The sequence below is a fragment of the Stenomitos rutilans genome (assembly GCF_059505485.1).
In genome coordinates this window covers 1-57,671 of the sequence record NZ_JCACKR010000078.1, presented here as the reverse complement: position 1 = coordinate 57,671, position 57,671 = coordinate 1, and the positions used below count along the sequence as shown (strand labels likewise).

Annotated in this window: 51 protein-coding genes, 1 pseudogene and 1 riboswitch (1 of these 53 running past the window's edge); of the genes and pseudogenes, 16 read left to right on the top strand and 36 right to left on the bottom strand. The window is 50.7% G+C overall.

The genetic code is table 11. From position 1 onward, the window contains the following. Both lptB and AC5JLP_RS14215 read right to left on the bottom strand, forming a co-directional pair. Nucleotides 1–253, bottom strand: the 5' end (the start) of a protein-coding gene (lptB, locus tag AC5JLP_RS14220; protein ID WP_496068576.1) for an LPS export ABC transporter ATP-binding protein. It extends 476 nt beyond the left edge of the window; only the first 253 of its 729 coding nucleotides appear in the window; it begins with the start codon at nucleotides 251–253; its stop codon lies beyond the left edge, outside the window. Nucleotides 254–328: 75 nt separating this feature from the next. Next, nucleotides 329–916: an LptA/OstA family protein gene (locus AC5JLP_RS14215; protein WP_496068575.1), complete on the bottom strand. Its 588-nt coding sequence runs from the start codon at nucleotides 914–916 to the stop codon at nucleotides 329–331. A gap of 802 nt (nucleotides 917–1,718) precedes the next feature. Between AC5JLP_RS14215 and AC5JLP_RS14210 the strand changes: the two genes are divergently transcribed. Beyond that, entirely contained in the window at nucleotides 1,719–2,777 is a 1,059-nt protein-coding gene (locus AC5JLP_RS14210) for a D-alanine--D-alanine ligase family protein (RefSeq protein ID WP_496068574.1), read from the top strand. A gap of 66 nt (nucleotides 2,778–2,843) precedes the next feature. Here AC5JLP_RS14210 and AC5JLP_RS14205 read toward each other — a convergent pair whose 3' ends face one another. Beyond that, a complete protein-coding gene (locus AC5JLP_RS14205; RefSeq protein ID WP_496068573.1) occupies nucleotides 2,844–3,095 on the bottom strand; it encodes a MoaD/ThiS family protein in 252 nt (83 codons plus the stop codon). 738 nt (nucleotides 3,096–3,833) lie between these two features. Between AC5JLP_RS14205 and AC5JLP_RS14200 the strand changes: the two genes are divergently transcribed. Together AC5JLP_RS14200 and thiC are read left to right on the top strand one after the other, a co-directional pair. After that, complete coding sequence (locus AC5JLP_RS14200) at nucleotides 3,834–4,895, top strand: WecB/TagA/CpsF family glycosyltransferase (RefSeq protein WP_496068572.1); 1,062 nt, start codon at nucleotides 3,834–3,836, stop codon at nucleotides 4,893–4,895. A 179-nt stretch (nucleotides 4,896–5,074) separates the two neighbouring features. Next, nucleotides 5,075–5,170: riboswitch (TPP riboswitch) on the top strand. Nucleotides 5,171–5,177: 7 nt separating this feature from the next. Further along, nucleotides 5,178–6,551: a phosphomethylpyrimidine synthase ThiC gene (gene thiC / locus AC5JLP_RS14195; protein WP_496068571.1), complete on the top strand. Its 1,374-nt coding sequence runs from the start codon at nucleotides 5,178–5,180 to the stop codon at nucleotides 6,549–6,551. A 260-nt stretch (nucleotides 6,552–6,811) separates the two neighbouring features. Here thiC and AC5JLP_RS14190 read toward each other — a convergent pair whose 3' ends face one another. Further along, nucleotides 6,812–7,120, bottom strand: a complete 309-nt coding sequence (locus tag AC5JLP_RS14190) for a YkvA family protein (RefSeq protein ID WP_496068570.1) — start codon at nucleotides 7,118–7,120, stop codon at nucleotides 6,812–6,814. 504 nt (nucleotides 7,121–7,624) lie between these two features. Between AC5JLP_RS14190 and AC5JLP_RS14185 the strand changes: the two genes are divergently transcribed. From AC5JLP_RS14185 to AC5JLP_RS14165, 5 genes are all read left to right on the top strand, one after another. Continuing rightward, a complete protein-coding gene (locus tag AC5JLP_RS14185; RefSeq protein ID WP_496068569.1) occupies nucleotides 7,625–8,266 on the top strand; it encodes a MotA/TolQ/ExbB proton channel family protein in 642 nt (213 codons plus the stop codon). Between the two features lie 121 nt (nucleotides 8,267–8,387). Further along, nucleotides 8,388–9,005: an ExbD/TolR family protein gene (locus tag AC5JLP_RS14180; RefSeq protein WP_496068568.1), complete on the top strand. Its 618-nt coding sequence runs from the start codon at nucleotides 8,388–8,390 to the stop codon at nucleotides 9,003–9,005. 204 nt (nucleotides 9,006–9,209) lie between these two features. Then, nucleotides 9,210–9,728, top strand: a complete 519-nt coding sequence (locus AC5JLP_RS14175; RefSeq protein WP_496068567.1) for a hypothetical protein — start codon at nucleotides 9,210–9,212, stop codon at nucleotides 9,726–9,728. A gap of 351 nt (nucleotides 9,729–10,079) precedes the next feature. Next, complete coding sequence (locus AC5JLP_RS14170) at nucleotides 10,080–12,566, top strand: glycosyltransferase family 2 protein (RefSeq protein WP_496068566.1); 2,487 nt, start codon at nucleotides 10,080–10,082, stop codon at nucleotides 12,564–12,566. Nucleotides 12,567–12,751: 185 nt separating this feature from the next. Continuing rightward, the gene (locus AC5JLP_RS14165; protein WP_496068565.1) at nucleotides 12,752–13,825 is read left to right on the top strand and encodes a fatty acid desaturase; all 1,074 of its coding nucleotides are present in this window, start codon (nucleotides 12,752–12,754) and stop codon (nucleotides 13,823–13,825) included. Here AC5JLP_RS14165 and AC5JLP_RS14160 read toward each other — a convergent pair. Beyond that, on the bottom strand, nucleotides 13,822–13,950 hold the full coding sequence (locus AC5JLP_RS14160) for a hypothetical protein (protein WP_496068564.1): 129 nt from the start codon (nucleotides 13,948–13,950) through the stop codon (nucleotides 13,822–13,824). The two genes, AC5JLP_RS14165 and AC5JLP_RS14160, sit on opposite strands and share 4 nt — an antisense overlap. Here AC5JLP_RS14160 and AC5JLP_RS14155 point away from each other — a divergent pair. Together AC5JLP_RS14155 and AC5JLP_RS14150 are read left to right on the top strand one after the other, a co-directional pair. After that, a complete protein-coding gene (locus tag AC5JLP_RS14155) occupies nucleotides 13,939–14,397 on the top strand; it encodes a hypothetical protein (RefSeq protein ID WP_496068563.1) in 459 nt (152 codons plus the stop codon). The two genes, AC5JLP_RS14160 and AC5JLP_RS14155, sit on opposite strands and share 12 nt — an antisense overlap. A 124-nt stretch (nucleotides 14,398–14,521) precedes the next feature. After that, nucleotides 14,522–15,259: a dienelactone hydrolase family protein gene (locus tag AC5JLP_RS14150; RefSeq protein WP_496068562.1), complete on the top strand. Its 738-nt coding sequence runs from the start codon at nucleotides 14,522–14,524 to the stop codon at nucleotides 15,257–15,259. Nucleotides 15,260–15,265: 6 nt separating this feature from the next. Here AC5JLP_RS14150 and AC5JLP_RS14145 read toward each other — a convergent pair whose 3' ends face one another. The 15 genes from AC5JLP_RS14145 to AC5JLP_RS14075 all read right to left on the bottom strand — a co-directional run bounded on the left by AC5JLP_RS14145 (nucleotide 15,266) and on the right by AC5JLP_RS14075 (nucleotide 28,630). Then, on the bottom strand, nucleotides 15,266–15,646 hold the full coding sequence (locus tag AC5JLP_RS14145) for a hypothetical protein (protein WP_496068561.1): 381 nt from the start codon (nucleotides 15,644–15,646) through the stop codon (nucleotides 15,266–15,268). A gap of 106 nt (nucleotides 15,647–15,752) precedes the next feature. After that, the gene (locus AC5JLP_RS14140) at nucleotides 15,753–16,127 is read right to left on the bottom strand and encodes a hypothetical protein (protein WP_496068560.1); all 375 of its coding nucleotides are present in this window, start codon (nucleotides 16,125–16,127) and stop codon (nucleotides 15,753–15,755) included. A 138-nt stretch (nucleotides 16,128–16,265) separates the two neighbouring features. Then, nucleotides 16,266–16,535, bottom strand: coding sequence for a hypothetical protein (locus tag AC5JLP_RS14135; RefSeq protein WP_496068559.1), 270 nt, complete (start codon nucleotides 16,533–16,535; stop codon nucleotides 16,266–16,268). 66 nt (nucleotides 16,536–16,601) lie between these two features. Continuing rightward, nucleotides 16,602–17,057, bottom strand: coding sequence for a hypothetical protein (locus AC5JLP_RS14130; protein ID WP_496068558.1), 456 nt, complete (start codon nucleotides 17,055–17,057; stop codon nucleotides 16,602–16,604). Further along, on the bottom strand, nucleotides 17,050–17,994 hold the full coding sequence (locus AC5JLP_RS14125) for an ABC transporter permease (protein WP_496068557.1): 945 nt from the start codon (nucleotides 17,992–17,994) through the stop codon (nucleotides 17,050–17,052). The genes AC5JLP_RS14130 and AC5JLP_RS14125 overlap by 8 nt, the downstream gene beginning before the upstream one ends. A gap of 79 nt (nucleotides 17,995–18,073) precedes the next feature. Beyond that, nucleotides 18,074–19,636 carry a sugar ABC transporter ATP-binding protein gene (locus tag AC5JLP_RS14120; RefSeq protein WP_496068556.1) on the bottom strand — a complete coding sequence of 521 codons (1,563 nt, stop codon included), beginning with the start codon at nucleotides 19,634–19,636 and terminating at the stop codon, nucleotides 18,074–18,076. After that, nucleotides 19,597–20,748: a substrate-binding domain-containing protein gene (locus AC5JLP_RS14115; RefSeq protein ID WP_496068555.1), complete on the bottom strand. Its 1,152-nt coding sequence runs from the start codon at nucleotides 20,746–20,748 to the stop codon at nucleotides 19,597–19,599. Before AC5JLP_RS14115 ends, AC5JLP_RS14120 begins: the two co-directional genes overlap by 40 nt. Nucleotides 20,749–20,807: 59 nt before the next feature. Then, nucleotides 20,808–21,530: a cysteine hydrolase family protein gene (locus tag AC5JLP_RS14110; RefSeq protein WP_496068554.1), complete on the bottom strand. Its 723-nt coding sequence runs from the start codon at nucleotides 21,528–21,530 to the stop codon at nucleotides 20,808–20,810. A gap of 46 nt (nucleotides 21,531–21,576) precedes the next feature. Next, nucleotides 21,577–23,670, bottom strand: coding sequence for a PAS domain S-box protein (locus AC5JLP_RS14105; protein WP_496068553.1), 2,094 nt, complete (start codon nucleotides 23,668–23,670; stop codon nucleotides 21,577–21,579). 408 nt (nucleotides 23,671–24,078) lie between these two features. Beyond that, complete coding sequence (locus AC5JLP_RS14100; protein WP_496068552.1) at nucleotides 24,079–25,704, bottom strand: hypothetical protein; 1,626 nt, start codon at nucleotides 25,702–25,704, stop codon at nucleotides 24,079–24,081. A gap of 134 nt (nucleotides 25,705–25,838) precedes the next feature. Continuing rightward, nucleotides 25,839–26,555 (bottom strand): class I SAM-dependent methyltransferase, encoded by a 717-nt coding sequence (locus AC5JLP_RS14095; RefSeq protein WP_496068551.1) that lies wholly within the window; start codon nucleotides 26,553–26,555, stop codon nucleotides 25,839–25,841. 2 nt (nucleotides 26,556–26,557) lie between these two features. After that, a complete protein-coding gene (locus tag AC5JLP_RS14090; RefSeq protein ID WP_496068550.1) occupies nucleotides 26,558–26,893 on the bottom strand; it encodes a ribbon-helix-helix domain-containing protein in 336 nt (111 codons plus the stop codon). A gap of 119 nt (nucleotides 26,894–27,012) precedes the next feature. Next, nucleotides 27,013–27,492: a MarR family winged helix-turn-helix transcriptional regulator gene (locus AC5JLP_RS14085; RefSeq protein ID WP_496068549.1), complete on the bottom strand. Its 480-nt coding sequence runs from the start codon at nucleotides 27,490–27,492 to the stop codon at nucleotides 27,013–27,015. A 369-nt stretch (nucleotides 27,493–27,861) separates the two neighbouring features. Next, nucleotides 27,862–28,227, bottom strand: a complete 366-nt coding sequence (locus AC5JLP_RS14080; RefSeq protein WP_496068548.1) for a hypothetical protein — start codon at nucleotides 28,225–28,227, stop codon at nucleotides 27,862–27,864. 229 nt (nucleotides 28,228–28,456) lie between these two features. Then, the gene (locus AC5JLP_RS14075; RefSeq protein WP_496068547.1) at nucleotides 28,457–28,630 is read right to left on the bottom strand and encodes a hypothetical protein; all 174 of its coding nucleotides are present in this window, start codon (nucleotides 28,628–28,630) and stop codon (nucleotides 28,457–28,459) included. Nucleotides 28,631–28,864: 234 nt separating this feature from the next. Here AC5JLP_RS14075 and AC5JLP_RS14070 point away from each other — a divergent pair, with 234 nt between their 5' ends. Together AC5JLP_RS14070 and AC5JLP_RS14065 are read left to right on the top strand one after the other, a co-directional pair. Next, nucleotides 28,865–30,199 carry an ATP-binding protein gene (locus tag AC5JLP_RS14070; RefSeq protein WP_496068546.1) on the top strand — a complete coding sequence of 445 codons (1,335 nt, stop codon included), beginning with the start codon at nucleotides 28,865–28,867 and terminating at the stop codon, nucleotides 30,197–30,199. After that, a complete protein-coding gene (locus AC5JLP_RS14065; protein WP_496068545.1) occupies nucleotides 30,192–32,222 on the top strand; it encodes a tetratricopeptide repeat protein in 2,031 nt (676 codons plus the stop codon). Before AC5JLP_RS14070 ends, AC5JLP_RS14065 begins: the two co-directional genes overlap by 8 nt. Here the strand turns inward: AC5JLP_RS14065 and AC5JLP_RS14060 are convergent. Beyond that, nucleotides 32,124–32,426: a hypothetical protein gene (locus AC5JLP_RS14060; protein ID WP_496068544.1), complete on the bottom strand. Its 303-nt coding sequence runs from the start codon at nucleotides 32,424–32,426 to the stop codon at nucleotides 32,124–32,126. The two genes, AC5JLP_RS14065 and AC5JLP_RS14060, sit on opposite strands and share 99 nt — an antisense overlap. Here AC5JLP_RS14060 and AC5JLP_RS14055 point away from each other — a divergent pair. Then, nucleotides 32,425–33,015 carry a Uma2 family endonuclease gene (locus AC5JLP_RS14055; protein ID WP_496068543.1) on the top strand — a complete coding sequence of 197 codons (591 nt, stop codon included), beginning with the start codon at nucleotides 32,425–32,427 and terminating at the stop codon, nucleotides 33,013–33,015. The two genes, AC5JLP_RS14060 and AC5JLP_RS14055, sit on opposite strands and share 2 nt — an antisense overlap. A gap of 34 nt (nucleotides 33,016–33,049) precedes the next feature. Here AC5JLP_RS14055 and AC5JLP_RS14050 read toward each other — a convergent pair whose 3' ends face one another. The 9 genes from AC5JLP_RS14050 to AC5JLP_RS14010 form a co-directional block, all read right to left on the bottom strand. Then, entirely contained in the window at nucleotides 33,050–34,582 is a 1,533-nt protein-coding gene (locus AC5JLP_RS14050; RefSeq protein ID WP_496068542.1) for a pyridoxal phosphate-dependent decarboxylase family protein, read from the bottom strand. Between the two features lie 464 nt (nucleotides 34,583–35,046). Beyond that, entirely contained in the window at nucleotides 35,047–36,375 is a 1,329-nt protein-coding gene (locus AC5JLP_RS14045; RefSeq protein ID WP_496068541.1) for a diaminobutyrate--2-oxoglutarate transaminase, read from the bottom strand. 979 nt (nucleotides 36,376–37,354) lie between these two features. After that, nucleotides 37,355–38,638, bottom strand: a complete 1,284-nt coding sequence (locus AC5JLP_RS14040; protein ID WP_496068540.1) for an MSMEG_0569 family flavin-dependent oxidoreductase — start codon at nucleotides 38,636–38,638, stop codon at nucleotides 37,355–37,357. 244 nt (nucleotides 38,639–38,882) lie between these two features. Beyond that, the gene (locus AC5JLP_RS14035) at nucleotides 38,883–40,544 is read right to left on the bottom strand and encodes an iron uptake porin (protein WP_496068539.1); all 1,662 of its coding nucleotides are present in this window, start codon (nucleotides 40,542–40,544) and stop codon (nucleotides 38,883–38,885) included. A gap of 137 nt (nucleotides 40,545–40,681) precedes the next feature. After that, the gene (locus tag AC5JLP_RS14030; protein ID WP_496068538.1) at nucleotides 40,682–41,467 is read right to left on the bottom strand and encodes an amino acid ABC transporter ATP-binding protein; all 786 of its coding nucleotides are present in this window, start codon (nucleotides 41,465–41,467) and stop codon (nucleotides 40,682–40,684) included. A gap of 66 nt (nucleotides 41,468–41,533) precedes the next feature. Next, nucleotides 41,534–42,439: a transporter substrate-binding domain-containing protein gene (locus tag AC5JLP_RS14025; RefSeq protein WP_496068537.1), complete on the bottom strand. Its 906-nt coding sequence runs from the start codon at nucleotides 42,437–42,439 to the stop codon at nucleotides 41,534–41,536. A gap of 138 nt (nucleotides 42,440–42,577) precedes the next feature. Beyond that, nucleotides 42,578–43,231, bottom strand: a complete 654-nt coding sequence (locus AC5JLP_RS14020; protein WP_496068536.1) for an amino acid ABC transporter permease — start codon at nucleotides 43,229–43,231, stop codon at nucleotides 42,578–42,580. A gap of 46 nt (nucleotides 43,232–43,277) precedes the next feature. After that, nucleotides 43,278–43,952 (bottom strand): amino acid ABC transporter permease, encoded by a 675-nt coding sequence (locus AC5JLP_RS14015; protein ID WP_496068535.1) that lies wholly within the window; start codon nucleotides 43,950–43,952, stop codon nucleotides 43,278–43,280. 236 nt (nucleotides 43,953–44,188) lie between these two features. Continuing rightward, nucleotides 44,189–45,559 (bottom strand): glycoside hydrolase 100 family protein, encoded by a 1,371-nt coding sequence (locus tag AC5JLP_RS14010; RefSeq protein WP_496068534.1) that lies wholly within the window; start codon nucleotides 45,557–45,559, stop codon nucleotides 44,189–44,191. A gap of 215 nt (nucleotides 45,560–45,774) precedes the next feature. On the opposite strand from AC5JLP_RS14010, the gene AC5JLP_RS14005 reads away from it, so the two are divergent. Beyond that, nucleotides 45,775–46,542 carry an SH3 domain-containing protein gene (locus AC5JLP_RS14005; protein WP_496068533.1) on the top strand — a complete coding sequence of 256 codons (768 nt, stop codon included), beginning with the start codon at nucleotides 45,775–45,777 and terminating at the stop codon, nucleotides 46,540–46,542. An 89-nt stretch (nucleotides 46,543–46,631) separates the two neighbouring features. Here the strand turns inward: AC5JLP_RS14005 and AC5JLP_RS14000 are convergent, their stop codons facing one another. From AC5JLP_RS14000 to pilM, 5 genes are all read right to left on the bottom strand, one after another. Further along, a complete protein-coding gene (locus AC5JLP_RS14000) occupies nucleotides 46,632–47,984 on the bottom strand; it encodes a PQQ-dependent sugar dehydrogenase (protein ID WP_496068532.1) in 1,353 nt (450 codons plus the stop codon). Between the two features lie 250 nt (nucleotides 47,985–48,234). Further along, nucleotides 48,235–50,586: a secretin GspD/PilQ domain-containing protein gene (locus AC5JLP_RS13995; RefSeq protein ID WP_496068531.1), complete on the bottom strand. Its 2,352-nt coding sequence runs from the start codon at nucleotides 50,584–50,586 to the stop codon at nucleotides 48,235–48,237. A 94-nt stretch (nucleotides 50,587–50,680) separates the two neighbouring features. Beyond that, the gene (locus AC5JLP_RS13990) at nucleotides 50,681–51,544 is read right to left on the bottom strand and encodes a hypothetical protein (RefSeq protein ID WP_496068530.1); all 864 of its coding nucleotides are present in this window, start codon (nucleotides 51,542–51,544) and stop codon (nucleotides 50,681–50,683) included. Next, a complete protein-coding gene (locus tag AC5JLP_RS13985; protein WP_496068529.1) occupies nucleotides 51,541–52,371 on the bottom strand; it encodes a PilN domain-containing protein in 831 nt (276 codons plus the stop codon). The genes AC5JLP_RS13990 and AC5JLP_RS13985 overlap by 4 nt, the downstream gene beginning before the upstream one ends. Before the next feature lies 1 nt (nucleotide 52,372). Next, nucleotides 52,373–53,485 carry a type IV pilus assembly protein PilM gene (gene pilM / locus AC5JLP_RS13980; protein WP_496068528.1) on the bottom strand — a complete coding sequence of 371 codons (1,113 nt, stop codon included), beginning with the start codon at nucleotides 53,483–53,485 and terminating at the stop codon, nucleotides 52,373–52,375. A gap of 599 nt (nucleotides 53,486–54,084) precedes the next feature. Between pilM and AC5JLP_RS13975 the strand changes: the two genes are divergently transcribed. Beyond that, nucleotides 54,085–55,497, top strand: a complete 1,413-nt coding sequence (locus AC5JLP_RS13975; protein ID WP_496068527.1) for a DNA double-strand break repair nuclease NurA — start codon at nucleotides 54,085–54,087, stop codon at nucleotides 55,495–55,497. A gap of 439 nt (nucleotides 55,498–55,936) precedes the next feature. Here AC5JLP_RS13975 and AC5JLP_RS13970 read toward each other — a convergent pair whose 3' ends face one another. Further along, on the bottom strand, nucleotides 55,937–56,869 hold the full coding sequence (locus AC5JLP_RS13970; RefSeq protein ID WP_496068526.1) for an alpha/beta fold hydrolase: 933 nt from the start codon (nucleotides 56,867–56,869) through the stop codon (nucleotides 55,937–55,939). Nucleotides 56,870–57,166: 297 nt separating this feature from the next. Between AC5JLP_RS13970 and AC5JLP_RS13965 the strand changes: the two are divergent. Then, nucleotides 57,167–57,671, top strand: a pseudogene (locus AC5JLP_RS13965) (cell division protein FtsH); the annotation flags it as partial.

Sequence of the window (57,671 nt, the reverse complement as noted above, 5' to 3'; positions counted from 1 at the left end):
CTTGCGCTAAATAGCCAATCCCTAACCGTGCGCGTCGATGCAAAGGCAGTGTTGTGATTTCGCTATCGTTCAACCAAACGCGCCCTTGATTGGGTTTCTCTAACCCTGTAGCGATATAAAACGTCGTCGTTTTGCCAGCGCCATTTGGCCCCAACAGTCCAACGACTTCGCCCTGAGACACCGAAAGACTGACGCGGCTGACGACAACCCGCGCTCCGTAGGATTTATGAACGTTTTCAAGCGCGATCTTCAACCGTCCACTCCTGGCTGTGCTGAGCAAAAAACACAAAGCTGACGACGATCTTATCGTGTATCAGCAGTTGCTGTCTCAGCGCGAACCGGGAGACGATGGGTTAGAAAGCGGTGGAGCCAAATCTGTCTGCGAGCGCGGCAACGGAGGAACCGCAGGCGTAAACTCTGACTGAGGGTTAAAGGGCGCAGCATTAGGGGTTGGCGTTGGGGTTGGCGTCGCATCTGGAACAAGGTAGATAGACTCGACTTGCTTAGGCGCGTCTGGCAGTGCCACAAATTTACCTTCGTCAATCAGATACGTGACGGTTTCGCCTCGGAGACTATTACCTTGTTGCAAAACGTACACATTCCCACTCAGCACAATCCGGCGCTCCCGGCTGAAGTATTGCGCCTGAGCAGACGTTGCCTGGATTTGGCGAGCGGGGTAGTTGATTTGCACATTGCCGCGTGCTGTAATGACACCCGTTTTAGAGTTTGCTTCCTGGATGTCCGATCGCAGAGTGAGCGATCGGCCCGCTTCGGTTTGGGCATTCGCAGGACGATGGAACAGGAGAAACGACGCAGGGCCCTCTAACAGCAGAAGGGTCGTTAGAATGGATGGAACGATCGCGGCTAATTTCAGTCGCTTTAAAGTGATATGAGGTGGGCGGAGAGAAGACATCATGGGGCGGGTAACTCAGCGTGATGGCAAAAATGACGATGAACGAGACATGACAGCGCTGACAGATGCTTTAGAGGATGTCTGAGAAGTGTCAGAGACGCTGCCTTCGCCCCCTTAATCCCCCAATTCTGGGGGACTTCCACCTCAGAACCCCTCAAATTTGGGGGCAAGGGGGGCGGTTCGGGTAGGCATTCATACCTTTTAAGACATCCTCTTAGGTAGTTTACCCAATCCTACTGAGCCTAAAGCCAATCCTGTAGAGTGGCAAGCTTGCATCCAGATGGGGCACTCAATGCAGCTTTCATTTAAGCATTGAATTGAACAATCCTCTTGATTTTATGACTGCTATTAGCGCGCGAAGTTGCCGTCCGATCGCGGTTCTAACCCGACAAACTGGCTCACGCTAGCTCCGCGCAGCTACAACGAAGTTCGACCGCTGTTAAATGAATACGATCGCCCATCTTGTAGCATTTAGGACTTACGCAAAAGCGGTCATCTTTCGCCCCCTAGCCCCCAATTTTGGGGGAACCGTCTCAATCAAAGCCCCCAAGATTGGGGGTTTGGGGGCAAATGCGTAAGTCCTAGCATTATTGCTGCACAGTAGCTCTCGTCGGGTTGCAGCAACGTACCGTTTTGTTGAGCATGCTTGATATACCTCCCGCTCAAGAAGTATTTAACGACTAAAGGCCCAGCAATTCTTAGCGTCTGTTTGGCGGGGAAGTTTGTAGGGTATACCATGAGAGCCTATAACCGTTGAGCTGCGATCGTTAAAGGCAGCTTCTATCAGCATTGAAGGCATAGATTCATGACAAAACGACGCGTCGGGCTATTGTTTGGGGGCTGTTCCGGTGAGCATGAGGTTTCGATCGCTTCAGCACGCGCCATCGCTCAGGCATTCAGCACCAGCCCAAACGAAACAGATTACACCCTGTTATCGTTTTATATTCAAAAAAATGGTCAGTGGTGCGATGGCGCGATCGCCCAACAGGTGTTGTCATCAGGCCAGCCGCTTCTATCAAATCACCAGCCTGGTGCCTCATCTACGCGCTGGCTTTTGCCTCCAACGGTTGCCGATGTAGACGTTTGGTTTCCGATCCTGCATGGCCCCAACGGTGAAGATGGTACGGTTCAGGGGCTCCTACAGCTGATGCAGGTGCCCTTCGTTGGTTCTGGCATTCTGGGGTCAGCGATTGGGATGGACAAACTCGCCATGAAAATGGTGTTTGCCCAAGCTGGATTACCTCAGGTCAACTACAGAGCCGTCAGCCGCGCACAGGTGCAGTTAGCCTCTATCAATCCAAAGCTGTGTGATGAGCTTGAAGCCGCACTCGCTTACCCCTGTTTTGTCAAACCTGCTAATCTAGGCTCCTCCGTTGGCATCTCTAAGGTGAGAACGCGTGCCCAACTTGAAGCCGCTCTAGACAGTGCTGCTAGCTACGATCGCCGCCTCATTGTCGAAGCAGGTGTGGCTGCCCGCGAGTTAGAGTGTGCCGTTCTCGGTAACGATCAACCCGCCGCTTCGGTTGTGGGTGAAATCACATACCAAAGCGATTTTTATGACTACGAAACCAAATACACCGAAGGTAAAGCGGCTTGGATTATCCCTGCCGACTTACCAGAGTCAATCGCTACTCAAATACAAGCAATGGCAGTCCAAGCATTTAGCGCGATCGATGCGGCTGGCATTGCACGAGTAGACTTCTTCTACGTTGAAGCAACCGGAGACATCTTTATCAACGAAATCAACACTATGCCAGGATTTACCGCTACCAGCATGTATCCCCAACTTTGGGCGGCAAGCGGCATCACCTTTCCCGCGCTCGTCGATCGCCTGGTTCAACTTGCCTTTGATCGCCACGCCTAGTATCCTATTGCAGCTTGCTCGCTTGAACCAGCAAAATGGTGGCGGATCGCCCCTCTACTTCAGTCCTCAACCACCGCTTACTGGGGGAATGAGGACGACCTCGTCTCCATCATGCATCACCGTATCGGATGCTACAAACTGAAAATTAATGCCAAATCGCGTTAAGTCGTGCCATTGTGCTAATTGTGGATGCTCAGCAATGAGGCGATCGCGCACTGTAGCAACCGTTGCGCCGTAATCAACATCCATTTGCAGTTCTGAACCGCAAGCTTCTTGATACGCCGCGAAGAGCTTGACGGTGATCGTAATGGTAGGCATAGGCATGAAGCTAGAGAAAAAACGTATAGCAGTGAGCAGTCTGATGAAGGGTACTCTAAACCCTCTTTACAATCTACAACTTTACTTGCCCAGCACCTTTTCAAGCTACCTGAGATGGTCATCTAGTCAAGCAGCAAAGCAGTGTGTCGCAATAGGCACAAACTTTAGCTCTTCAAGTGAGTAAAGCATCCTCATAAAGGTGTATATTTCTCACCCAAACGGGCGACTTCAAAGAAAAGAATAAATCTTTTGTAAAGACAAGCACATGAGCTGATAGTCGTTATTGGCTAATCTACTATTGGAGCTAAGCATTCTGAGCAAACAGGGAGCAACATCGGTATGTACCGATCGCTCTTTTAATTCATCTGACGATCAAAAATTGGTACAGGGCTTAATATTGCTCTGCTTCAAATGATTTTTCTGTAAAGCCGTTCAGCGATGACCGTTCAGCCTTGGTGCCTCATTCTATATTGTATTTGTCACAGCTTACTCTGAGACAAGCATCTTACTGGTAGAAAAAGTCTCAAACACAAAATCGTCTTACGGATTTTACATACGTTTTACGTTTTTAACAGTCTTCAAGCGCATTTTGAGATTTGAGAATGTTCTGTTTTTAATCATCAACGTTTCTGTAAAGTAAATGTTTTTTGATTTAGAAATTTAGTTGAACGCGTTGAACAACTTCATTTCAATAAGCTGACAAGCAGGCTTAGGCTCCATCTATTAAATCCGAAGAACATGACTGGAAATTCTTTAGGCTCTATTCTTCTGAAAAAACGCTTGATTACTCAGAGCCAGCTCGAACAAGCCCTGCGGAAGCAGCGCCAGCAAGCCAAAGCGTGCGGCTGGCAGTTATTAGGAGAAATTCTCGTGGACGATCGAGTCATTAGCAGACGCGCTTTGGAGAACGCACTTGCGACGCAAGCACAGCTTAACGAAGTTCACAGTTTGCAGGCTGATTTTGAGCCTAGTCAGATTGATATTCTCAACGTTTCGATCGATAATATGTCGATGCATGAACTGCTCGATCAGCTTCATAACGGTGTCGTACTAACCCCAAACGTTGACCATGTTATGAAGCTACAAAAAGATCCAGACTTTCTCAGAGCTTATGCCCTTGCTGACTATAGAGTTTGTGATAGCCAGGTCTTGATGTACGCATCTAAATTCTTAGGCACTCCATTCAAAGAGAAGGTTTCAGGCTCCGATCTCTTCCCAAGATTCTGTGAGTTTCATCAATACAACGACGGCATAACCGTCTTCTTGCTTGGTGGCGCTAAGGGCGTTGCAGCACAGGCGAAGAATAATATTAATGAGAGGCTTGATCGAGAAATCGTGATCGGCGCTCATTCGCCGTCTTTTGGTTTTGAGAAAGACGAACAGGAATGCCTGGAAATCGTTGAAATGATTAATCAATCTAAAGCGACCGTTTTAGCGGTTGGCGTCGGTGCGCCAAAGCAAGAAAAGTGGATTTATAAGTACAAGCACAAGCTGCCCCACGTCAAAATTTTCATGGCAGTCGGAGCGACGCTCGATTTTGAGGCGGGTGTTCTTAAGCGTTCGCCAAAATGGATGAGTGACTTGGGCATCGAGTGGCTGTTCCGCATTTATTGTGATCCACAGCGACTTTGGAAGCGCTATCTTGTTGAGGATTTGCCATTTTTCTGGCTACTGTTACAGCAAAAGTTTGGCCTCTACACGCCACCTCGCTTTGAAACGCTCGATCGACGGCATGTACCAGTGAATGTGAAGGTCACTGTTAATCGTTTGCTGAGAAAGCGTGCCACGACGAAAGTGTAAACGACAACCCCTCACAGCAGCCTTATTTCACCCTTCTCTAAGGAAGGTCGCTGCTTAAAGCCAGCTATGGGCTGCGGTTGTCCTTTTTGAGAGTCAGATTGTTAGATATACAGCGCTTTTGCCCATGTGCATACTTTTTGGTACGTGCCGACTCATATCTGCATAGGGTGATAGAATCACAGTCAAGCTAGGGGTGTTTGCTGCGGCAGGCTGAGATAGTCCCTTAGAACCTGAGCTTGGGTAATGCCAGCGGAGGGAAGCTGTTTATCTGAGGAATCGAATATGCGGACAGAATGGGTCGCCAAGCGTCGTGGACAAAGCAATGTGTCCCAGATGTACTTTGCTCGTCAGGGCTTGCTTACAGAAGAGATGCAGTACGTGACGCAGCGGGAGCAGTTGCCACCAGCGCTAATTCTAGATGAGGTGGCGCGAGGGCGTATGATTATCCCTGCCAATATTAACCATCCTAATTTGGAGCCAATGGCGATCGGCATCGCCTCAAAATGCAAAGTCAATGCGAACATTGGCGCTTCTCCTAATTCGTCTAATCTGCAAGAAGAGGTAGACAAACTGCTTCTAGCCGTGAAATATGGTGCCGATACGGTGATGGACTTATCAACAGGTGGCGGCGATCTCGATGAAATTCGCACAGCCATCATCCGGGCTTCATCGGTACCGATCGGAACGGTGCCTATTTATCAGGCACTAGAGAGCGTACATGGCACGATCGAAAAACTAACGCCCGACGACTTCCTGCACATCATCGAAAAGCATGCTCAGCAGGGCGTTGATTACATGACCATTCATGCGGGAATTTTGATTGAGCACTTACCCTTAGTGCGTGATCGCATTACAGGCATTGTGTCTCGCGGGGGTGGCATTATTGCTCGTTGGATGCTGCACCATCACAAACAGAATCCTCTTTATACCCACTTCCAGGACATCATCGAAATTTTCAAGCGTTATGATGTCTCCTTTAGCCTGGGCGACTCGCTCCGTCCTGGTTGCACGCATGATGCGTCTGATGCTGCACAGTTGGCAGAGCTTAAAACACTGGGACAACTCACCCGCAAAGCCTGGGAGCATGATGTGCAGGTAATGGTAGAAGGCCCTGGTCACGTGCCAATGGATCAGATTGAGTTCAATGTGCGAAAGCAGATGGAGGAATGCTCAGAAGCGCCCTTTTACGTTCTGGGGCCACTTGTGACGGACATTGCGCCTGGGTATGACCACATTACGTCGGCGATCGGTGCAGCAATGGCTGGTTGGTACGGTACAGCAATGCTGTGCTACGTCACACCAAAAGAGCATTTGGGTCTGCCCAATGCCGAAGATGTTCGCAATGGCTTGATTGCTTACAAGATTGCGGCTCATGCGGCAGATATTGCACGACATCGACCAGGCGCACGCGATCGCGATGATGAACTTTCCCAAGCCCGCTACAACTTTGATTGGAATCGCCAGTTTGAGCTATCGCTCGATCCTGAGCGTGCGAAGGAGTATCACGACGAAACTCTGCCAGCCGATATTTATAAAACGGCTGAGTTCTGCTCGATGTGTGGCCCAAAGTTCTGCCCAATGCAGACAAAGGTCGATGCTGACGCTCTTACAGAACTGGAGAAGTTCTTAGCAAAGGACTCTATTGTCTCTGTTTAACCTTGGGTGCAGTCAGTAGGGGTTTCCTGATCATACTGAGGCTCTCTCAAAGCAGTCAGCGGTCAGCTTTTAGCCCATTAAGCAGGCTCAGTTTCATGCCGTTCGGTTACTTAGCACGTTAATTTTTAAGTACTGTAGTGGTTTAATGCATCCCTACAACCAAGAGCAGGGATTCAGATGTGAACCCCTGCTCTTGAGTGTTAATAGAAGCGGTTTTTGTAGAAGAAGGCGATCGCTGATGAGCGTCATTGCCGGCCTGCTTAGTCTGCTGATACAGCATTGACATCAACCGTTTTTGCCTCTGGTTTGAACCCTGGCTCTGCTGTGCTAGCTGTTTGAACAGGGCCTTCATCTTTTTGACCTTTTAGCCGCTCTAGTGCCCAGGTAGACAACTCAGCAACTAAAAGAGTGGCAATCAAGCCATCATCAATCCACCCAATGATGGGAATAAAGTCTGGGGAAATATCAAAGGGGCTGATGAGGTAAAGCAATGAACCGCCAATAATCCACCAGCGGTACTTAGGGTTCCGAATAACATTACGATACCAGTCTGTGATCGAGTCTTTCATCAACGTGTCTCCTCTCGTTACATTTAAATCTTGGCAGATTGCTCACGATAGTTCCGGTGTGGATAACCTCCCGTATGTGGGAGGGCATCAGTACGGTGTCTTAAAGAAGGAATGGTAAGGGACAGAAATGTACCTTTAGATAGTTGCTTGTGTGAGTCGAAAGATCGTTGACCCTTTAGGGCTCGCGCAGTTGTCCCCTTAAATCCCCCCATCCTGGGGGACTTTGAGTTCTTGCTCCCTCAAAGTTGGGGGCCAGGGGGCAGTTTTGCAAGAATTTGCGTAAGTTCTAACCCTTTTTAGAGCCAGTAGGGGCATTCGTTCGATCGCCTTTTGTCAACTTGAAGCGTAGCTCCAAAAAGTGCAACATTTCGCATCATTTTGACTGAAGTTTCATCTGTCTGCTTGAATGAGGTTCTAAATCTCTAAAATTAAGTAGCTCTAGCTTAAGAGGCAGGACTGGGCAGAAATCCTAAGATCGGGAACGTAAGGGGAGTAGAACACACTGTGAATGTTGCGGAAATCTTTCAAAAGGGTGGGGTAACGATTTTGCCCTTGCTTTTTCTCTCAATTTTGGCCCTCAGCGTCATTATTGAGCGGGTTTGGTTTTGGACGAATGTGCTGCTTAAGGAGCGTGAGATTGTCAATCGGGTGCTGGATGCAGCCAGAAGAGACTGGGCCACCGCTAAAGAAATTGCTCGGCAAGCGCACGAACAGCCGATCGGTCGCTTTCTTTACAGCCCCTTGCAGCTTGAGAATGCAGATCCGGAGATGTTTCGTCTAGCGCTTGAGGCAACAGCCGATGACGAATTAGCGGCAATGCGTCGAGGCGATAAAGTGTTGGAGGCTGTGATTGCGTTGGCCCCGCTGTTAGGTTTGTTGGGCACAGTCATCGGCTTGATTATTTCCCTAGGATCAATCCGCCTGGGTGATTTGGGCACGGCTTCAACCTCAGGAGTGACAGCTGGGATTGGGGAAGCACTGATTGCAACTGCTAGTGGATTAGTCGTGGCGATTTTTAGCTTGGCGTTTTATCGACTGTTTCAAGGCTTTCTATTTAACCAAGTTAGAGTTTTCCGCAAAGCTGGTAATGATCTGGAGCTTCTGTATCGGCAGCATTGGTCGCAGAAAACTGGTAGTCAGCTCTAATGCGATCGTGCGTAGTACTGCACCCAGGCATAAAGTCCAACACCGTGCGTAGTCATGGTTAAGATGTCACGACATTAATGATGGTGATGAATAGTGTTGATGCGTTTTGAGGGCTGGAGTAATGAAAATTAATCTTGATTCGCCTCCTGAAGATGTCCAGATTCAGATCATTCCGCTGATTGACGTCATCTTTTGCATTCTGACGTTTTTTATTCTGGCGGCACTGCAACTGACTCGACAGCAGGGCATTGAAATCGATCTGCCAAAAGCAAGTACGGGCGCAACTCAGATGCGGCAAATGTTAGTTGTGACTGTGAGCGCCACTGGTCAGACGTTTGTGAACAAACAGTTTGTCGATCGCGCCCAGCTTTTTCAACAGCTTCAGGATTATCACCAAAAAAATCCCGATGGTTTGCTGGTACTCAATGCTTCACAGACCGCGTTTTATAACGATGTGGTGCAAATTTTGGATGTGATGCGGCAGGTCGGGGGCGATCGGGTGGCGCTGGCAACTCAACCAATCGAGACGAACCAAACGCCTGGCTTGGCTCCGAATCCGACCATTAGCCCCACGCTTAGCCCCACGATCATGCCTCCTGCGTCCGATCCCTTTAACATTTTTGGTGCACCCAGTCCTAGCCAAACGTCTAACCCAGGACTTTTGCAGTCTCCACCAGCATCAGGTCAACCGTCTAATGTTGTTCCCTCTAATTCCTCTGGGCCGAAAACTAGCCCTTAACTAGGCACAGCTATTCTTACTGAATGACCAGAACGCAATAATACTAAATATGAGCGTCTGATCATCTTGCCCTCAATCTGTACCTTTGTGCCGAATACTGAATCTTACTCTTGGCACAAGAGTTAATTAGGTTGCCTTCAGTACTGTTAGGTATCGGTAAGTCAACAAGCCTTGCCGTGCAAGACGAACTGAGAGGTAATGCTAATGAGTAACGATGTTAGACGAACCCATGATCCCGACGCAAATCCTGATCCGATTACAGGTCAACCAGGTGCCCATCCTGTTGGTACTGGGGTTGGTGCTGGCGCAGCGGGCGCGGCTGGTGCTGCGATCGGTGGTGCCGTTGGTGGCCCAGTCGGTGCTGTCGTTGGCGCTGTCGTTGGTGCAGTTGGCGGTGGCTTAGCCGGGAAGAGCGCTGCTGAACGTGTGAACCCTACGTTTGAAGATGAATACTGGCGTGGAAATTACGCTTCACGCCCTTATGTAGAGCCAGACTACGATTACACCGATTATGAGCCAGCTTACCGCACCGGGTATGAGGGTTACTCATCCCATTATGACCAGGGTGTGACCTATGATCAGGCTGAACCCGCCTTGCGCCAACGCTACGAATCGCAGCATGGTGGCCGTCTGGCTTGGGAGAAAGCTAAGCATGCCACTCGTGATGCGTGGGATCGCGTCGAGCGTGCTTTGCCAGGTGATGCAGACCATGATGGCAAGTAGCAAGTGACGGCACTGCTATCACTTCTAGAATCCTTTTGAAGATGACCAAGCCCAAGTGGCTTGGTCATTTTTAATGGATGTGTGAGGCGATCGTTGTGGTAGGTCCATCGTTAGACACTTTGTGAACTGCCTACCCCAAACATCCAAATACAGGTCTCGCTCGTATTCTCAGTTAGCGCAACTGAAAACCGCTTGTTGTTACAGGCATGCCTCATTGTGAACCTCGTGGCGATATAGTTTCTGAACGGTCGCATTACTATGGACAGTGCACGAGTAGACGAAATTTTATAATTTCTTTATCCTGTGTTGTGTCGATGCATTACTCTTTCGAGTCTGGTGGAGAACCAACTGATGGCGATTTCTCAAGTCAAGCGTCAAACTCTTAAGGGCTTCAATTGGCAAACATTTCGTCCTCGCGTCGCAACACTGGTGCTTTTAGGAATACTTGCGTGTACGGCTGGCGTTTGTGCGGCCTGGTTTGTACAGGAGGGAAGCATTAACCATCTTTTTGCTCGCCTTAACTGGCTGCAAGAGTCTCCCCCACTGTGGTTGGCCGTGCCGATGGTGGCTGTGCAGTATCTCCTAGCACCAACGGTCATTCTGTTGCTGGTAGCGCTGGTGGTGATGAAGGTTTCTCCAGAACCGCGTCGCTGGTCACGAACGATCGTGGTCGGTATTTTGCTGGCGTTAACCATTCGCTATATTGCTTGGCGATCGCTGGCAACGTTGAATTTGGCCGATCCGTTGAACGGTGTGTTCAGCTTGGGACTTTTTGGGCTGGAAATGTTGATGCTCGCCAGCGGGATTATTCAGCTTTTTTTGATGCTGCGGGTGAAGGATCGCCGCCGAGAAGCGAACCGTAATGCTGATGCCGTGCTGGAAGGGGCATTCATCCCTTCGGTAGCTATTTTTGTGCCGACTTACAATGAACCTGTCTTTATTCTGCGACGGACAATTATTGGCTGTCAGGCATTGGATTATCCTCATAAGCAAGTCTATCTGCTGGATGATACTTGCCGACCGGAGGTTCAAATGCTGGCAGCAGAGTTGGGCTGTGACTACGTTGCGCGTCCAGACAACCGCTACGCCAAAGCTGGTAATTTGAATCACGCGATCGCGCTAACCGCTGGCTCTGAAGCAACGAAAAGTGACCTGATCGTCGTGTTTGATGCTGACTTTGTGCCTACTCGCAACTTCCTAACGCGCACTGTTGGTTTTTTCCAGAATGAGCAGGTTGCTCTGGTGCAAACGCCTCAGAGCTTTTACAACCCCGATCCGATCGCCCGTAATTTGGGTTTAGAAGACATCCTGACACCTGAAGAAGAAGTTTTTTATCGGCAGATTCAGCCGATTCGAGACGGGGCTGGGAGCGTAATTTGCTCGGGCACGTCGTTTGTGGTGCGGCGGAGTGCGCTGGAAGCCACAGGTGGTTTTGTCACCGATTCGCTTAGCGAAGATTACTTTACGGGCATTCGACTTGCAGCGCAGGGCTATAAGTTGCTGTACTTGGATGAGAAATTGAGTGCAGGCTTAGCCGCCGACAATATGTCTGCTCATGCAACGCAGCGATTACGGTGGGCGCGCGGTACACTTCAGGCATTTTTTATCGAAGCAAATCCGCTGACCATTCCCGGACTTAGCCCATTACAGCGTCTGGCTCATTTGGAAGGCTTGCTGCACTGGTTTACCAGCCTTTCTCGCGTGGGTTATTTGATTGCGCCCTTGGCCTTTTCCTTTTTAGGGGTCATCCCCATACGGGCAACGCCTGAAGAATTGATGTATTTCTTCCTGCCTTACTACGTGGTGCAGTTGACGTTTTTCTCCTGGCTAAACCATCATTCTCGATCGGCCCTGCTATCGGATATCTATTCACTGGTGCTGACTTTTCCGCTAGCGTTCACCGTTATTCAAGTGATGCTGAGTCCCTTTTCCAAGGGCTTTAGCGTCACGCCGAAGGGCACTGCTAGCGATCGCTACTCCTTCAACTGGCACCTGGCGCTACCGCTGATTGGGCTGTTTATCCTCACGGCTGTCAGCCTATGGCGCAATCTAGGTTTATGCATGTTCACGGGCTGGTCGGCTGATTTAACGCCCGAATTGAAAGGCTTGGGGCTTGGCTGGCTCTGGAGCAGCTACAACCTGATGATGATTGGTATCGCGCTTTTGATTTTATTGGATGTTCCCAAACCCGATGCTAATGACTGGTTTGACCTTCGACGCACCGTGCGCTTGTGTTTTGCCCCCACGATCGGGCTAACGCGACTGCCCCGACCTCAAAATCATCACGCTATAAGTGAGGATGTCAGCGCAAAAAACTCCGCTGCGATCACCGGGGAGACAACAGAGGCATGGTGGCAACAGCGAGAACGAAGCACAGCTAGTACCTTATTTGCACCCTCTGCCCGTGCGTTGCTAAGCACATCACCAAAGCGAGAGGGGCCGCCCGTGTCGCTCACTCTATGGGGTGTGACGACCATGATGTCTGAAGGGGGAGCCGAAGTAGCGCTTACACAGGCGAGCTTTCCCACACTGGCTCCAGGGGAAACATTACCCGTGTCGCTGGAGTTCATGGAAGTTGACTTAAAGCTGCAAGGTGTGGCTGTGCGCAGTGGGGTGAGAGACGAGTTTCCAACCGTGAGAATTCTGTTTGAGCGGTTGAACCTGCAACAGCAACGCTGTTTAGTGGAGATGCTGTACTGCCGTCCGGGGCAATGGAAGCGCCGCAAAACACCGGGAGAATTGCAGTCGTTGCTGCTGCTGTTTCGGATTCTGCTGAAGCCAAGAGTACTGTTCGATCGCGCGATAGATGTGCGGGCGATCGCAGTCGCTAAAGGCTAGAGTGTAATCAATCGCACAAGCATAACCGTGTTTTCGATGAGCATTTGGTAGGCTTTAACGAAACCATTTTGATTCTATATGGCGATCGAAGCAGCGGCAAATCAGTGATCCCGCTTATCCTGGTTGAGACAGTATGGCAGTAGAATAATTGCCGTTGTGTAAAATCAGGTCAAATCGAAAACTTCGTGCCACATACTTTCATCGCTCTGAGTGAGTCTGCTGAGATAGACTCAACGCTTCACGTCACAGATCTGCCATTTACCTTACAAGATCTCAAAGCAAGTATTCCTGCTTATTGTTTTGAACCCTCTCTTGGTCGATCGCTTGCTTACTTTTTTTGGGATGTTGGTGTTATTGCAGCACTTTATGCGATCGCTCACGCCATCAATGCCTGGTGGTTTTTTCCACTTTTCTGGCTGATGCAAGGCACCATGTTTTGGGCGCTTTTTGTCGTTGGGCATGATTGTGGTCATGGCTCTTTTTCACGGCACAGATGGTTAAATAGTCTCGTCGGGCACCTTTGCCACACGCCGATTCTAGTGCCTTACCACGGCTGGCGCATTAGCCACCGGACGCATCACAGCAACACGGGCAATCTGGACACAGACGAAAGCTGGTACCCCGTATCGCAGTCCAAGTATGTTCAAATGCCCTGGTATGAGAAGCTCTTTCGCTTTTATGTGCCGTTGTTGGCCTATCCGGTGTACTTATTCCGTCGCTCAACCGATCGCAAAGGTTCGCACTTTCACCCAGCCAGCGCGCTTTTTCGTCCGTCCGAAAAGTGGGATGTGTTGACCAGTACCGCCCTTTGGCTCCTCATGATCGGCTTCTTGGGTGAACTAGCCTACGTTTACGGCTGGCTATTTTTGGTGCAGTACTATCTCGTGCCTTATCTTGTCTTTGTGGTCTGGCTCGATCTGGTGACGTTTTTGCACCATACAGAGCAGGAGATTCCTTGGTATCGCGGGAAGGATTGGTTTTTCTTGAAGGGTGCGCTTTCGACCATCGATCGCGACTACGGCTTCTTCAATCCCATTCACCATAATATCGGGACGCATGTAGCTCACCACATCTTCCTCTCCATGCCTCATTACCATCTCAAAGCAGCGACAACTGCGCTCAAACCTGTTTTGGGAGCCTACTACCGCACATCAGATGAACCAATTTGGAAAAGCTTCATCCGGTCTTACCAGATGTGCCGCTTTGTGCCAAATACGGGATCGCAGGTTTACTACCAACCCTCGAAACAACAGCTTTAAGGTTGAATAATCGAGGTCAGCGATCGCGCAGTGCTATTCAGTAGGGCGCGATCGCTGATACAAAGCAGAAATATGCGGTTGGTGTAAACTTTCCATAGCGCAAGCGTTGAAATATGACGAGTCATCAACCAGAACCCACTACCCAACAGTTGCTTACGGCCCTCTTGCAATCAGGGGTACAGCAACAACACAGTCTTGAAGTTTTGACAGATCAGATCGGACATCTGACAGAACAACAGCAACACAGCCTGGATAGGCTCACCACACGCATCGAGCAACAGGGGGAACAACAGCAACACAGCCTGGATAGGCTCACCACTCACATTGAGCAACAGGGAGAGCAACAGCAACACAGCCTAGATAGGCTCACCATGCGCATTGAGCATCTGGGGGAAAAGATTGATACGCTAGCCGAGGTTGTCACCAGCGGTTTTTCGGAACTAAAAGCCATTACTCGAGAACAGTCAGAAGCTGCAAAACAGCAGGCGGAGAGTATTTCACGTCTTGCTGCTACTGTGGAGCGGCAGGCCCAGATTGTAGAGCGTTTATTACCACGCGAACCTGAACAATAATTGTTTGCTATTTACGCTAGTGGTCTGTCAAGACTTATTTTGTGAGTTTCTCACTTACAAAATAACAACCTTCACTAAACCCAAAGCACAAAATCAAAACTGACGAACCACTAGGGAGCTACGCGTGCAAATTATTAAACGCAACGCCGAACTGAGAGTAGACGATAGCCTGATGCGGCTGTATATAGCGACTCCCAAGCCAGCAGGTCATTATCCAGGCATTGTGTTCTATAGCGATATTTACCAGCTTGGTGGTGCTATGACGCGGCTGGTCGATCGCTTGGCCGGGTATGGGTACGTCGTGGCGGCCCCCGAAATTTTTCATCGGCTTGAACCTGTAGGAACAGTGATTGAACCAGATGATTTAGGCCGTATGCGCGGGAACGATGCCGCACGACGCACGGCGATCGCTGAATATGATGCCGATGCGTGTGCGGTGATTGACTTTCTCAAGCAAGATCCTACCGTTTTGCCAGACTACATCGGCACGATGGGCTTTTGCATTGGGGGACATCTCGCGTTTCGGACGGCCTTTCAGCCAGAGATCAAAGCAGCGGCGTGTTGCTACCCGACGGGCATTCACAGCGGCAAACTGGGTAAAGGCGTTGCGGATACCCTTCAACGCATGAAGGAAATCAGTGGGTCGGTGCTGCTGATCTTTGGGACGCTGGATTCACATGTGCCAGAAGACGGGCGACAGACGATCGCCGAAGCGCTCAACCAGACAACGATCGCTCACACAACACGACTATACGAAGCCGAGCATACATTCATGCGTGACGATGGGTATCGCTACGATCCCGTTGCGGCTGATGCTGCCTGGTCAGAGGTGACAGCTTTTTTCAAACAAAGCTTTGGCTAGATTGCATTACCGAATTTTGGCTTCAAACGATCGACAGAAATCTTGCACACCCGTTTTAACCACAAAAATTGCCACAGGCGTAGCGAGTTTAAGTGGCAGCATAGTGTGTTCAGTCAGGGTTAATAGTAAGTTACCCGTCAACCCATCTTCCAGGCTCTCCTTCAGGTCAGCACGACAAAGAATGTGCCGCCACTGCTTTGCGACCCCTTCGATCCAACGATCGTTCGTGTCGGGTTCCTGCCCTACTTGAATTGCTAGCGCGATCGACGCATCTTCCAAATCACCTTCGCAGTCTTCAATTTCGTTAAGAGCAGCCAGCGCATCAGGGTAAGCTGCCAAATCTACCCGGAATTGCTCAATTTCGTCGGGTGTTACAGTAATACTCATACAGCAGCAAGGTACAGAAGCCACGATCGTATCACTTCGTAGTCTTCTAGGTGTACCTTGCAGACGCTTACACGATCGCCTACAACAAATCGCCTACAACAAACCACTACAACCCAACGAGTTCACGCGACTCTAAGCCAGTAAGCTTTTGGGCGATCGTCAACCGGGTTTCAAGCTTGGCAACGCTGAATTCATTGCGTAGATGCTCTAGCCGCGCTAGGGCGTTTGCCTTTTCGGTAGAAAGACGGTTCAGCGCATCCAGGGCGCGTTGATACTCCTGATTCACTTGCAGCACTTCAAAACGGCGTGCCTTACGCTGATTGTCATTTTTGAGTCCGGTTTCAAAAGCGACCACCATTTCGGCATTACCTTCCAGCCGAGCAAGGTGCTGACGAACCTCGCCAATCTGATATTCAAATTCATTCACAGCTTGGGCCGCTTGTGCGATCGCACTGGGATATTGACTGAGACTAAGTTTCATAAAATAATCCTCAAAAAAGCATAAAGAGCAATGGGTGTTAATCACCCTGTTTCATCGTCATCAGTCTTGCTTATGACTTCATTCCTCAGCGTGCACGTACTGCCCAGGCAAACCGCTTTAACGGTAAACCTTGATGCCTCAAGCAACCAGTTCTGCACGCTGGGGTAGCTGAGTACGAGGGGATACGGCTGGAGCAGAAGCCTGCTTCATCGGCTCGGCTGCAACCTTTTCTAACACTTTGACTTCGATACTGACGGCAATGAGGTAAGAGCCAGGATCTCCCCCTACTTCCTGGGCAATGAGATCAGCTAAAGCGGGGTGATCAGCCGTGATGGGGTCACGCAGTGTGCGTCGATCCCAGTCGTATTTGGCATTTGGATCAAGGCTGAGAATGTAGTGCTTAGTCATGGGCGTAAGTGTTGATAGTATATATGTACTATTTTAGTGGGTTTATCCCTATGCCGCAAGTGTCCTCTAAGCGGCGATCGCGCTTCTCTCAATCCTTTGATGGGAAGGCGTTTGACTATTGGATGAACGCCGAGTTCTGTCGCTCTGCCGCTCCCAATACGCTAATGTCCTTGCCAGGTCACTGTGTCCGCGCAACCGAATTTCGTAAGCTTGCGGCATAATACGGCTGCGACGGATTTGAAAGCTGGCACCTATGCTGGCAAGCTTTTGGGCAAACGTTTGCGCTTGCTTGAGGTGATCAAACCCGAAGTAGCAGACTGTAGGAGAAAACGCTCGAAAGGGCGATCGCACAACCAGCACTCTAGGCGCTAAATACTGCCCCACTCGACCCTGCTGCAAGGAAAAGAAACGACCAATTTGCATCACATACCCCCGCGCTTGCTTACTACGATCGTAGTGAAAAAGCACTACAGTTGGGTGCTGCGATCGTGGGGGAAAACCGTCTCCCCACGGCTTAAACACCGTTGCGGCGCACCTTATCCAGCACTACAGCAATCACAATGACTAGCCCAATCACCAGCGTTTGCATAAAGGACGACACCCCGACCATATTGAGCGAATTTGACAGCATTCCTAGAATGAGTACGCCATAAAACGCATTCAACATGCTGCCCATGCCTCCTGTGAGCGCCACGCCACCAACCACGACGGCTGCAAGAGATTGTAATTCCAGTCCAGTTGCCGCTAAGGGTTGTGCAGCACTCACCCAGGCTGTCAGCACAACGGCAGCAACACCTGCTGTGGTACCTGTGAAGGTGTAGATCAGCAGCGTTTGAACTCGAACATTGATGCCGGAGTTGAAAGCCGCTCTGGTATTGGAGCCGATCGCATAGACATAGCGTCCAAACACGGTATGCCGTAGCAGCACGTGACCCAGAAGGAGCGTTGCGATCGCAATCAGCGCGGGCGTAGGGATGCCAAACACATTGCTGAAGCCGAAAATATCGCTCAGTGCGCTTGGCACATCATAAAGCGGCAAACCACCTGTAGCAATGAGCGCCAACCCTCTAGCCACCGACAGCATCCCCAGCGTGACAATGAAGGGAGACACGCCAAAGACAGTAATGATACAGCCATTTATAAAGCCAAAACCCGCCCCGGTGAGCAGCATCATCAGAACGCCGATCGCTAAACCTGCTTTGTTCATGACGATGACCCCATACACCCCGCTAAGTGCCAGCACCGCCGCCAAAGACAGATCCAGCCCGCCGCTTATCACTGCCAACGCTTGACCCACCGAAATAACCATCAGCGTTGCCAGTTGCCGACTCAAATTCACCAGGTTATCGCTCGACCAAAACCGAGGTTCAATCAACCCAGTGGCGATCGCCAAAACAAGAATGAAGAGGGGTAAAGCAAATTCGTTGAGCTTGAACCGGAAGCGTTGCGTAAGATTCATGGTCAGAACGGACAGATACGTTACTACACGCCGTGAGCACGATGAAAGAGCGTTTGAGGTACCCTAAGACATAGAAGCTTTATTCCTTCATGCTTTTGCCTAAAACGTTGGCTAGGACTCGTTCTTCATCGTTAAGGGTAGGGTTAATGACTTCATCGACGATCGCCCCTTCATACATCGAATACACACGGTTGCAGAGCAGGAGGGTTTCGACGAGATCGCTGGAGAGAAGCAGGAAACTGGCACCACGATCGGCAAGATCTTTCATCTGGCGATACAGTTCAAGGCGGGTGCCCATATCAATGCCTGCGGTGGGATCTTCCATCACCAGAAGACGTGAGGCGCGGACGATCGCGCGTCCAAACAAGATTTTTTGCTGATTGCCACCGCTGAGATGGGTAATTGGCTCTTCGATCGAAGTGTAGCGAACCTGTAGCTGCTCTAGCTGTTGGGTCGTATGCAAGCGCTCTTGAGCGGTAGACAAAAGCCCCCGTTTGGCAAAGGCTTCTAGATTAGAAAGGTTGAGGTTTTCGCAGATGGAACGTTCTGCGAGGATGCCTGCTTCTTTACGATCGGCGGGTAGAAAGCCCACGCCTTGAGCTAAAGCGGCTCCCGGATGGCGAGGTGCGTAGTGTTGCCCTGCTAGCGTCATGGTGCCGTGCAAAGGTTTAGCTAGTCCGGCGATCGTGCGTCCTACACTTTCTCGTCCGCAGCCCACGATGCCGTAGATGCCGGCAATTTCGCCTGGTGCGATTTGCAGGTGAATGTTCTGACAGGTTTTGGTTGCTAAATTTTCGACCGTTAAAAGCGGTTGATCTGCTGCGTAGGACGCTCGCGCCACCACCATTGACAACTGTCGTCCTGTCAGCATTTCCAGCAAGACGGACTCTGTTAAAGCTGGAGTGACAGCAGCTGTGGTTTTAACGGCACCATCGAGCATGGCGCTCACACGGGTGCCGATTTCCAACACTTCGCGCAGATGGTGAGTGACATAGAGGATAGACACCCCGCGCTGTTTCAGAGTTTGCAGCGTTTGGAATAGAAAGCGTTTTTCGCGATCGGTTAGCGTAGCAGTGGGTTCGTCCATAATGACCAGACGCGGTTGCTGTACCAGCGCTTTGGCAATTTCCAGCAATTGCTTTTGGGCAATAGTGAGCGATCGCACGGGTGCCTCTAGCGGCAGATCAAGCGCCAGCGTTTCAAACACTGCCTGACAGCGCTGCCGTTCCTGCGATCGACGGAGCCACGCTAGGGGATGGCTGCCTTCCTGCCCTAAAAACAGGTTGTCGAGGACGGTAAGATCAGGTGCTAGCGACAATTCCTGAAACACCATTGCGATGCCCAGATGTCGAGCGGCTTGCACAGTGCGGCTGTGGATTGGTTTGCCATTTAGCTGCATTGTGCCTGCATCCAATCTATGCACACCCGCGATGATTTTTGCTAGGGTGGATTTTCCAGCGCCGTTCTCACCCAGCAGGACGTGAATTTCGCCAGCCTGAAGGGTGAGTGTTGCGCCGTTGAGCGCCTGCGTGGTGCCAAACCATTTTGAAACCCCTTCAACCTGGAGGAGTGCGGGTTTTGATGGATGGTCTGGGGCGATCGTCATTGGGCGGCGGCTTGGGCAGAGGCAGGAGGTTGCCATCCTGTAGGCGGCTGGTCGTAGGTGCTCAGGTTATAGGAGGGCAGTTTGTCTGCCGTGAGTTCAAACATGGGAATCAAGAACTGCGGGTAGGGGATGGGGTCGCCTTTTTTTAGATTGGGCATGGGGTCGCCATTGAGTAGCCGGATCGTGTATTGAACGAGCGATCGTCCAATCAAAATGCCTGGCTCTGAAACCACCATTGCAATGTGCCCATCCTTAATCAAGTCAACGGTTTTAGCCGTTACCGCAGAGGTGACAACTTTTGTTTCGCGATTCATGCGCTTGGTTGCCAGCCCTGCTCCTGTGCCCAATCCGCCTGCTGCGGCGTAGATGTACTTGGCTTCGGGATATTTGATCATCATGTCCGATGCTTGGGATTGCCCATCTTCAATAGTGATGTCGCCTGCGAAAGTATTGCCCACAAGCTTCATACCGGGACAGTCCTTCGCACCAGCCTGCACGCCATCAAAGCGCAGTTTGTTCCAGGCAGGGCCTTTGGGGCCGGGCAGTGCAATCACTTCTGCTTTGGCATCTTGCTTGCAGATATAGCTGGCGATCGTTTTGCCAATCTCAATCTCGTCCATCGTGACACCCAGCGAAACCAGCTTGCTGTTCACTGGCACCCCAGCAGCAATGACTTTAATACCCTTATCCGTCAGCCGTTTGACCACCTGATCGTAGCCATCAAAATCAGCAGCACCCAAAATAATGGCATCCACCTTCAGCGCTTCCAGTGCCTCCAGTTGAGCGATTTGCTCCGACGTTTTGCCATAGCCACCAGCCGCTAAAACTCGTACAATCTCGACTTTAGACTGTTTAGCTTCATCAACTAGCCCATAGACCATGCCTTTCCAGTAGTCGTCTGCCAGTTGCACCACAGCGATACCGATGCGGTAGGGTTTCTTTGCCGTTGCGGGTTCGACGACTCCACGCAGGCGATCGACCGTTTCGGCGCTGGGTGAGGCGATCGACCGGTCTGTTTTAGTGGCGTCTGTCGTCGTGGCAGACGGTTTTTGAGTACAACCTGCCGCCAGGAGCGTACTCACCAGGGCAACAGGAAGTGCCGTCTTCAAAAGTGCCGTCTTCAAGCGGTACTGCATTTGTTTGCTCACAACACGTTTTCTCACAACAATAGGTTCAAAGCGGACAGGCCCACGTCATGCTTCTGACGTTAGCCAACAGTCGTCATCTCCAATTTTTGGCGGGTGTGCCACTCCTGTAGTAGCGCCTCTGAATCAACCACCAGCCCTAAATGCAACGAAATAACCAGTAGCGCACCGTGTTCCGCCTCCTCGGAAAAGCCTGCCACGATGTCACGAGGCACCAGCACACGAAAATCTCGATTGGCAGCATCAAAAGCGGTGCTCAAGACACAAGCATCCGTGAAGGTGCCCGTTAGCACGACATTATCGACATCTAAATTGCGAAGTAGAAACTCCAAATCGGTAGGGTAGAAGCCACTGAGCCGTTTTTTAGTCCGAATGTAGTAATCAGTTGGCGCAGTTTCTACCATCAAATCCAACCAGGGGGTACCTTCCCAACTGTGCTGATCCATCAACGGATTAGGCGGTAGATACAGTTCATAGAGGTAGCGCCAGTTTGCTTTGCCCGTTTTTTTGCGCGAAGCGACGTCATCAATGCCGCCGTGTCGCTGCCAGTGCTGCACCATGATTAATGGAATGTTGAGGTCACGGACGCGGCGATGAAACGCGTTGTGTGCTTCGATTTTGGCGATCGCGCGTGGGGCTGGACAGGTAGACTCTAACTCTAAATGACCCCGATGCATGTCGATACAGAGCACGGCTGTCCGCTCTGGGTTGAGCCATGAGTCAAAGGCAGAGGTCAACGGTGTGCGATCGCGATTGTGGGTATAGCAATACATTTCAGTCTTCATCAAAGCGCTCTCTTATGATTCGGTACTAACAAACTGGCACTGGAGCTTACTCCTTCTGCCGCACTGGAATTCTGATGGTAAATTTTGTGCCTTGTCCGGGTGTGGAACTGCACTCCAGTTGACCACAGTGTTTGTCCACCACAATTTGATAGCTAATGGCTAAACCCATCCCCGTGCCTTTGCCAATCGGTTTTGTCGTGAAAAAGGGGTCGAAAAGTCGCGATCGTATCGTCTCAGTCATACCCACACCATTATCGGCAATGTGAATTTCAACCCAGTCCGGGTCTGCCATTGTCGTCTGTAGATGAATGTTTGGCGATAGATGACAGGTTGCGAAGGATGGGTTTGCCATCCCGGAGGCAAGAGGTTTTGACTCCTCATCTAACGCATCGATCGCGTTTGCCAGAATATTCATAAACACCTGATTGAGTTGACCAGCATAGCAGGCGATCGGAGGCAGGTCGCCATAGTCCTTAATGACCTGAATACCGGGTTTGCCTGCTCTCACTTTCAAGCGGCTTTGCAAAATTAGGAGTGTGTTGTCAATGCCTTCATGAATGTCAACCAATTTCATCTCTGCTTCGTCCAGGCGAGAGAAGTTGCGTAACGACAGCACAATCTGGCGAATCCGCTCAGACCCCATTCTTATGGAGGATACCACTTTGGGCAAATCTTCCATCAAAAAGTCCAAATCGATTTCATCGCTCGCTGCTTCCACTGCCGCCGTTGGGTGAGGATACTGCTGCTGATAGACCTGAATCAGTTTTAAGATGTCGTGAATATAATCGCTGACATGATTAAGGTTGCCGTGAATAAAGTTGACGGGGTTGTTGACTTCATGAGCAATGCCCGCTACTAACTGCCCCAGGCTGGACATTTTTTCACTGTGTACCAGTTGTGCCTGGGTTCGCCGCAGCGATCGCAGGGTTTCCTCCAATGCTTGCGTTTGCGCCCTCAACTGAGCTTCTGATTCACGCAATGCGTCCTCTGCCAGTTTGCGCTCGGTAATATCCTGCATCAGCGCGACAGTGTAGTCAACGCTACCATCTGGTTTACGCACACAACCCACTCCCAGGTGGGTACAAAGTGTCGTGCCATCCTTGCAGATGTAACGCTTATCCATGTCGTATTGCTCAATCTGCCCGGAGAGCATCTCGTTGAACAACTTACTGTCAAGCACGAGATCTTCTGCATTCGTTAACTCAGCCCAGGTTAAGCGAATCAGTTCGTCGCGCGAGTAGCCCAGCATTGCACACGCTTTATCGTTGACATCCAGCCAACCTTTTTCTGGTGACGTGATGGCAATGCCCAGTAGCGGCAGGTTGAAATAGCTGCGAAAGCGTTCTTCGCTCTTTTTCAGTAAGTCTGCTGCTTGCTGACGCTCCGTGATATCTGTGTGAACACCAATCCACTCTCGAATACGGCCATCTGGCTCCAGGACGGCTAACGCGCAAACGCTCATCTCTCGGTACTCACCGTCATATCGACGGAGGCGATATTCAGCTCTGTACAGCGATCGAGTCGCAATAGCCCGCGTCCAGGCGTGAGCAATTTGGGCGCGATCGTCTGGGTGAATTGCGCTCAGCCAGCCCCATCCTTGAAGTTCCTCGAACGACTGCCCTGTAAAAGCACTCCAACCGGGTTGTTCTGTAACAAACTCACCCTCTGCTTTCGTGTCCCAAATGATTTGAGACGTTGCCTCAAGCAGCGATCGATAGCGTTCTTCCCCCCGTTGCAGCACGTCTTGAGTCTGCTTACGTTCAGTAATGTTGCGCCCTCTCCAGAGGACAGAGTTGTTTGCGTAGGGCGTAATGTGCGCTTCAAAAAAAAGCTCTGCTGTGTCAAACGGCAGGCTGTAGATCAAACTAACCGTTTCACCTGTCCTTAACACCTGACGGATAGCATCGAGAAACGGAGCGGTATGCGCGGGCGGCAAAAACCTGTAGTGAGAGCGGTCTTCTACGCTTGAGTTTGACTGCTGTGAAAGGACGAGGCGCGTTGGCAAGATTCGCAAAGGGTGACCTTGTGCGTCGAAGACAAAGAGAAAATCGTCGATCGCTGCAAAGAGTGCCTGAAATTCTGCCGTTGAAGTCGGCAGGCCGATCTCCAGGTGCTCCAATGCAGTCTTCTGCTGCTCCATCTCGGTCAACCTTGTTTGAATCGAACAGTATGCCGGGGCATGTCACAGCCCATATTTACCACACCCTACTGATGAAGACCTCTGTCTATTCATCCCCACTTTGACTGAATGGCAACAGCCGCCGCACTAAGAATTTAGATGACTAAAGCACTCTGCAAGAACGTCATACCGATTTAAAGAATGACGGCTACAGATCAATCGGTGGGTAGGGGCAAGGCATTGCCTTGCCCCTAAAGGATGTGTCGCATTTTCAATTCAAATTGGTATCACATGCAATGTCCCTAGAGAGTCCGAACACGTCCAGTAGTGGCAATTTCAAGACAAAAGGCAGGAGAGATTTAACGCCTCCTGCCTTTCCGTCTACGGTGTCAGTTGTTTGACTTTCAGTTGTTTGACGCGGCCAATGCGCTATGGGTTGCCTCGGATCACACCGCGAGCGACAAGAGCACCCACTGTTTCCAGCTTAAAGCCCCACCCTTGCGGCAAATTATTGTCGCCGTCGTTTTGGCCCAAATCGACGTAGATGCGAGGTGGTACAAAATATGCGCGATCGCCCGCGCCAACCAGCATTTCATCGGCTTTTTGCATCACGGCGTCGATGGCGGCGTCGAACGCTGCTGCTGAGCTGTAGGACTGATCAAGCTGCTGGCTCACCAGAGCAACGAACTGACTTACCCCAATCACTTTTGGGTCGCTTGACGGTAAATCTTGCAGCCCTAATTGTTGCAGAAGGGCAGGCTCCATAAACTTAAAGAGCCTTGCCTGTGCGTCAATTAACTTTTCATTCCCAAACTTATCGCGGGGTAAAAGTGTGTGGTATGCACGACGGATCACCTGCGAAATCTTAAAGGGTGGGAAGGGTAAGCTATTGGGTGCGATCGTCTGTCCATTTCGCGTCATTAGCTCATCCAGTGGGGGTAAATCTTCTGGGACTGGCGGCATGGAGATGCTGAAGGCTTTGAACTCGGGATTTCCAGTTTTCGTGCTCAGTAGGTTTGCCTTCTTGTTATTTTGCAGTTCCTTGAGTTCCAAAATTTGCTTCGCCTTAAAGCTATCGCCATCCAGCAAACTGGTAATGGTCTTTAAGTTGAAGGGGTAGACTGGCGTATTCAAGCCAATAAACATGAACTCGGCACAATAGGTCTTATTGGCTGGATCGTTGAAAAAGGTTAGTGCGCGTGGATCGCCGACAGCCGCAAGTAAACCATTCTTCAAAAATTCCTTCAGAGTGGCGCGATCGGACACCCGTGTGGGATCACCACCGTTATAGTCTTTTGGAAACTGAGCAAAGGGATTAAGCAGTGCAAACCAGTTGATGATGGAGTTGGTGTAACCGCGTGCTTGTTCTGGCGTGACAAAGGCTGGGAAGACGAGGCGCTGTGCCACTGCCACATACCCATCTTTACCGTACAGGCCGCGATGGTAGTCATTTGGTTCATTGAAGGTGCCAAACGAATCAATCAGCTTGCCGGTCTTATCCAACCGCTGAGCGGGAACAATCGCGCCAGCATGATGGCCTTCATTTTTCATAAATGCTTCTTGAAAAAGTTCTGCACTTAGCGGGCTGCGGGTGTCGATCGGGGTGCCGTAGCGCTCTTTGTGCCACTGATAAGTACAGATCAACAACCCATCTCTTGCTAAAAATTTAGCAATATCGGCGTGACCAGAGACGGTATTGCCTGCTGGATCAGTCACGCTCACGGCATCTGTAATGCCGATATAACCAGGAACCGCGATCGTTGGCACGTCAATGGTGGTCGTGTCGTCGAGGATGACTTGCTTGGTAAACAGTCGCTTCAAATCTTCGACGGGCTTGCCCTTCCAATCACCTGTGAGCGCGTTGAAGCGGCTGATGTCGATCGCTTTTGGCTCTCGCAACGGCACAGTCGCAGTGCTCGTGGCGTTGGCTGGTCGTGTTGGTGTGGCTGCACTGGACGCGCTCGTAGAAGACCTTGCTCCAGCTGTGGTGGTGCTAGCAGAAGCGCTGGCAGGAGCAGCGGGCACTTGTTCCAATGGTTTTTGATCTGAAGGCATACGATAGACCTTGTGTAGTGGGCTGTAGAGAGCAGACTGCTGTGAGGCTAGCGGTTGCGCAACCCTTGACAGCAGTCTATTCTTTGCTAGAAGTATTTCTATCAATCTCTACAACAACGATCGCCACATTCCGGTCAACGGACTCCGCCAAAGACTGCAAGTTCAAAAAACTTGAAGAAACAGTCTACTTGTTGAAAGCCGATCGTTCGCAGCCATTCGCACTGCACCTCAACAGGGGCAAGGATATTCGCCTTTTTATCTTCTCGATAGACAAACGTTTGCCCAATTTCCTCGCGCGATCGTCGATCGCCCTGCGTTTGATGCCATTGGTAAATCGCATCAACCAGCGTGTCGTTAAACAACGCCTCAACCCAGGGGTCTGCTGAGGCCACGTGTTCGAGATTGAGGAAGCTGCCGCCTGAGCGCAAGTGGTGAAAGATCTCGCGGTATAGAGACTGCTTGCGATCGTCCGGCAAATGGTGAATGCAGTAGCCGGACACGATCGCGTCAAAGCTCCCTAGACCCGTTTGCCAGTCAGGCGTGTACAAGTCGGCCTGCATCAGGGTTACTCGATCGCCAAAGGGCTGCAAGCGCTGCTTTGCCTGTTCCAGCATTGGCTCTGAAAAGTCGATCGCGGTGATGTGTGCTGTGGGGTAGCGGGTGAGAACAGCCTGGGCGATCGCCCCATCACCGCAGCCCAAATCGGCAACCTGTGTGATGGGCATATGCAGCTGATCGAGTACACGCAGAGCAATGTTGATCTGCTCCGTTGCAAACGGAATAGCACCGCGTACACCCGTCAAAAAGCTTTCTGCCACGGCGCGGTTTTGCCAGATTTGATCAGTTCTCATGCTTAAGCGTCCTGCAAACTGGTAGCACTGAGGGGCACCATGCCTCCCGTCGTCGTCAGCCCTAACAGCATCGGTTCATTGGGTTGGATGAGTTTGCCTGTGAGCATACAGCGTTCTTCTTGACGTGCGGTGGCAGGAACCGTGACGCGAATTTCGGGCAGAGCTTGCAGCGGGTAGTCTCCCGATTTTTGCTGTACGTACTGCCAGAGGACATCACGAATAAGTGCCTGGTAGCCTTGATTGCCGGAGAGTTCTTTGAGTTTTTCTTTTAACTCCCGCTCCAGACGAATACTGGTGACTTCCATGTCAGTGGTGGCGGTGCGGGTAAGTGTATGCATTACGGGACTCCTTCTAATGGTGGACAGTTCGTAATACAAGTGTAGTATGTTGAGTCAGTTATGCAACCGATCGCTCAGACTACCCGCCCTAATTTGTGCCACTTACAGTATCAACCAGATCACGAAAACAGTTTGCGTAGCTTTTTGAGCGCCTGTTCAATCTCCGTTAACTCTTGCTCGTTTAGCTTGCCAAAGCGTTCTTTCAAGTAGGCAATGTGAGCCGGAAAAACCTTTTCAAACACGCGATCGCCCTCGGTCGTCAGCACAATCATGAAGCAGCGTCGGTTTTCGGGTGGCACTTCGCGGCGTACCAGTCCTTTGCGCTCCAGGCGATCAATGATGCCCGTTAACGTTCCTTTGGTGACGAGCGTTTTTTCGGCAAGCTGCCCCATCGTCATGCCTGCTGTGTTGCCCAGTGTACAGATCACGTCAAACTGAGGAGACGTTAAGTTTAGCTGACGAATATGATCTTCGTCATAAGCGCTAAAGGCTTGAAACGTCCGGGCAAGCTCCCGCATGACTGGCAGAAAGGGTTCCTGTGCAGCTTGTCGGGTGGCTGATTGTCGCGCTGCTGTGTCTTGAACGTCTGTCTGCGTCACTGGTCACCTCTAAAAACATGCTTTTCAGTGAGATTCATTAAACGATGTGCAGTTGAATACCTCGGCCCATTCAATATAGCTTATAGACAGTACTAGTGCAAACAAAAGGGCGAGACATCACTGCTTGAATCGCTTCTAGGTTCTCGTCTATTAAGGATAGAGCTGATACCAATTTGAATTGAAAATGCGACACATCCTGTAGGGGCAAGGCAATGCCTTGCCCCTACCCACCGATTGATCTGTAGCCGTCATTCTTTAAATCGGTATGAGCACCGAAGCTAGACAAGGCGGATTTCTTCAGCTAACTCATCTGCTTCAAAGAGCAGCGATCGCCTCCCGATTAGAAAGACGATCGCGCAATTACGAAGACTACGCGGCTTTCTTCTGGCGCATGGGGCGCTTGTAGGCGGATTTTTTCTTGCGTCCGACCGTTTGGGCTTCGCTGCTATCGGCTCCAAACTGGGCAATGACGGCATTTTTGGCTTCCAAAATGGTGTTATGAAACGCCCACTCAGCTAAACGAGCGGCATCCAGCGCTGCACGATACTGAGCCTTGAGCTGAGCTTCAAGCTGTTGTGATTGCCGCATCTCTGCCTGAGCCTGCTCAATCTGTGGGATAGAGGCTTCCTGGCGCTGAGGGGTATAGTCTGTGATGGTCTGCAAGCCCTGAAAGATGTCTTGATCGGCGTTCAGGATGCTGAGGCTGAGACGATTATTGGTGTTTTGCGTGAACATAATTGGGATTCCCTGATGATGGACGTGGAGAGGGTCAAGCTTCCCTTAACCCCAGACAAATTGGGTAGGGGAGCCAGGAGTTAGAAGTCAGGAGTTAGAAGGATGGCGACTTTTGGCTTCTGGCTCCCTTCTGCCCGCAGTGGGCTGGCGTTAAGTTGGTCGCGATAGGCTGAAGGTGCCCTGATCGCACTCTCGAACGCATCACTGTGGCGCTGGCTTTAAGGACTCTTCAAGCAAGTGCCAGAAAGAGGGGCGATCGAGTCACGAGATTTACCAGTACTTCATCTCGACGGGTCGATTCGTGCGATCGTCGGGGCAATTCAATTGATCGACGAGTCAATTCGTTCAATCGACGAGCCGATTGGTGCGATCGACGAGCCGATTGGTGCGATCGACAGGGCAATTCGTTCTCTTAGACCTCGGAGGTTTTGAAAACCTCCGAGGTCTGGGTGATTCGAGGGACACCTTGGAGATGTACAGGACAGCTAAGGTTGCCAGGGCTGGGCTTGGAGCGATAGGAAAGGGCAAGACGACTGACGTTCTCTCACAGCCACGGTTGCGGTTGGCAAGGGAACCGTACCCTGTAGGATAGAGGAAGCGTACTTGATCGGCTGAGCCTGATCTCGATTGGAACTCTATGACTGATTATCGTGCCAAAACGTTGAAGGAAGCCTTTCAACTCTGCGATGTCGATCCCCTGGTGGGTGCAGGGTTAGAGCGGTACTACGTCGATCTGGCACCCGTGCGTAAAACTGAAGCGATCGAAGGGATCAACACGAATTTAGAGTTTCAAGAAGCAGGAGATTTTTGCACGCTTCTCTTCACGGGACATCGAGGCTGCGGCAAAAGTACCGAGCTTCAACGCATTCGCCGCCAATGGGAACAAAATTACCGGGTGATTTACCTGGAAGCGAATGAAGAAACCGATATCAACGATGCCGAATATACCGACTTTTATTTGATTGTGATTAAGCAAGTCGAATTTGCCCTGCGAGAGATGGGGCTGAGTTTTGATGCGGGGTTGCTCACAAGCTTTGAAAAGTGGTTTATGGACGTGACTCAAGAAAATGAACAAACGATTGAGAGTTCCATTAATGTTCAGGCTGAGGCGAGTTTAGCAGGTGGCGCTCCTCTGATTGCCAAGCTACTCGTTAAGCTGCTGGCGCAAATCAAGGGATCGGATAAGCGAAAAACGGTGATTCGGCAAGTTTTGCAACAGGATATTTCGCGATTAAAAGCGGATGTCAACCTGCTGCTACGAGATGCGTATCAAAAAATTAAAGATCGCTATCCCAAAGGGTTTCTCGTTATTTTTGATAACCTCGATCGCGTTCCGCCTCAGGTTGGTAATCATTTATTTTTTGACTACGCGGCTCAGCTTCAAGAGTTAAATTGCACCATTATTTACACAGTGCCAATTTCCGTGTTGTGTTCGCCTAAAAACATCTTCAATACCTTTGGTGAACCCCATATCGTTTCGATGGTGAATGTCTATCAGTTGGTGCGCGATCGCTATGAGCTTGACGACAAGCTTGATGGACTGACGTGCCTAGCACGGATTATTGAGAAGCGGGTGGATGCTGCCCAGGTATTTGAGTCAGAAATTGAGATGATGAGCCTGGTGCAGGCAAGCGGGGGGCACGTGAGGCAGTTGATGCAAATGATGCGGAGCGCGTGTCAAACAGCCAGCACTCGTAAACACGCCAAAATTCAGGCAGAGGATGTGGAGTATGCTGCCAAGCAGCAGCAGTTTAACTTTGAGCGGTTTATTCCCGACGACCACTATCCGCTGCTGGCAAAGGTTTGTTTGACGAAGAATATTACCAAAGATGAGACGGGTCAGTTAATGCTGTTCAACACGTCTGTTTTGGAATACAACGGGCTGGATCGCTGGAATTTTCCCAATCCAGCCGTGCGCCGCAGCGAACTGTTTCAACGAGCACTGAGGGACATCTTGCCATCAAATGCCTGAGCTTTCCACGATCGATCGTCGTTCATTTCTGGAGCAGAATCAGCAGGAGTTTGCTGAACTGCTGACGTTTATTGATTTTGCTGAGGGACTGACGATCGGCTTCGTCGAGGTGAATCAAGAGCAGGAGAAAGGTATTTTAGTCGAGGCGTTGCGGGAGCATCTTGCCGATACAGCGATTCGTTTAGAGGTGTTGAATTTTTCTCAGGAGCGGGACTTGCGATTTTTGCGCGATGCCTTGATCCAGCGGCTGACGCGCACCGAAACGGGTAAAAAGTTGGTGCTGCTGATTCAAGGGTTGGAAGTGGCGATCGGCATGGATGGCGTGGGGGCATATCCGCCGCTTTTACAAGATTTGAACTTTGTGCGGGATGCCTATCGCCAGAGTGTGCCGCATCCCCTGCTGTTTGTGCTGCCCGATTATGCCATTACCCGGATTAGCCAGTACGCGCCTGATTTTTATGCCTGGCAGTCGGGCACCTTTCGGTTTAAGACCTCAACGCAGAATATTGAGCAGTTGCGGGTTGAGGCAGTTGAGCAGCCGTTACGCAGAATAGCATCGAGTGAGAATCAAGCCCAGATTCAGCAGCTACAGACGCTGTTGATGGAGCTTCGTCCGTCTGGGAAAGCGATCGCAACCCAGGACGTACACCTCTGTAGCGAGGTTTATTACAAGATTGGGTCGGCATACCTGACGCAGCAACAGCCAGAGAAGGCAAAAGATTATTTTCTAGAAGGTTTGAAGGTGATGGACAAGCATCCTGATCCAGTACTGATTCAAAGTCTGCACCGTAGGCTAGGCAATGCATACAAGCAGATGCGGCAATTTGAGAAGGCTGTTGCCACCTACGAAACAGCGCTGAAGCTTGCTCAAGCGCTAAATCAATCTGAACGGATTTCAATCGGCTTTGCCGATCTGGGGGATATCGCACTAGAGCAGCGGCAATTTGAGCAGGCGAGAGCGTTCTATCACCAAAGCTTAGCCATCAATGAAAGCCTGGGCGATCGCTACTCCCAAGCCAGCACCTACCACCAATTAGGCATCGTGGCACAGGAACTGCGCGAGTTTGAGGAGGCACGCCGCCACTACCAGCAGGCACTGCAACTCTACGCCGAGTTCAACGATCGCTACCGCCAAGCCAGCACCTACCACCAATTAGGCATCGTGGCACAGGAACTGCGCGAGTTTGAGGAGGCACGCCGCCACTACCAGCAGGCACTGCAACTCTACGCCGAGTTCAACGATCGCTACCGCCAAGCCAGCACCTACCACCAATTAGGCATCGTGGCACAGGAACTGCGCGAGTTTGAGGAGGCACGCCGCCACTACCAGCAGGCACTGCAACTCTACGCCGAGTTCAACGATCGCTACGAGCAAGCGGGTACCTACCACCAATTAGGCATCGTGGCAGAGGAACTGCGCGAGTTTGAGGAGGCACGCCGCCACTACCAGCAGGCACTGCAACTCTACGCCGAGTTCAACGATCGCTACGAACAAGCAGGCACTTACCACAACTTAGGCAGCGTGGCACAGGAGTTGCGCGAGTTTGAGGAGGCACGCCGCCACTACCAGCAGGCATTGCAACTCAAAATCGAGTTCAACGATCGCTACGAACAAGCAGGCACTTACCACAACTTAGGCAGCGTGGCACAGGAGTTGCGCGAGTTTGAGGAGGCACGCCGCCACTACCAGCAGGCATTGCAACTCAAAATCGAGTTCAACGATCGCTACTCCCAAGCCAGCACCTACCACCAACTAGGCATTGTGGCGCAGGAGTTGCGCGAGTTTGAGGAGGCACGCCGCCACTACCAGCAGGCACTGCAACTCTACGTCGAGTTCAACGATCGCTACAGCCAAGCAAGTACGTTTAATCAGCTAGGGTTGTTGACAGAGGCAGAAGGCGACCCGGCAGACGCGAGAACCTGGTTACAGCAGGCGTTGGAACTCTTTGTGGAATTTGGCGATGAATACCGTGCAGCGATCGTTCAGCGGAATCTCGATCGGCTTGAAGGGTCGGGGGAGTAGGGAATAGGGAATAGGGTGCCAAGCGGTGCGGGATGAAGGGCGATCGCCCCTGCTGTGACGCTGCAATTGAAGGGAGAGCGATCGGTGTGCGGGACGGACGAGTAGTGGGGTAGAGGGGCGATCGTGCCAGGATTTGCTAAGATTGACGCACCCAGTTTTCCACCCTGACAGCGTTACAGCAGCGTTTCTGGAGCTTCCTGCCATGACTCAAACTGCACCCAGTGCCCCCAAGTTAATGACCATGACGGAATATCTTGCCTATGACGATGGCACCGACACGCGCTACGAATTGGTGGATGGAGCATTAGTCGAGATGCCTACAGAATCTTTTGGAAATAGTAATATTGCCAAGTTTTTGCTGTTTGAGTTAGCTAAATATGTACCGCTATTGTTGGTTGCTTACAATACCGAGGTGGAAGTTTCGGGCAGAAGGGCGACCTGTCGTATTCCCGACCTTTTGTTACATACGGAAGAATCTGCTGCCGCTTTAGCTGAAACAACTCGTAATGTGATCACAAAGGATATGCCTCCACTCGCTTTAGTGGTTGAGGTCGTGTCACCTGGTACAGAAAATCGGGACGGAGACTACCGCTTCAAACACACAGAATATGCCGCACGAGGGATTGCGGAATACTGGATTATTGACCCCGAACAGCAGCAAGTAACCCTGTGCCTGTGGGTGAAGGGGCAATACGAAGACACAGTTTATACGGGCGATACGCCTCTGGCTTCAACAGTCATTCCTGGTTTTAAGCTGAGCGCTGCTCAAATGCTGGCGTTTGGACAAAATTAAGTATCCATTTGCAAACAACTGTAATTCACGAGCCTCAGCACTCGTTAGTAGGAGACAGCAGGGAGGTTTCCAACGCCTGCCCGATCGTCTTTATTTCTTCTAACAAGCTTTTGAGATGGGCGATCGTGGTGCGAGGATTCAGCAACGTGACCTTCAGATAGACAAAATCGCCAATCTGCGTTTGAGCAATGATGGCTTGTCCTGTTTGTATTAACTTCAGACGAATGGCTTGATTAATTTGATTGGATAACGCCGCTGTTGCCTGGTTTGAGGGCTGGCTTTGAGGAACGTAGCGAAACACAACTGCGTTGATAGTCGGCATTGTGACAAGCTCAAAGGCTGGGTCAACCTTTAATAAAGCAGCCATTTCTCGCGCGGTGTCGATCGTTGTCTCAATCATATCTGCAAAGGTTTTGCGACCCAGGCATTGCATTGACATAAAGAGTTTGAGTGCATCAAATCGCCGCGTCGTTTGTACCGATTTGACCACTAAATCGAGAATGTCCAACTGCTCATTTGTTTCGGGATTTAAATAATCAGCATGTAATTTCAGTAGATCAAAGTTGGTGCGTTCTTTAGTCAGAAAAGCGCCACAGCTAATGGGTTGGTAAAACAGCTTGTGGAAGTCGATCGTCAGTGAATCAGCCGCTGCAATGCCATCCAACAGATGACGATACGTATCACTCATGATTAAGGCTCCACCATAGGCTGCATCCACATGCAACCACAAATCATAGGCTTGAGCCAGTTGAGCGATGCCTGGTAGTGGGTCAATGCTGCCAAAATCAGTCGTGCCCGCTGTTGCCACAATCGCGATCGGACATAACCCTTCCTGCTGAAGTGCGATGATCTGCTGTTCCAGGTGGGATGGCGATAAGCGATAGTCGGCATCGGTTGGCACTGTAACAACAGCTTGATGCCCCAACCCTAGCAAAGCTGCCGATTGCCGCACCGTGAAGTGCGCCACATCAGAACACAAGATCCGAAACTGGGCGGCTTGAGGCGGTAATCCCTGTTCTTGAATTGACCATTGCAAGTGCTTTTTGGCATAGCGATCGCGGGCTAACAGCAATCCCATAAAGTTTGACTGGGTACCACCACTGGTAAACACCCCATCCGCTTGATGGTTAAACCCAAAGAGTTGACACAAGCCTTCGATGACAGATTGTTCTAAAAATGTGGCCGCCGGACTCTGATCCCACGAATCCATTGATTGGTTGGTGGCGCTAATCAACAGCTCTGCTGCCAGAGACGGTACCAGAGACGGGCAGTGCAAGTGTGCAATACAGGTTGGATGCGAAACATTGGCAGAATGTTGAATGACCAGTTCTCCAACTTGCTGCAACACATCGGACAAGGGATTGCCTTGTTCAGGACATAGCTCAAAATCAAATTCAGGAAACTTATACTGTTGCGGCATCAAGCCGCTGTAGGCTTGAGTGGATGACGCAAAATGTTGAATTAGGATCTCAGCAGCGTCTGCGATTGCAGCCTTGTAGCTGCTAATGCCATCGGCAGATTGATTCAGAAAAAAGTGGTCGAAACGGCGATCATGATCGAAGGTCATAGCACAGTAAATAAGACTGGTTAACAGACAAATTTCTAGTAGAGATGCGTTGCACAAACGTTTGATCGGGAGCATGTCACCTTTGCGCCCTCGCCCTACATCCCTCTCCCAGAGGAGAGAGACTTTGAGTCTTGCTCCCTTCTCCTTGAGGAGAAGGGCTGGGGATGAGGGCAGAAGCAGCAACTTGCGAAAGTGACATGCTCCCCGTTTGATCAAGTAAGAGAGCTAATAAGCTAAAACTTGGTGAAGCAACAAATAAGCCTGGTTGATGGAGAAATTGTTGCTTGGGTGGGCAGCAGCATAGATGGAAATAATACCGATTTAGAGAATGACAGCTACAGATCAATCGGTGGGTAGGGGCAAGGCAATGCCTTGCCCCTACAGGATGTGTCGCATTTTCAATTCAAATTGGTATAAGTTAAGAGCTGCCTTGTAGCGGAATGTATTTTAGAGACATCTAGCGCCTAAGCAGAGGCTTTGACAGCAGCATGAAAAATCTCAGCAATACTGTCAATTTGTTCAGGTGTCACGATGAGAGGTGATAGGAACCGAATGACGCTGCCATAACGGCCCCCAAGCTCTAAAATTAAGCCTCGATCGAAACAAGCCCGCTGAATTTCACGTGCAATCTGTGGATCGTTGGGGTACACACCTCGCCCACTGCATGGTTTGTCAGGATTAACCATTTCCACACCCAGCATTAATCCACGCCCACGCACATCTCCAATGCAATTATGTTCAGTTTGAATGTTTTGCAAGTGGGCTAAAAGGCGATCGCCCATAGTTTGTGCATGTGCGGCCAGTTTTTGCTCACGGATGTAGCGGATGCTTGCCAGCCCTGTAGCCATCGCTAATTGGTTGCCGCGAAACGTACCCGCATGAGCGCCAGCTTGCCAAACATCCAGAGATTTGTGGTAAACGATAACTGATAGGGGCAAGCCACCACCGATCGCTTTGGAAAGCAACAAGACATCGGGAATAATGTCACTATGCTCAAAGGCAAAGAGCTTTCCAGTTCTGCCCCACCCAGTCTGAATTTCATCCACAATCAGTGGAATCATGTGCTCTTGCGTGATTCGTCTAATTTCTCTCACCCACTCATCCGGTGCAGGAATGACACCGCCTTCTCCCTGCACCAACTCTAGAATCATGCCTGCGGGCTTCCCAACGCCACTTTCAGGATCACCAAGGATTGATTTAATATAGTGGCTACTGACCCAGCTTCCTTTTTCACCTCCCAAACCAAAAGGGCAGCGGTAGAGATAGGGGTACGGTAGAAACTGAACCTCTGGCATGAGAGCAGCGACATCGTGTTTCGGAGCTAAATTGCCCATCAGGCTTAACGCTCCATTGGTCATGCCGTGGTAAGCTCCATCAAACGACAGCATAGTACGCCGACCTGTTGCTGTTTTCACTAATTTAATAGCGGCTTCTGTAGCATCAGCACCGCTCGGTCCACAAAATTGAATTTTTGCGTTGTGAGCAAATTCGGCTGGTAAGCTCTGCCAAATTTCCTCAACAAATGCATCTTTGATAGGAGTAGTGATATCTAGTGTTTGCCAGGGTAAATTGCTGCTCAGTGCTACTTGCAGTGCTTCTATCACGATCGGGTGATTGTGTCCTAATGCCATTGTGCCTGCGGCGGACAAACAATCGAAATAAGACTTACCGTTTGTATCAGTGATGTAAATGCCCTTTGCTTCTTTGATTGCAATTGGAATGCGTCTGGGATAGCTGCGTGCATTCGATTCTCTTTCTTGCTGACGGTTCAGGTAATCAAGCGGCTCTTTCATTGCTTTGAAATGACGTAAAGATGCTGGATTAAATTAATGAGCAGATCTTCTCGAGCCTCTTTCATAAGCCACTGAAAGCTATATGCAAGTGATCAAGCTTTGGCTGATGACTTGCTTCTACAGCGATAGTGTCAAAGATGAAAACGGCTTATGTTGAATCATGTGCACCCCTAGAACTCACTCGAACTAACACTAAAATAGTTACCAAGCCTGAGCTTGGACTGTTACTAAGAAATCCTTTTTTAAAGGAAATTAAGGGTAGGATAATAGTTTAGTTGTGAGTAAAATTGCTGCGAATACGAAAATGCTTCAGCGGATGGTTAACGTTCTAAAAGCCCGCTTATTAATACAATCAGTACAGCAAGCAGAAAAATGGCTGGAGTTGAGAGTGGTCTATGATGCCTATTGATCACATACCAGTGCCAGTTGGCTATTGGCGGTTGAAATAAGTAGGAAAAAACCATTAATAGCGAGAGGCAATCATTTCCTTTTCTTCAAATTAAAGCTAAAGCGTCTAGAACGTCTGTAGATGCACTGCGAGGTACGTAATCTCGATGTCTCTGATGTCGGCGTTTAATCCTCTTACGACAAAATTACATGTTTTACAGCGTTTGACAACAGTGTTTGAGTTCTTCTAAGAAAGCTTTACAGTCTGGAATTGTTTACAGACAAATCTTTTTAATATGAGTAAGTAGAAACCACTAGATATGAGTAAGTGAGTTTCACCTGGTTGACTGACAAATCTTTTCGCGATCGCTGCCCCCTGCACTGAAAGGGCAGTCTCATAGAACAAAGCCCTTTCGGGAGGGCTATGAGAGTCTTGTAACCCGTTACCCGTTGGGAAGGCAAAGTCTACAATGGCTTGCATGGCGTTAGCCCAGCTTTTTAATTACGGACAGGTGAGCACCGAAGCCAGCAACCTTTCAGGGCTTTGGTCAGTCAATCAGGGTTTTCACTGTACGAGAATCGGTGAAAACTGCTATGAACCCAGGAGGAATTCGTTGATGGTGCTCCAATCGTTTCGTTGGGCAACTTTCTTGCGCATGGCGATCGTGTCAGCGAGATAGCTTGCATCGCGTGCAACGCCTGAAAATCTGCCGGAACCCCAAGTATACAGCCAGGGTAAGCCCAGAAAGTAGAAACCAGGTACGTCTGTAACGCCACGATCGTGTCCCGGATAGCCCTTGCCATCGAAAACGGGAATCTCGATCCAGCTAAAGTCTGAATGGTAACCAGTAGACCAGACAACGGCACTAATGCTGGCTCGCTCAAAGTCAAAGCTTAATGCAAGCTCCTTCGGCTCCCAAACAGGCGTATAGGGTGGTTCGATCGGGGCTTGAATGTTGGTTTTCTCGATGTAGTTGTCAATGCCTTTCTTGATGTTTTCGGCCACGGCATCGGCTTGATCAAGGTGTTGCTTGAGGTTATCGGCAAATTCGAGTTTGCCATTGCGAATGCTCTTCAGCCTGCCATATAGCTGCATCCCTTCCAGCGCAAACTGGCGCAGATCGATTTCACGTCCGCCGCCACGCCCTGTAACGTAGTGATTGGTGTTGGTGCGCGCTTTTTCTTTTTGAGGATGTTCGTCGATCGGTAGGTCGTAGTAGCCCATTTGATCGAGCCAATCAACGACATCTTTGCCCCGATAGCGACGGGGCGATCGGGGCGCACTGCCCACACACAAATGCACTTGTCTGCCTGCAAGGTGAAGATCTTCAGCAATTTGACAGCCCGATTGCCCTGTGCCGACCACTAGCACGGCTCCATCGGGTAACGATTCTGGGTTGCGGTATTCGGATGAGTGCAACTGGACGATGTGCTCCGGAAGTCGCTCTGAAAGCGTTGGCAGTTTGGGAATGTGATAACCACCAACAGCGATGACCACTTGTTCGGCAGTGTAATTGCCGATCGTGGTTGCAACCTCAAACACGCTCTCCGCTTCATTGCAGCGAATGGTTGAAACGGCAACACCTTCCTTCACCGGAGGGTCAAACGACGCCGCATACGCCTCAATGTACTGCACGATTTCATCCCGTTGCATAAACCCATGCGGATCATCGCCGGGGTAGTGGAAACCAGGAAGTTTGCACTGCCAGTTGGGTGTCACCAGACAAAAGGAATCCCAACGCTTAGAACGCCATGAGTAACCGATCGTATTTTTCTCGAAAACGATGTGATCAATACCTCGTTCTTTCAGGCAGTAGCTCATCGATAGACCTGCTTGACCACCGCCAACGATAACGACAGGATAGTGCGTTTGCATTTGGGTTCTACTCGCTTACTGGGTCAGATTACTCGCCAGAGTACGGGCAGCTACAGAAGGTAATTTGTATCTTTGAATACGGAAAGTTGAAGTCTAGTAGTCCAGCGAGGGAAGGCGATCATAGCTTTCCCAAATACTCTACGCAAACAGCAATGATCTGTTTAAATCGACAGGGTTAGTGTCAGTTGGTGTTAGTCTCAATACCTTGTTTGTAACCTGTAGAGACATACAGACAACGTCCCTATTAAAAGGAAAACGTAGTGCGAATCACGCCTAAAACAATGTCGTCATTGTCACTATTGTGATTAGGTGCAGTGAGCCAAACAATACCAGGCGTGATTGAAATGTTTTCGGAGACGGAGTAGCGGTAAAACGCCTCAATGTGAAGCCCAGTGTCTTTGTCGCTGCGGCGCGTTAAACCACTTAACAAGGCATCGGTGCCAGTCAGTCTTGGTTCCATCCCTACAATGATGCCACCTAGATTTCCTTTCTTGCCCAGGTCGGGAAACGCTAGCGTCAGCGCATAGCTCCACACATTACCCTTCCCTCGGACGGCTCCTGTCCTAGCATCGGCATCCATATAACTCACCCAACCGCCCGCTTGAAAGCCTTTGCTAAGCTTGAAGTTGGCTTCCACACCATACGAGTTGGAAGACACAGCGCGTCCGCTCAAATTTGACAGGGTGCTGCCAGTGCCGTGATTTAGCCCATTATCACTATAGGCATTGACATAGGTGAAGGCGATCGTCGCAAACTGAGGTGCATAAACCAACTGTGCCAGCGCTGCATAGTTGCCATTGAACAAGCCACTGCCCGCTGCCGGGTTACTGGCTTCACTGGCTAGGTAGCCCGCCTGGAGCTTGAAATCGCCTCCCAATTTGATATTTACTGCACCGCCAGTATCAAAGCCCAGGCGATAAATGGGACTGTAGCGACCAAACCGCGAAATGGCAGCCTGCGCGTCGTTGGCGAGGGGATTCACAATATCATCGATGACATCAATAAAGCCGATGTTGAACCCGGTGCCTACGTAGATTTTGACGCGATCGCCGATGGGAAACGCATACTTCAATAAGCTTAGAAACGCTGCGTTGGATGTATCGCTACCGGATTGAAAACTGAGCCGCGCTTCGTTGCCAGGAGCCGTGTTTGTGGCAGGACGTGGATCAATGACATTAGAGGCTTGAATCCGGGTGGTGAGCAAATCTTTGCCCGTAAAGCTGGTGTTGAAGTTGAGGCGGATGCGATCGCTAAACGTCGTGTTGTAATTATCATTCTGACCGTTGCGACTGGCACCGCCAAATGCATCGGTAATCGCAAAGATCACCTGTCCATTGAGCTTGGTAGTGGTGGAAAACTGCTGTTTTTCAAGAGTGGCAGTCCGTACTTCTAAAGCATCTACCCGCCCACGCAATGTTACCAGTTCCGCCGCAAACTCTTCTTGTAGCTTTTGTACAGCGAGTAAGTCTTCTCTTTTCACCAAATCGGCTGTGCCTGCCGCAATTAATTCATTGATGCGATCCATACAGGCATTCAAACCAGCGGCAAATTCATAGCGCGTCAAGGCGCGGTTGCCACGATAGGTTTTGTCGGGATAGCCCACAATGCAACCGTAGCGCTCTACAAGCGACTGTAACGCTTGAAACGCCCAGTCGGTTGGCTTTACATCTGAGAGCTGAGAAACAGAGGTCACTTGATCGATCGCAGCATCGGCGCTAGTAAGGCGATCGACAGCAAGCTGACTTACGGCTGAGATTGGTATCGCTACCTGAGAAGGCACGACAGCAGGTTCAGCTTGTTTCTCAAGCGTTGGGTTTGCAATCGCGACTGGTACAGCGACCCCTAAAAGCATTGGCAGAACCAATCCCACCTGCCACCAACTGTTTAACCCAATCAGTTTCAACATCGCCATGACTCCTCACATCTAAAATCAGCAAATCAAAACTTGCAGGAAAGAGCCTCTGCCCCTTCTGCAACCACTCAACTGTGGATGAAACGTTGGTAGGGGCGTTACTTGTAACGTCCCTACAGATAGAAACCGTCTTAATGCAAAATCTGCGACAGAAATTTCTTCGTGCGCTCGTTGGTGGGATTATTGAAAAACTCTGCTGGCGTCGTGTCTTCTACAAGCAACCCATCAGCCAGAAAGATGATGCGATCGGCAACTTCGCGGGCAAACCCAACTTCATGCGTTACGCAAACCATCGTCATTCCCGATTCTGCCAAGCTGCGCATTACCTGCAACACTTCCTGCACCATTTCGGGGTCAAGGGCAGACGTGGGTTCATCAAAGAGCATCACTTTTGGACGCATTGCCAGAGCACGCGCGATCGCCACCCGCTGCTGCTGCCCACCAGAAAGTTGCCCGGGATACTTGCTTGCCTGATGGGCAATGCCCACGCGCTCTAGCAGTTCCATCCCCAATTTGTCAGCATCTGCTTTAGACATACCGCGCAGATGAATCGGTGCCAGCGTTACGTTGCCCAAAATCGTCAGATGGGGAAACAGGTTGAACTGTTGAAACACCATGCCCACTTCCCGTCGAACCAACTCAATATTCTTTGCATTGTGCGAAATCAGGGTGCCATCAATTTCAATGCTGCCTTTCTGATAGGGTTCCAGAGCATTAAACGTGCGAATAAAGGTCGATTTGCCAGAGCCAGAGGGGCCCATCAACACCACTACTTCGCCCTTATGTACCGTCAAGCTCACGCCTTTCAACACATGAAAGCCATTGTCATAGGTTTTCTCTACATCTTTGGCAACAATGATTGGCTCCAGACCTGTCATTGTCTCGTTGGCTTGAGCGGTTCCGGGCTGAGTAGACATTTTTAACAGTCTCCTTGCGGTAATAAATCAGACCTCCGATTTCTTTAAGAAATCGGAGGTCTAGAGCTAACTTGCAGGCGGCGGTGTGAGATCGGGTAACGGTTCACCAAACCATTTCAGCGAGAGTGCATTCAGTTTGCCTGATTGCTTGATGTCATCAATAATGCTGTCTAGCTTCGCTACCAGCGCCGCATCGCCCTTTCGCACCCCTACATAGCAAGGAGAGTTTTTCATGATGAATTTGTTATCAATCTTGCTATTGGGGTTGTCTTTAATCACTTTGGCGGCGACCACATTTCCAGTCGCAATCAGCTCAACCTGACCAGAAAGCAACGCCGAAGCCGTCAAGCTATTGCTCGAAAAGCGCTTCACTACAGGCACTTTTTCGGGTGGCAGTTTGGAAATTTCCAGATCTTCTAACGAGCCTTGCGCGACTCCCAGCGTGTGCCCCTTTAGATCATCCAGTGAGGAAACCTTCAAGTTGGGGCCACCATAAACACCCGAAAAGAACGGGGCGTAGGGCTTGGAGAAATCGATAATCTTTGCACGCGCTTTGTTTTTGCCCAGGCTAGAAATCACAATATCGACGCGATCGGTCTGGAGAAAGGGAATCCGGTAATTACCGACGACTGGCACTAACTCCAGCTTTACACCGATGCCTTTGGCAATCTCGCCAGCCACATCAATGTCATAACCCTGCGGTGTCATATCAGGAGCCACCGATCCAAAGGGCGTGAAATCATTAGGTACCGCAACCCTAATTTTGCCCGCTGCCATGATCTTGTCTAGCGTTTTACCCGGTTCACCGTTGGGCGGCGCAACTACAGAGGTGTTAATCACTGCCATTGAGGTGATGGATGAGTTGCTGCTGGAGCAAGAGGCAACGCCAACGGTCAACAACAGGCTAGCGACAAACAGAGCGATCGCCCGATGCCATTGTTTTGGAATCAATGCTTTCCATAATCTGATCATCGGCAATGCTCCACTATTATGAGAAAAGAATAAGAAACTGAGAATTATAAGGTGGGGTATTGGTTCAAACCGATTGTTTTAGTAGGGACGTTACCTGTAACGTCCCTACAGACATTAATGACTTTGATTTTTAACGGCTTACGACTTATACGTTAATTGCTTCTCTAATCGCTGACTCCACGTAGAAAGGGGATAGCAAATAAGGAAATAGATCAGACCCGCGATCGAAAACACCAGCAGCGAATTCAACGTCACGTTGTTAATCTCGGCAGCAACGCGTGAGATTTCCGAAAAGCCAATCACCGATGCTAATGACGTACCTTTAATGACCTGAACTAAAAAGCCAACGGTGGGGGCGATCGACAGCTTCAACGCTTGAGGCAAAATGATGAGCCGAAGCTGTTGAAAGTACCCAAACCCCATTGCAGACCCGGCTTCCCACTGACCTTTGGGGATGGCTTCTACTGAACCACGCCAGATGTCGGCTAGAAACGAACTGGTGAAGGCAGTAAGGGCGATTGTGGCGGCAACCAATGGTGAGAAATTAATCCCAAAAACAACGGAAACACCAAAAAAGGCAAGGAATAGTTGTAGCAGCAAGGGCGTTCCCTGAAAAAATTCGATATAGATTAAGCTCAAGCCTCGAATCCATTTATTAGGATAAATCCGCATCAGCATGAGCAAGAATCCAACAACACCGCCGACTACAAACGCAATGAGGGAAAGGATAATCGTCCATTTCGCCGCAATGATCAAATTAAGGGCGATCTGCGGTACGGTGAATCCATTCATTTTATTTACCAGCTAACTTAATATCCAGCTATAACCATCGGTTTCACTAACGTCGATACTTCGCAAACTCAAAGAACCGTCGTTCAATGAAATAAGACATCCCTTTGATAATCCAGACGATCGCCAAATAAATGAGCGAGATAGCGAAATAAATTTCAAAGCTACGGAAGCTGCGCGCATTGAGAAAATCACCCACAAAGGTCAAGTCTTCCGTTGCAATTTGCGAGACAACGCTGGTAAATAACACGGCTAAAATCACCTGACCAATCAAGGCAGGATAGATATTTGATAACGCGGGTAGAAGAATAATGTGGCGAAAAATTGACAAAGGCTTAAAGCCTAGAGCCATTCCGGCTTCTACTTGACCTTTAGCAATACTTTCTACTCCAGCCCGCACGATTTCAGTAGAATAGGCACCAAAATTAACTGCTAATGACAGAATGGCTGCCTGTTCAGCAGTGAGTTTGATGCCTAAATTTGGCATTCCGAAAAAGATAAAAAAGAGCTGGATGAGATAGGGCGTATTCCGAATGACTTCGACATAGGCTAACGCGATCGCGTCCAGGATTTTGTTGCCAGAGGTGCGACAAATCGCGCCAATAATGCCAATGATTAGGCCAACGGCGATCGCCAGCAACGAGATTCTAAATGTTGTCAATGCGCCTGCGAACAGTAGCGCCAGATTATCCCAAACAATTGAAAACTGAAACTGATAACCCATATACACCTACCGGGCAGAGCCTGACTGTACACATCCCTCTACGGCACTGGCTAAATTCGCCTACAGCAGTCCTGAGCATCCATGTAATGAAAAGACTTTGAAGCACTCCAAATAAATCTCTCATGATCCAGATTCGGATCACGATCTCTGCAACAGCAATGCATATGGTATACAGTGGCTATCAAACCCGTTTTGTCACTTGCAGCACATTCCCTGCAAATGAATGAATTGAAGCATTAGACTTCTATATCGAACGTCATTAGCTTGAGATGATCGGGGTTGGAAATAATTTCTTTGGCTAATAGATAGCCTGTAATCGTCCAGGTTTGGTATTTGCGAGATTCTTTCCCAATCAAACGTCCGTCGGGGCCATCGTAGTATTCAGGCCACTGATCCTGTATTAAGCGGCGTTCTGCAACGGCGATCGCGTGGTGTGCCAGTTCGCCACGATTCATTTTTTTAGCGGCTGCGGCTAGCATCCATAGCAAAACAGGCCAGCTACCGCCGTTGTGGTACGACCAGGGGCGATTTTTGGGATCGGCTCCAGTGACAATGCGCCAATCATTATCTTCCAAGGCGGGATAACACAACTTCATCGGCATGTGGCCGATCAAGTCCTTCCAGCGCAGCTCAATCAGATTCAGGATCTTATGGGATTGCCGCTCTGTGGTGAGTGCTGCAATCACTGCCATCAAGTTACCCAAAGAGAAGAAGCGACAATCTAGTTGTGATGGTCCCAAATTACCTGCCAGGTAGCCGCCTGCTTCGGGTACCCATTTGGCTAAGCGGTAAAACGGAATGGAATCCGAATAAATATTGAACTGGTTCAGGGCTTCTTCGCCGTACTCTTCGACCTGATAGCGGTAAATAACATTTAAGCGTTCTGGATCGAGCCAGTAATCTTCGCGGAGTTGTTTCAGCAAGAGGGGAAGGCGGTTGCAAACGGCTTGAATGACAACCTGGTTGGTGGGATTAGGTACCAACAGTTCTAAACTGGCACGCAGTGCCGCATAGAAGAGGGATTGAATGTCAAGTGGGTGCCCGTAAAGCCCCATGCGGCGATCGATCATGCTGGCTCCATCAGGCACCAATACCATCGGGTACATATCAAACCGCGTTACCAGGCAAAGTTCGAGACTAACGCGAATGCCTTCCTGAAAATCAGCACGCTGCACCAGCTCAAAATCTTGCGTTGCAATGACATACGCGCGTAAGAGAATGATCCACCAGAGACACGCATCGGCAGGCGCGACTCGACCGATCGCGTGATTGCCAAAGTCCGCCTTGAGATATTCTTGCCCGTTCAACAACACAATTTTGAAACTTGCTGGCATTAGCCCACGGCTGGGTTTAGAGCAATCAAGCTGACCCGTTTTGGGCTGTAGCTGGAGAGTTGCTTCCAAAAAATTACGCACAATCTCCGGTTTGCCTTTGATGAGAAACAGCAAACCTGACGAAATAAAATCGCGCACAAAGCACTGGTCGTAGTTTAGTGACGCAAGATCTGGGTCACTAGCGGCGATCGTGCCCACTGGTTGACCTTGATAATAGATAACGGACTTTTCAAGGGCTTCCCACGCTTGTTCGACAATCGTCTGCTCGCTCAATCCCTGGTTCCTCTGATGACGACTATGATCAATATAGAGTGCATCCCTCAGCGATCGCTGCTGCTAATGGTGCAATCTCAGTCAAAATTGTGACAGTCTGCTTGATCGTTAGGCTGTTGCACTTAAAAAAGCTGCACATTAGAGTTTGGCTTCATCCGTCGCCGCCTTTGAGCCATGTGTAGCTATTATTGAGAGCTTTTCCAGGAACTACCTTTATGAAACCGAATGCTTCTGTGCTGGCTGTGGCAGGTGCCTTTTCGTTAGCAGCACTTGCTGGACTAGCCGTTGCGTGTTCCCAGTCTTCTGTAACCGAGCCATCGGGAGCATCACCCAGCGCAGCGCCGATTGCATCCCCCGCCAATCGGCCGTCTCCTAACCCTTCTCCTGCCGCTTCTACCCCGACGACGACACAAAAGCAACCCACTGAGGCTGCCCCCAACTCAGCGCCTACCGCAAATCGCACCGTTGAGTCATGCGTGGTAAAGATGGCTTTAGTGAATGACCCAAAGCCACCGCTTAATGTCCGTTCGACCCCCACAACTGATGGTGAGAACGTTGTCGGTCAATTGAAAAACAATACCCTTGTCACTGTCGCAGACGATCAAAACGGCTGGCTTCAGATTAAATCACCGCTCAAGGGCTGGATCTTTAAGGCACAAACCGTCAATAGCTGCAACGAGAAAGTGGAACGCCTCAGCCTGAGTGCTGATGGAGCCACGCTGCCGATCGCTGATCGCTTTGTTGGTACGGGCAGCCATCGCTACGTTTTTCCTGCCACGAAGGGGCAAACATTGACCATCACCCACGATCGAGGCCCTTTCCCCATGCTCATTGCTCCCGATGGAACCGTTCTGCTAGCACATGAGAAAGACGAAAAGCGAACCGACTGGAGCGGCACAATTGAGCAAACGGGCGATTACACCCTTCAGCTAGAGTCAAACTTTAGGGGATATCGCTACGGGTTTTCGATGCAGGTGAAGTAGGGGATCGGAAGCAGCGAGGGACGCTAGGGAAGCAGGGGAGTTTTGCATTCTCAACGGTTGCCAGTGAGCAGTGTATGTAATGCCTCCCTTCACCCCTGATACTGAATCCGATAAATGCGTCCGTTCGCCTCTTCCGTTACCAGGAGACTCCCATCGGGAAGGGTGAGTAACCCGACGGGTCTGCCCCACGTATCGGGGCCAGATGGATTGACCAGAAAGCCCGTGAAAAAGTCTTCGTAATAGCCTTGGGGTCGTCCATCGGCTGTAAACGGCACATAAACAACCTTATAGCCAGTGCCCCGATCGCGGTTCCAGGAACCTCGGAAGGCGACAAAGGCTCCGTTGCGATACTTAGCCGGAAAGGTTTGCCCCGTGTAGAACTGTACACCTAAAGCCGCTGAGTGCGCTTGAAAGAGAACATCTGGCGTGCGCGTTTGAGCGGCTAAATCAGGGCGAATGCTGCGCCCATTTTGAATATGGGTGGGATCGAGGCGATCGGGCGTCATATAGGCGTAAGGCCAGCCGTAAAACTGCCCTGCCTGAATGCGTGTGAAATAGTCTGGTACCAAGTCATCACCCAAGCCATCACGTTCATTGACGGTGGCATACAAGTCGCGGGTAGTGGGATGGAAGGCTAACCCGACGGGATTTCGCAGACCAGATGCAAAGGTTTGACGGTCGGAGCCATCCAGGTTCATGATCTGCACAGATGCACGCGGTAGGGGTTCTTCGTCAGCATTTGACTGAGAGCCGATCGAGACGTAAAGTTTGGTGCGATCGGGCGAGACGAGTACATTCCTCGTCCAGTGCTGGTTGTAACCACCACCTGGGAGATCGGTAATTTTGGTGCCAACCCCCGTCAATTGCTCCTGTCCTTTTTGATAGGGAAAGCGCAAAACAGCAGCCGTATTGCCCAAGAAAAAAGCATCATGGCTAAACGACATCCCAAAGGGGATGTTTAAGCCGTTTTGCGACGTTGCAAACGTTTTTTTGACTTCAGCAACGCCGTCTTGATTAGCATCACGCAAAAGTTGGATGCGGTTCTGGCGAGTTTCCGTCACCAGCACATCGCCTGTAGGAGTGAGCGCCAACCAGCGGGGACGATCCAATCCTTCCGCAAAGACGCTGACCACAAAGCCAGCGGGAACCTTCAACGTTGGCGTTGACGGAATCGGAATGACATTCGGCGATTTGGAAGCGCTGTTGCTGGCATACGGCTTTGGCAAACTCGCAGGCGTGATTTTAATGGGCTGGGGCGACAGTGCTTGCGTTTGAATCAAGCTTGCAGGTGCAGGGGCTGCTTTGGCGTTATCTGGTGTAGCAGATGGAGCTGAACTGGCAGATGATGCGGGTGCTACAGTTGGTGCCGCTCTGGATGTGTCGGCCGTCTGGCAAGCGACCAGAAGAAGACCCAGTGGTGCTAGAAGGGATAAACGGTGCATGGCAGACTGTGGGCAACGACTGCCTATCACGCTAGCGGATCTTGCTAGCGATTGGCATAGTGCCCAAGAGAGATTCTTTCTCTTAAGTCGAAAGGGCACCGACTAGCGATGCCCTCTGGTGAACTGTTACAGCGGTTGTTGATTAACCAAGCCACAGCCCTTTAAGGACGGGTGTGTGGTTTAGAGTGTTGAGTGCGGTGAATGCAACTGAAAATGGCTGTCAGTGTTACCGCCGTTTTGCTGGCCTTACTTAAGGCTTGCTTCGATTGTCCAGTACCTGCTGGACGGCTGGGCTTGGGGTATAGCCGTAGCCGAAGGTCGCTTGCTGCCCATCATCCAAAATGCGAGGGGTGACGATGACAATCACTTCTTGTCGTGTATTGGTGCGGTTTGTTCTGCGGAACAGCGCCCCTAAGATGGGGATATCACCCAGAATTGGCACTTTTGTCACCGTTGCTCGATCTTGATCTTGAATAATGCCTGTAAGCAGGAGGGTTTGTCCATCACGCAGACGTACCTGCCCAGATTCAAGACGGCGCTCGGTCAGCAGGTTAATCGTGTTGACGCTACCCTGAACGTTTACGTCTTGTGTGCCACCGATGCGTGAAACGGAGGGAGCAACTGACAGCGAAATGAAGCCATTATCGTCAATGCGATCGACTTTAATAGGCAGAATCAAGCCAGCCCGTCCTTTTTCAACCGTAATGGTCGTTTGAGTAGAGTTCGTGGAAGCGGTCGTTTGCTGAGTCAGGTTTGTGACCACTTCCTGGGTGACGTTGACAGTTGCCGTTTGTCCTTCTTGTACCAGCAGCGTGGGGTCAGTCAAAATTTTGGCATTGCCGCTGGTAATGGATGCCTGCAATTGGAGCAGGAAGTTCCTGGCAAAACTGAAGGCTCCCCCAGTGCTGGCACCTAACGCTGAACCAATCGTGCTTAGTCCGCTGCCAAGGCCAGTCGAGGCCGGCCCAGTGCGACCAAAGTTAATGACAGCCGTCCCGGCATCCAATACCGCGCGGGTGTTGTCTACAATCCCAAAGGATGAGTTGGCGGAGAATTGATCAATGCTCTGGAGATCGACATCCACAACCCGCACATTGACGGTGACTTGGCGACGACGGATATCGAGCTGAGCTAACTGAGCGATCGCAATGCCCACTTTCTTCGGTTCACCGACGAGTGTGACCTGGTTGGTGCGCTCATCCCCAGAAATTTGCAAACCGCGCAACAGCGGTGTGGAGTCTAGATAGTTGACGCGTTGGTTTTCAATGCGAGATTCGGTGGCAGTTTGCGTCTGCGTAATGGCTGAACCTGTGCCACCTGCTAACTGTCCAACTGGCACTGCTGTCGCGTTGGTCACGAGACGATCGCGGCTCACAGCACTTTCAGCACCCAGCGTCACCAAAAAGTTAATAGCACTGGTAATGGATGCCTGATTCAAACGGACACTTCGCACCACCAGATTACGGGCCGAGTTAGGGAGCTTTGGGCCAACAAAGACGGTACGACCCACCCGGTTGGCCTCTAAGCCAGTAATTTGCAGGACATAGTTAAACACATTCTGCACAGGCTCATTTTCAATATCGAGCGTGACTCTGGGGCCATCGCTGCTGGCAGCCTGACCTGCTTGTGCTGGCTGACCTGCTGCTTGCCCTCCCTGCCCTTGTGCGAGCAGATCACTCACAAAGGCAAGGTTAAGCCCTGCTGCTCGTGTTAACAATCCCAACACTTCTCGTGCTGGGGCATCGCGTAAGACCAGACGGGGCACTCGCTCTGCCGAACCCAAGTCGATCGTGGTACCGCTAGCATCCACCTGCGCCGTCGAAATATCGCCTACTGGAGGCGGCACGGCTCGTGGAGAGACGCCTTGCACACCGGGGGGGACAGGTAGACCACCTGGTCCTTGAATTTGGATTTCTGGATTTGGCAGTAAGGGAGCCGTTTGATTGGTGGGAACAGAGGGCTGTCTTGCAGGGGTTGTTGCTGGACTGGTTGGCGCAGGGGAGGGGCTGACGGATGGAGCGGGCTGGGGCGTTTGAGCCAACGTCAACGGTTTTTCTGGCAGCGGCACGGCGATCGGTGCCACTCTAGGCGCTGTAGAAGCCGCTGGTGGAGATGGAGGCTGGGCAATCATTGAGAGCGATCGAGCAGGAGATGCCAGTGCTGCCACCGAGGCTGGAGCCGCTGCTTGCTTGGTGCCAAACGGACTCACGCTCAGCTTTACTCCGCCTTGCTCTGGTCGAAGCACCTGACCAACAGGAGCTCCGGCCTTGCCCACAACCGTCACTCGCACACTGGTTGCATCCAGCGGCGCAACTGTCACTAGCGCAATGCCTGGAGCTGGATTCTCTTTACGAAAGGGCTTACCACCGGGCAGGCGAAGCTGGCTGCTGGGAAGATCTGCCGTCCAACTGTTACCGCGATTGACGGCAAACACCTGGGGTCGCCCACCCGACTGTGTTTGCAGCATGACATCAACGCCCGACGACGTTTGATTTAACTGTACTCCTGTCACCTGGTTAGGTGCGGCTAGCGTCGGCTGGACTGCCATGAGTACGGCTACCCCACCCAGCATGATGCTATTCAATCCTAGACACTGTTTCACAATTCCTTCCTCACTCAAATCGTTAGATTACTGCTCAAAGGCTGGGTTTAGGGGCATGTCCGCAACGCCATACGCGGGACACAGACGGACTGCACTATTTCGCTGGGGGCGTAGCAGCTTTAGCTTCTTCAGGCGTTAGGGGCGATAAGGCTTCTAGCTTGAATGATGTGGTTAATTTGGGTTCAGGCTGGCAGTTTGCCAAGAACTGAATCGTACTGCCTCGAGTTTCAAACAAGCGAGTGTTGCTGGCTGTGGTTTGAGTCCCGTCTCCAATGACGATTTTTACGTCCTTAAAGACCAGAAACGGCTGTAGACGCTCGATGTTGCGGAAAATCGCTTGCGTCTGATTCACATTGCCTTCAAAATTGACGGTAGCAACCTGACGTTTCAACTTGTTGTTAACCAGTGAGCCATAAGCATTGTCCGTAATCACACCAGAGGCTTTGGCATCGGGTGTAAAATCTTTCAACGCAGCTTTGCGCGCCAATTCAACGCCACCTTTACGCAGTTCCTCGGCATTGTTGCGAACCCATGCAGGACAAGCAGCCAAACGCTGTTGCTCCAGTCTGGCAACGCCTGCATTGCGTGTTTCAATCTGGCGATTGAGATCAAGCAGCAGCGTATTGAGAGTTGATTCATTAGAGAAGAGATTTAATACCTCTGAGCGTTGCTTTTTAGCGGCTTCAAGGTTGGCATTGGCATCGGCAATTTGCTTGGCGATCGCGGCTGCCTGCTGTACCTGCTCTTCTTTGGTTTGCACCTTTTGCTTCAGGTCGTTGTACTTCTCCAGGGCGGGCTGTACCAGGCTGAGAAACAGGTATGTTGCAAGCGCAATCCCACCCACTGCCAGCAAAATACCCAGAATGGTTGGAGTCAGCGCGATCCCAAAAACAACTGGATAGCTTGGTTCTGCATCCAGAGTCGGATCATTGGGAAGAAAATCACCGCCAGCGGTCATGGTTGAATTACTCCCTTACGTTGCAAATCTTCAATGCGGGTGACCAGTCCCACAGCCCCTTTGCGGTCAAGTTCGCGTAGCAAATCAGAGGCGGGTACATCACTTAACGCCGTTTCAATCTGAAATTCCACTTGCTTGGGCAACTGGGGCAGTCGATCGGCGGGTAGCCCCTGCTGTTGAGTGTTTTGTAGCCTCACTGGCTCGATTTTGGCGGCTTCTTTTTGAAGGGTAGCTTTGACCAATTTGGTATTTTCTGCTTTCAAAAAGTTTGATTTTTGCAGCACCAGCAGAAAGTCGTTGACATCATTAAAAGAATTGGCAAGACCCGTAATTTGCAAAACGGAGGCGGGTGGGGGCACGGCTGGCGCGGCGGCGCCTGGTGCGGGACTGGGAGGAGGAGCCGCTGCTTGAGTACTTTGAGTCGATTGGGTGATGCTTAAAAGCTGAACCCCTGGAGGAATGCGATCGCGCATTTCTTGCATCATGGCAGACCAGGGTTTGACCAGATTAAACACCCCAGCTAACGCCCCCGTTTCATCCTTGATTTGCTTGGTTTGACCGTTGATGTCTGCAATCTGCTTTTGTTTGGTGGTTAAATCACCAAGCTGAGTGTCAAGCTCTGACTGCCGCTGCTCCAGACTGGCATTCTGAGCTTGCAGGAATAGCAATGAGCCAACGGCTGCACCGATTAAACCCACTGCCACCGCAGCACCAATAAACAACGGTCGCTTACTATCGGTTGCTACTACCGTGCGGGTCTTTTGACGTGCGCCTTCCGGTCTGTATTCTGGCCGATCGTTGAGAAAATTGATATCTAGACTGTACATCTTAGCGAGCCTCCCGTAATCCTAAGCCCAGCACCACTCCTAACCCCGGTCGTTGTGCTTGCGGCACATCTTGCGTGACTTCTAACCCCAGTGCCGAGATCGGATCAATCTGACTGCTGGGCAGGCTAAGACGCTGTGTGAAGAACTCGTCTAACTGCCCGATCGAACCACCAGGGCCAGCCAGCAACAGTTGAGCTACTTCCAGGTTGTCGCCCTGATTGAGGTAGAAGTCAATCGACCGCCGTAGCTCATCTGCTAGTTCACCAATAATTCGCAGCATGGCCGTTGCACCGGGATTGCTGCCCCCCATCTTGCCTGCACTCATCCCGTCAGAAGGATTGACGGGAATCGTCATACTCTGAAGCAGTTCGGTACTCCGTGAAGGAGGAAGATTCATCGCCCGCGACAGCCCACTTTGAATTTGATAGGTGCCGATCGGGACGGTACGCGAAAACTGAGGCACGCCATCGACCGCGATCGAAATCTCCGTGCTTTCAAACTCAATATCGACGATCGCAACCGCTTCTTGCGGCGAAAACTGCCGTAATTGCTCTCGGATGGTACGAATGAGCGAGAAGCTACTGATTTCGAGGACGTCGATCTGCAAACCTGCTTGCTGAAAGGTACGAACGTAGGAATCGGTAATTTCTTTGCGCGTTGCTACCAACAAAACCTGAAACTTCTCGATGCCGTCCTCGTCAACAAATAGCCCTAATTTTTGATAGTCAACGTCTGCCTCTTCACGAGGAAATGGCAGATAAAGACCAGCCTCCTGATTGAGCACCATCTCCCTCAGTTCCTGGTCGTTTAGCTCTGCTGGAATGGGAATAATTCGAGTCACCGTGTCTCGCCCACCCGCTACCGCAGTAGCAACCCGTTTGACTTTAAGCTTATTTTCAGCCAGGGTTGACTGAATGAGCTCAGCCATTCCCGCAATATCCGTTATTTGTCCTTCATGAAATAGACCCTCTGGCACTGGCACTGTTGCCAACGTTACCAGCTTAAACCCCTGACCTTGCTTACGTAGCTGTGCAACGCTGATCCGATCGGGAGCTAACTCGATACCAATGCCCTTAGGCTTTCCAGGAAGCAGATTTTTTAGAGAGTTAACCACAATGCTGTCTACTCACTTAAACAGTTGAAGACGGGTTTATTGACACGGATCGAGTAAGGTCTACATGCCAGAACATAATACCCAATTGAGCCTAGATCTAGCACTTATCGCCAAGAATACGAATCTTAAACAGTATCATTGACTGTAGCTTTTTGACAAAGAAAAACAATCAAAGGTTTATACAGAGTTGCAACGCTCTAAAGCTAAAAACGTTTGCGTTAAACAATCACTTTTTTAACGATCGATCGCATCCTTAGTCACAGGCTAGCAGACAATGATTCATTGCACTTACACTGTGGTAATCGAGGCCGCGATCGTCAGAAAAAAGACTCTCCCTTCGTAGCGTTCTTACTTACTCACCAGCGATGTTACACATAATTTGAAGAGTTGATCAAAAAATTTTGGAAAATGATGAAAAAGTTGGAGCGTGGGAAACAGATAGGAAGTAGAGGGCAGGAGGTAGAAGGTAGAAGGCAAGAGGCGGCAGGCTAAAGGTGGCCTCCGACCCCTGACCCCTAACCCTCGACCGCTGACCGCTAAGCCAACTCAAAACTTCCCCTGCTCCCTAGTCTCCCCTGCTCTCCTCACTCCTCCCCTCCATGCTTGATCTCACAAAACTTGCGCAACAAATGCAGGGCATCAGCCAGCAGCTAACGATCGAAGCCAACGCCACACGTCAGCGCTTAGAACGGGCACAAACGCTGTTAGGGCAAGCCTATCGTTACCAGCAAGACCTGGTTGAGCAGCAGCAGACCTGGGGCGAGCGCCTCAGCTTTACGGCTGCTGCGCCCGTTGAGCCACTAAATCTTCGTGGCAGTATTCCGATTCCACCTGCTGCCCACACCGTTCTTGCGACCGATGGCTCCCAAATTGCACCCAGCCACCACGAAATTGCCTACTGCTATCTAATTAATGTTGGGCGCATTGTGCTGCACTACGGGCAAAATCGTCTACCGCTACTCGACAGCCTACCCGAAGTGTTCTATCGCCCCGAAGATCTCTATGTTTCTCGCCAGTGGGGCATTCGCACCGAAGAGTGGATGGGCTATCGGCGCACGGTATCGGAGGCGATCGTGCTGGCGGAGTTGGGGGAAGCAGTGAAGGCAGAAGGTAGAGAGCAGAAGGCAGAGGGGGCAGAGGGGGCAGGGGGAGCAGGGGGAGCAGAAGGGGCACGGAGGCAGGGGAACACGGGGACAAAAGTAACTCAAAACTCAAAACTCTCTAGCTTGTCGGCGCAAAGCGCTACTCAAAACTTCTCTCCTCCCTCCTCCCTCCTCCCTCCCTCCTCCCTCCTCCCTCCCTCCTCCCTCCTCCCTCCCTCCTCCTCCCCCGCTCTTGCAATGGTTGATGGCTCTCTCATTTACTGGTTTCTCGACTCGTTGCCGGGGGAAGCACGCGATCGTATCCTGCCGCCGATCCTCGAAGCGTGGGAGAAGCTACGTGCGGTGGGCATACCGCTAGTTGGCTATATCAGTGCTTCGCGGAGTGGGGAAGCGCTCAACTTTTTGCGGCTGCAAGCATGCCCTTATGACACACCGGATTGTGCCACGCATTGTTCTGGGCTGGGCGATCGCGAAGGCTTTCCACTCACCCATGCGCCCTGTCAGGTGTTGGAGCCGTTGAAAGATGCGGCACTGTGGGCGATCGAGCTACAGCCAGGGCAGAGAAGCCCTCTTTGGAAGAGTTCCGCTCGCATTCTCGACCTCTATGGTAATCATCACATCTACTTCTGCTACGTCCATGTCGGCACCGAAATTGCTCGCGTCGAGTTTCCTGCCTGGGTCATGGAAGATGCTAACTTGCTGGACACGGCGCTAAGTTTAACGTTGGCGCAGGTGCAGAAAGGCTACGGCTACCCCGTCGCGCTGGCGGAGGCGCATAATCAGGCTGTGGTGCGAGGGGGCGATCGCACCCGCTTTTTTGCCCTGCTCGAACAACAAATGATCCGTGCTGGCTTGCGAAACGTCGGCACTTCCTACAAAGAAGCCCGAAAGCGCGGCAGCATTGCTTGATTTAAGTCAGCTAACTTGAAATTTTCTTGACAATATTAACTCAAATGCTTTGGGAAAGCTGTACTTAGTTTAGTAAATCGGGTTGCAATCAGCTTATGGAAGGGGTTCCTGTAGGCATCGGGCTTACGTTTGTAATGATCATTCTTTTCGTCTGGCTAATTTCCAGTAGTGCTCCCCTTAAGTTATCTCTGATAGTGGCAGCAGGAACTGTAGGCAGTATATTCTGGTTGTTAGCTGGTGTCTTTAATTGGAACTGGGTCTTTGAAAAGGAAAACGTGCAGCCTGTAGTGAAGCGTCTTGGGAGAACGGGCGCAAAACTCCTCTTCTTTGTTGGAGGATTAGGCATGGCATGGGGGTGCAACTATATGATCAAAATTTTACTGATCATGGGCTTCTTATACAGAGCAAAGCATCACTGCACATCGGCTTGCTTACATCTCTAGGGGGAGTTTTTTGCCAGATTCATCTTCCAAGAATCTAACCAGTTTAAGATTGCTTCATTTACCTGTTCTGGGCATTCGTCGTGAGGGCAGTGCCCAGCATTTTCGAGTTCAATCAACTGCAAGTTGGGGTTGTACTCGCTATATTGACTGGGACGCGCAAACTGTTTGGGAATCATGCGATCGTTCTGTCCCCAAATGAGCAGCATGGGTACCGTGAGGGTAGGCAACACGGTTCTGATATGAGGACTATAGCGAGCATCAGTCACCGCTCTGAAAATGGCTGCAAAGGCTTGACCAGACCCCCGATCTTGGGATGGCCCTGCCAAAATGTCGATGAGTTCGTCGGTGATGGCATCAGGCTGAGCATAGGCGATCGCGGCCCAGGTTCGCACAACATTCGGTCGGCGCACCAGGGGAAACAACGCCTTCAGCAAAAGTGGTGAGAGAATCAAGCGTTTGAGACTGCCCACTAATGGACGCAACGGTTTCGGCAGTGCTTCTTCTTCCATCGACAGGTCAGGTAAGCTGATCATGACAATCCCTGCCACCATTTCAGGATGGGCAGCGGCAGCCGCCATACAGACCAGAGAACCGATTGAGTTGCCCACCAGCACTACAGGCGTTTGAATAAAGGTTTTCCAAAAGTCGTAAACTTGCTCTACCCAGAGGTCGGTTCGATAGGAGGCAACGGCTTTTTCAGATGCGCCAAAGCCCAACATATCCAGCGCATAAACGGTGTGGTGCTCTGCCAGGACTTCCAGGTTATGTCGCCAGTGCCCGATCGAGGCTCCAAACCCATGCAACAGAATCAGTGGTGTGGTACTCCTAGGTTGCGCAGCGCGAAGGTAGGTATAACGAGTCTGCCAACCGCGCCAAACCCAATCGCGCTGGTTGCCTACCCGATGTCGCCAGTGGAGAGATGTTGTCATCGCTTCAGGTTACAACTGCTTAGAAGAATGTTTCTTCATCTTAGTGTTTGATCGCGATCGCGCTCGACAACAAGCCTTCTATATCGTCAAGGCTGAAGCATGTTCTTAGCCCTTCAAGTCATGCTCTCTTCGCCATCGGCGCACTTTCGTTCGTCAGGATCAGGAATGGGTGAGCTAAACTTGGAGAAAGTCCGTAAATTCTGTGTTTACGCTGACGCGAACGATCGGGCATGTGCTGCATAGGCAGCTTTATTGGTAAGGTCAATCGGCAAGGTAACAGGTAGAAGGCGCTACGTTATGAAAGGTCCCTGGACACATGCACTGGTAAAACGACTACCCCGACGAGGCTCAACTGCAATGGGAGTAGCCACTGCGTTTTGGGTTGTCGCTCAAGGTCTGACGCTGAGTCTGCCTGCCAACGCTCAAACTGCTCGTGATCCTCTAAGCTACAGTGCGCTACTCACAGAAATCGACGCAGGCAAGGTCAACCGCATTGAAATTGATCCCACCCAGCGAGTGGCCCGTGTCACTCTGGAAGGGCAAAAGAAGGGCGATCCGCCCCGCGAAGTCGCACTGTTCGATAATTACGGCGAAATCACTAAAAAAGCGCTAGCCAACAAGGTCGATATTACAGTGCAGCCGACGCAAGATAACAGCGCCATGATGGGAATCTTGGCAAACCTGCTGCTGTTTTTCTTGCTGATTGGTGGCTTGCTGATGATCTTGCGCCGCTCCAGCAATGCGCCCGGTGGCCCAGGTCAAGCGATGAGCTTTGGCAAATCACGCGCCCGCTTTCAAATGG

What these genes read in the sequence shown, in the direction of transcription:
- AC5JLP_RS14215 (WP_496068575.1), bottom strand. Translation starts at nt 916, where the DNA reads ATGATGTCTTCTCTCCGCCCACCTCATATCACTTTAAAGCGACTGAAA.
- AC5JLP_RS14210 (WP_496068574.1), top strand. Translation starts at nt 1,719, where the DNA reads ATGACAAAACGACGCGTCGGGCTATTGTTTGGGGGCTGTTCCGGTGAG.
- AC5JLP_RS14205 (WP_496068573.1), bottom strand. Translation starts at nt 3,095, where the DNA reads ATGCCTACCATTACGATCACCGTCAAGCTCTTCGCGGCGTATCAAGAA.
- AC5JLP_RS14200 (WP_496068572.1), top strand. Translation starts at nt 3,834, where the DNA reads ATGACTGGAAATTCTTTAGGCTCTATTCTTCTGAAAAAACGCTTGATT.
- thiC (WP_496068571.1), top strand. Translation starts at nt 5,178, where the DNA reads ATGCGGACAGAATGGGTCGCCAAGCGTCGTGGACAAAGCAATGTGTCC.
- AC5JLP_RS14190 (WP_496068570.1), bottom strand. Translation starts at nt 7,120, where the DNA reads ATGAAAGACTCGATCACAGACTGGTATCGTAATGTTATTCGGAACCCT.
- AC5JLP_RS14180 (WP_496068568.1), top strand. Translation starts at nt 8,388, where the DNA reads ATGAAAATTAATCTTGATTCGCCTCCTGAAGATGTCCAGATTCAGATC.
- AC5JLP_RS14175 (WP_496068567.1), top strand. Translation starts at nt 9,210, where the DNA reads ATGAGTAACGATGTTAGACGAACCCATGATCCCGACGCAAATCCTGAT.
- AC5JLP_RS14170 (WP_496068566.1), top strand. Translation starts at nt 10,080, where the DNA reads ATGGCGATTTCTCAAGTCAAGCGTCAAACTCTTAAGGGCTTCAATTGG.
- AC5JLP_RS14155 (WP_496068563.1), top strand. Translation starts at nt 13,939, where the DNA reads ATGACGAGTCATCAACCAGAACCCACTACCCAACAGTTGCTTACGGCC.
- AC5JLP_RS14160 (WP_496068564.1), bottom strand. Translation starts at nt 13,950, where the DNA reads ATGACTCGTCATATTTCAACGCTTGCGCTATGGAAAGTTTACACCAAC.
- AC5JLP_RS14145 (WP_496068561.1), bottom strand. Translation starts at nt 15,646, where the DNA reads ATGAGTATTACTGTAACACCCGACGAAATTGAGCAATTCCGGGTAGAT.
- AC5JLP_RS14140 (WP_496068560.1), bottom strand. Translation starts at nt 16,127, where the DNA reads ATGAAACTTAGTCTCAGTCAATATCCCAGTGCGATCGCACAAGCGGCC.
- AC5JLP_RS14135 (WP_496068559.1), bottom strand. Translation starts at nt 16,535, where the DNA reads ATGACTAAGCACTACATTCTCAGCCTTGATCCAAATGCCAAATACGAC.
- AC5JLP_RS14125 (WP_496068557.1), bottom strand. Translation starts at nt 17,994, where the DNA reads ATGAATCTTACGCAACGCTTCCGGTTCAAGCTCAACGAATTTGCTTTA.
- AC5JLP_RS14120 (WP_496068556.1), bottom strand. Translation starts at nt 19,636, where the DNA reads ATGGCAACCTCCTGCCTCTGCCCAAGCCGCCGCCCAATGACGATCGCC.
- AC5JLP_RS14110 (WP_496068554.1), bottom strand. Translation starts at nt 21,530, where the DNA reads ATGAAGACTGAAATGTATTGCTATACCCACAATCGCGATCGCACACCG.
- AC5JLP_RS14105 (WP_496068553.1), bottom strand. Translation starts at nt 23,670, where the DNA reads ATGGAGCAGCAGAAGACTGCATTGGAGCACCTGGAGATCGGCCTGCCG.
- AC5JLP_RS14100 (WP_496068552.1), bottom strand. Translation starts at nt 25,704, where the DNA reads ATGCCTTCAGATCAAAAACCATTGGAACAAGTGCCCGCTGCTCCTGCC.
- AC5JLP_RS14095 (WP_496068551.1), bottom strand. Translation starts at nt 26,555, where the DNA reads ATGAGAACTGATCAAATCTGGCAAAACCGCGCCGTGGCAGAAAGCTTT.
- AC5JLP_RS14090 (WP_496068550.1), bottom strand. Translation starts at nt 26,893, where the DNA reads ATGCATACACTTACCCGCACCGCCACCACTGACATGGAAGTCACCAGT.
- AC5JLP_RS14080 (WP_496068548.1), bottom strand. Translation starts at nt 28,227, where the DNA reads ATGTTCACGCAAAACACCAATAATCGTCTCAGCCTCAGCATCCTGAAC.
- AC5JLP_RS14070 (WP_496068546.1), top strand. Translation starts at nt 28,865, where the DNA reads ATGACTGATTATCGTGCCAAAACGTTGAAGGAAGCCTTTCAACTCTGC.
- AC5JLP_RS14065 (WP_496068545.1), top strand. Translation starts at nt 30,192, where the DNA reads ATGCCTGAGCTTTCCACGATCGATCGTCGTTCATTTCTGGAGCAGAAT.
- AC5JLP_RS14055 (WP_496068543.1), top strand. Translation starts at nt 32,425, where the DNA reads ATGACTCAAACTGCACCCAGTGCCCCCAAGTTAATGACCATGACGGAA.
- AC5JLP_RS14060 (WP_496068544.1), bottom strand. Translation starts at nt 32,426, where the DNA reads ATGGCAGGAAGCTCCAGAAACGCTGCTGTAACGCTGTCAGGGTGGAAA.
- AC5JLP_RS14050 (WP_496068542.1), bottom strand. Translation starts at nt 34,582, where the DNA reads ATGACCTTCGATCATGATCGCCGTTTCGACCACTTTTTTCTGAATCAA.
- AC5JLP_RS14045 (WP_496068541.1), bottom strand. Translation starts at nt 36,375, where the DNA reads ATGAAAGAGCCGCTTGATTACCTGAACCGTCAGCAAGAAAGAGAATCG.
- AC5JLP_RS14040 (WP_496068540.1), bottom strand. Translation starts at nt 38,638, where the DNA reads ATGCAAACGCACTATCCTGTCGTTATCGTTGGCGGTGGTCAAGCAGGT.
- AC5JLP_RS14035 (WP_496068539.1), bottom strand. Translation starts at nt 40,544, where the DNA reads ATGTTGAAACTGATTGGGTTAAACAGTTGGTGGCAGGTGGGATTGGTT.
- AC5JLP_RS14030 (WP_496068538.1), bottom strand. Translation starts at nt 41,467, where the DNA reads ATGTCTACTCAGCCCGGAACCGCTCAAGCCAACGAGACAATGACAGGT.
- AC5JLP_RS14025 (WP_496068537.1), bottom strand. Translation starts at nt 42,439, where the DNA reads ATGATCAGATTATGGAAAGCATTGATTCCAAAACAATGGCATCGGGCG.
- AC5JLP_RS14020 (WP_496068536.1), bottom strand. Translation starts at nt 43,231, where the DNA reads ATGAATGGATTCACCGTACCGCAGATCGCCCTTAATTTGATCATTGCG.
- AC5JLP_RS14015 (WP_496068535.1), bottom strand. Translation starts at nt 43,952, where the DNA reads ATGGGTTATCAGTTTCAGTTTTCAATTGTTTGGGATAATCTGGCGCTA.
- AC5JLP_RS14005 (WP_496068533.1), top strand. Translation starts at nt 45,775, where the DNA reads ATGAAACCGAATGCTTCTGTGCTGGCTGTGGCAGGTGCCTTTTCGTTA.
- AC5JLP_RS14000 (WP_496068532.1), bottom strand. Translation starts at nt 47,984, where the DNA reads ATGCACCGTTTATCCCTTCTAGCACCACTGGGTCTTCTTCTGGTCGCT.
- AC5JLP_RS13990 (WP_496068530.1), bottom strand. Translation starts at nt 51,544, where the DNA reads ATGACCGCTGGCGGTGATTTTCTTCCCAATGATCCGACTCTGGATGCA.
- AC5JLP_RS13985 (WP_496068529.1), bottom strand. Translation starts at nt 52,371, where the DNA reads ATGTACAGTCTAGATATCAATTTTCTCAACGATCGGCCAGAATACAGA.
- AC5JLP_RS13975 (WP_496068527.1), top strand. Translation starts at nt 54,085, where the DNA reads ATGCTTGATCTCACAAAACTTGCGCAACAAATGCAGGGCATCAGCCAG.
- AC5JLP_RS13970 (WP_496068526.1), bottom strand. Translation starts at nt 56,869, where the DNA reads ATGACAACATCTCTCCACTGGCGACATCGGGTAGGCAACCAGCGCGAT.